52 protein-coding genes and 1 pseudogene (2 of these 53 running past the window's edge) are annotated in these 56,981 nt (G+C 66.1%); 13 read left to right on the top strand and 40 right to left on the bottom strand.

Annotated elements, in window-relative coordinates; genetic code table 11:
- The 4 genes in view from AB0I35_RS17105 to AB0I35_RS17090 are tightly spaced (at most 38 nt apart) and all read right to left on the bottom strand, a layout consistent with a single transcriptional unit that may run on beyond the window.
- Positions 1-576 carry the start of a CaiB/BaiF CoA-transferase family protein gene (locus tag AB0I35_RS17105; RefSeq protein WP_357396959.1) on the bottom strand. Its footprint begins 582 nt before the window's first position, so 576 of the gene's 1,158 nt are visible here — the first part of the coding sequence; its start codon is at positions 574-576; the stop codon falls past the left edge of the window.
- Between the two features lie 11 nt (positions 577-587).
- Positions 588-1,757 (bottom strand): acyl-CoA dehydrogenase family protein, encoded by a 1,170-nt coding sequence (locus AB0I35_RS17100; protein ID WP_357396957.1) that lies wholly within the window; start codon positions 1,755-1,757, stop codon positions 588-590.
- A 2-nt stretch (positions 1,758-1,759) separates the two neighbouring features.
- Entirely contained in the window at positions 1,760-3,715 is a 1,956-nt protein-coding gene (locus AB0I35_RS17095; RefSeq protein WP_357396956.1) for an AMP-binding protein, read from the bottom strand.
- Positions 3,716-3,753: 38 nt separating this feature from the next.
- On the bottom strand, positions 3,754-4,215 hold the full coding sequence (locus tag AB0I35_RS17090) for a MaoC family dehydratase (protein WP_357396954.1): 462 nt from the start codon (positions 4,213-4,215) through the stop codon (positions 3,754-3,756).
- A gap of 46 nt (positions 4,216-4,261) precedes the next feature.
- On the opposite strand from AB0I35_RS17090, the gene AB0I35_RS17085 reads away from it, so the two are divergent.
- Genes AB0I35_RS17085 through AB0I35_RS17065 form a run of 5 tightly spaced genes read left to right on the top strand, consistent with a single transcriptional unit; the run spans position 4,262 to position 8,482 of the window.
- Positions 4,262-5,509: an acyl-CoA dehydrogenase family protein gene (locus AB0I35_RS17085; protein WP_357396953.1), complete on the top strand. Its 1,248-nt coding sequence runs from the start codon at positions 4,262-4,264 to the stop codon at positions 5,507-5,509.
- Positions 5,506-6,405, top strand: coding sequence for a CoA ester lyase (locus tag AB0I35_RS17080; RefSeq protein ID WP_357396951.1), 900 nt, complete (start codon positions 5,506-5,508; stop codon positions 6,403-6,405). The genes AB0I35_RS17085 and AB0I35_RS17080 overlap by 4 nt, the downstream gene beginning before the upstream one ends.
- Positions 6,402-7,148: a 3-oxoacyl-ACP reductase FabG gene (gene fabG, locus AB0I35_RS17075; RefSeq protein WP_357396950.1), complete on the top strand. Its 747-nt coding sequence runs from the start codon at positions 6,402-6,404 to the stop codon at positions 7,146-7,148. The genes AB0I35_RS17080 and fabG overlap by 4 nt, the downstream gene beginning before the upstream one ends.
- On the top strand, positions 7,145-8,017 hold the full coding sequence (locus tag AB0I35_RS17070; protein ID WP_357396949.1) for a MaoC family dehydratase N-terminal domain-containing protein: 873 nt from the start codon (positions 7,145-7,147) through the stop codon (positions 8,015-8,017). Before fabG ends, AB0I35_RS17070 begins: the two co-directional genes overlap by 4 nt.
- A 12-nt stretch (positions 8,018-8,029) precedes the next feature.
- Positions 8,030-8,482, top strand: coding sequence for a MaoC family dehydratase (locus AB0I35_RS17065; protein ID WP_357396947.1), 453 nt, complete (start codon positions 8,030-8,032; stop codon positions 8,480-8,482).
- A gap of 54 nt (positions 8,483-8,536) precedes the next feature.
- Here AB0I35_RS17065 and AB0I35_RS17060 read toward each other — a convergent pair whose 3' ends face one another.
- The 4 genes from AB0I35_RS17060 to AB0I35_RS17045 all read right to left on the bottom strand — a co-directional run bounded on the left by AB0I35_RS17060 (position 8,537) and on the right by AB0I35_RS17045 (position 13,230).
- Positions 8,537-9,430 (bottom strand): CoA ester lyase, encoded by an 894-nt coding sequence (locus AB0I35_RS17060; protein ID WP_357396946.1) that lies wholly within the window; start codon positions 9,428-9,430, stop codon positions 8,537-8,539.
- A gap of 53 nt (positions 9,431-9,483) precedes the next feature.
- Positions 9,484-10,620 (bottom strand): beta-propeller fold lactonase family protein, encoded by a 1,137-nt coding sequence (locus tag AB0I35_RS17055; RefSeq protein ID WP_357396945.1) that lies wholly within the window; start codon positions 10,618-10,620, stop codon positions 9,484-9,486.
- A 268-nt stretch (positions 10,621-10,888) separates the two neighbouring features.
- Positions 10,889-12,388, bottom strand: coding sequence for an aldehyde dehydrogenase (locus tag AB0I35_RS17050; protein ID WP_357396943.1), 1,500 nt, complete (start codon positions 12,386-12,388; stop codon positions 10,889-10,891).
- A 128-nt stretch (positions 12,389-12,516) separates the two neighbouring features.
- Positions 12,517-13,230, bottom strand: a complete 714-nt coding sequence (locus AB0I35_RS17045) for a GntR family transcriptional regulator (protein WP_357396942.1) — start codon at positions 13,228-13,230, stop codon at positions 12,517-12,519.
- A 246-nt stretch (positions 13,231-13,476) separates the two neighbouring features.
- On the opposite strand from AB0I35_RS17045, the gene AB0I35_RS17040 reads away from it, so the two are divergent.
- On the top strand, positions 13,477-14,574 hold the full coding sequence (locus tag AB0I35_RS17040) for a helix-turn-helix domain-containing protein (protein ID WP_357396941.1): 1,098 nt from the start codon (positions 13,477-13,479) through the stop codon (positions 14,572-14,574).
- Between the two features lie 41 nt (positions 14,575-14,615).
- Here the strand turns inward: AB0I35_RS17040 and AB0I35_RS17035 are convergent, their stop codons facing one another.
- From AB0I35_RS17035 to AB0I35_RS17020, 4 genes are all read right to left on the bottom strand, one after another.
- On the bottom strand, positions 14,616-14,981 hold the full coding sequence (locus AB0I35_RS17035) for a nuclear transport factor 2 family protein (protein WP_357396940.1): 366 nt from the start codon (positions 14,979-14,981) through the stop codon (positions 14,616-14,618).
- Positions 14,982-15,247: 266 nt separating this feature from the next.
- Positions 15,248-15,688, bottom strand: a complete 441-nt coding sequence (locus tag AB0I35_RS17030; protein ID WP_357396939.1) for a nuclear transport factor 2 family protein — start codon at positions 15,686-15,688, stop codon at positions 15,248-15,250.
- 48 nt (positions 15,689-15,736) lie between these two features.
- Positions 15,737-17,215, bottom strand: a complete 1,479-nt coding sequence (locus AB0I35_RS17025; protein WP_357396938.1) for an aldehyde dehydrogenase family protein — start codon at positions 17,213-17,215, stop codon at positions 15,737-15,739.
- The gene (locus AB0I35_RS17020; protein WP_357396937.1) at positions 17,212-18,768 is read right to left on the bottom strand and encodes an aldehyde dehydrogenase family protein; all 1,557 of its coding nucleotides are present in this window, start codon (positions 18,766-18,768) and stop codon (positions 17,212-17,214) included. The genes AB0I35_RS17025 and AB0I35_RS17020 overlap by 4 nt, the downstream gene beginning before the upstream one ends.
- 295 nt (positions 18,769-19,063) lie before the next feature.
- On the opposite strand from AB0I35_RS17020, the gene AB0I35_RS17015 reads away from it, so the two are divergent.
- Complete coding sequence (locus AB0I35_RS17015; protein WP_357396936.1) at positions 19,064-19,357, top strand: antibiotic biosynthesis monooxygenase family protein; 294 nt, start codon at positions 19,064-19,066, stop codon at positions 19,355-19,357.
- Positions 19,358-19,449: 92 nt separating this feature from the next.
- Here AB0I35_RS17015 and AB0I35_RS17010 read toward each other — a convergent pair whose 3' ends face one another.
- The 8 genes from AB0I35_RS17010 to AB0I35_RS16975 all read right to left on the bottom strand — a co-directional run bounded on the left by AB0I35_RS17010 (position 19,450) and on the right by AB0I35_RS16975 (position 29,832).
- Positions 19,450-20,787 (bottom strand): SLC13 family permease, encoded by a 1,338-nt coding sequence (locus AB0I35_RS17010; protein WP_357397020.1) that lies wholly within the window; start codon positions 20,785-20,787, stop codon positions 19,450-19,452.
- A 198-nt stretch (positions 20,788-20,985) separates the two neighbouring features.
- On the bottom strand, positions 20,986-21,870 hold the full coding sequence (locus AB0I35_RS17005) for a LysR family transcriptional regulator (RefSeq protein ID WP_357396935.1): 885 nt from the start codon (positions 21,868-21,870) through the stop codon (positions 20,986-20,988).
- Positions 21,870-23,339 carry an MmgE/PrpD family protein gene (locus AB0I35_RS17000; RefSeq protein WP_357396934.1) on the bottom strand — a complete coding sequence of 490 codons (1,470 nt, stop codon included), beginning with the start codon at positions 23,337-23,339 and terminating at the stop codon, positions 21,870-21,872. The genes AB0I35_RS17005 and AB0I35_RS17000 overlap by 1 nt, the downstream gene beginning before the upstream one ends.
- On the bottom strand, positions 23,336-23,911 hold the full coding sequence (locus AB0I35_RS16995; RefSeq protein ID WP_357396933.1) for an N-acyl homoserine lactonase family protein: 576 nt from the start codon (positions 23,909-23,911) through the stop codon (positions 23,336-23,338). The genes AB0I35_RS17000 and AB0I35_RS16995 overlap by 4 nt, the downstream gene beginning before the upstream one ends.
- 28 nt (positions 23,912-23,939) lie before the next feature.
- Positions 23,940-25,403 (bottom strand): aldehyde dehydrogenase, encoded by a 1,464-nt coding sequence (locus tag AB0I35_RS16990; protein WP_357396932.1) that lies wholly within the window; start codon positions 25,401-25,403, stop codon positions 23,940-23,942.
- A gap of 199 nt (positions 25,404-25,602) precedes the next feature.
- Positions 25,603-25,827: a hypothetical protein gene (locus AB0I35_RS16985; RefSeq protein WP_357396931.1), complete on the bottom strand. Its 225-nt coding sequence runs from the start codon at positions 25,825-25,827 to the stop codon at positions 25,603-25,605.
- A 2-nt stretch (positions 25,828-25,829) separates the two neighbouring features.
- On the bottom strand, positions 25,830-27,770 hold the full coding sequence (locus AB0I35_RS16980) for a hydantoinase B/oxoprolinase family protein (protein ID WP_357396930.1): 1,941 nt from the start codon (positions 27,768-27,770) through the stop codon (positions 25,830-25,832).
- A gap of 10 nt (positions 27,771-27,780) precedes the next feature.
- Positions 27,781-29,832 (bottom strand): hydantoinase/oxoprolinase family protein, encoded by a 2,052-nt coding sequence (locus AB0I35_RS16975; RefSeq protein ID WP_357396929.1) that lies wholly within the window; start codon positions 29,830-29,832, stop codon positions 27,781-27,783.
- A 454-nt stretch (positions 29,833-30,286) separates the two neighbouring features.
- Between AB0I35_RS16975 and AB0I35_RS16970 the strand changes: the two genes are divergently transcribed.
- Together AB0I35_RS16970 and AB0I35_RS16965 are read left to right on the top strand one after the other, a co-directional pair.
- Positions 30,287-31,351: a 2,3-butanediol dehydrogenase gene (locus tag AB0I35_RS16970; RefSeq protein WP_357396928.1), complete on the top strand. Its 1,065-nt coding sequence runs from the start codon at positions 30,287-30,289 to the stop codon at positions 31,349-31,351.
- Between the two features lie 145 nt (positions 31,352-31,496).
- Positions 31,497-32,603, top strand: a complete 1,107-nt coding sequence (locus AB0I35_RS16965; protein WP_357396927.1) for a beta-propeller fold lactonase family protein — start codon at positions 31,497-31,499, stop codon at positions 32,601-32,603.
- Positions 32,604-32,687: 84 nt separating this feature from the next.
- Here the strand turns inward: AB0I35_RS16965 and AB0I35_RS16960 are convergent, their stop codons facing one another.
- Both AB0I35_RS16960 and AB0I35_RS16955 read right to left on the bottom strand, forming a co-directional pair.
- The gene (locus tag AB0I35_RS16960) at positions 32,688-33,866 is read right to left on the bottom strand and encodes a beta-propeller fold lactonase family protein (protein ID WP_357396926.1); all 1,179 of its coding nucleotides are present in this window, start codon (positions 33,864-33,866) and stop codon (positions 32,688-32,690) included.
- A 50-nt stretch (positions 33,867-33,916) separates the two neighbouring features.
- Complete coding sequence (locus AB0I35_RS16955; protein ID WP_357396924.1) at positions 33,917-35,068, bottom strand: beta-propeller fold lactonase family protein; 1,152 nt, start codon at positions 35,066-35,068, stop codon at positions 33,917-33,919.
- A 512-nt stretch (positions 35,069-35,580) separates the two neighbouring features.
- On the opposite strand from AB0I35_RS16955, the gene AB0I35_RS16950 reads away from it, so the two are divergent.
- The gene (locus AB0I35_RS16950; protein WP_357396923.1) at positions 35,581-36,564 is read left to right on the top strand and encodes an AraC family transcriptional regulator; all 984 of its coding nucleotides are present in this window, start codon (positions 35,581-35,583) and stop codon (positions 36,562-36,564) included.
- Positions 36,565-36,690: 126 nt separating this feature from the next.
- Positions 36,691-36,957: pseudogene (locus AB0I35_RS16945) on the top strand (aldehyde dehydrogenase family protein); the annotation flags it as partial.
- A gap of 50 nt (positions 36,958-37,007) precedes the next feature.
- Here AB0I35_RS16945 and AB0I35_RS16940 read toward each other — a convergent pair.
- From AB0I35_RS16940 to AB0I35_RS16925, 4 genes are all read right to left on the bottom strand, one after another.
- Complete coding sequence (locus AB0I35_RS16940; RefSeq protein ID WP_357396922.1) at positions 37,008-37,448, bottom strand: nuclear transport factor 2 family protein; 441 nt, start codon at positions 37,446-37,448, stop codon at positions 37,008-37,010.
- 51 nt (positions 37,449-37,499) lie between these two features.
- Positions 37,500-38,618: an NDMA-dependent alcohol dehydrogenase gene (locus tag AB0I35_RS16935; protein WP_357396921.1), complete on the bottom strand. Its 1,119-nt coding sequence runs from the start codon at positions 38,616-38,618 to the stop codon at positions 37,500-37,502.
- Positions 38,619-38,893: 275 nt separating this feature from the next.
- Complete coding sequence (locus AB0I35_RS16930) at positions 38,894-39,790, bottom strand: alpha/beta hydrolase (RefSeq protein ID WP_357396919.1); 897 nt, start codon at positions 39,788-39,790, stop codon at positions 38,894-38,896.
- Positions 39,791-40,009: 219 nt separating this feature from the next.
- A complete protein-coding gene (locus AB0I35_RS16925; protein WP_357396918.1) occupies positions 40,010-40,924 on the bottom strand; it encodes an alpha/beta hydrolase in 915 nt (304 codons plus the stop codon).
- A 315-nt stretch (positions 40,925-41,239) separates the two neighbouring features.
- On the opposite strand from AB0I35_RS16925, the gene AB0I35_RS16920 reads away from it, so the two are divergent.
- The gene (locus AB0I35_RS16920) at positions 41,240-42,460 is read left to right on the top strand and encodes a CoA transferase (RefSeq protein WP_357396916.1); all 1,221 of its coding nucleotides are present in this window, start codon (positions 41,240-41,242) and stop codon (positions 42,458-42,460) included.
- On the opposite strand, the gene AB0I35_RS16915 is transcribed toward AB0I35_RS16920, so the two are convergent.
- The 13 genes from AB0I35_RS16915 to AB0I35_RS16855 all read right to left on the bottom strand — a co-directional run bounded on the left by AB0I35_RS16915 (position 42,423) and on the right by AB0I35_RS16855 (position 55,663).
- Positions 42,423-43,739, bottom strand: a complete 1,317-nt coding sequence (locus tag AB0I35_RS16915) for a bifunctional 3,4-dihydroxy-2-butanone-4-phosphate synthase/GTP cyclohydrolase II (RefSeq protein WP_357396915.1) — start codon at positions 43,737-43,739, stop codon at positions 42,423-42,425. The two genes, AB0I35_RS16920 and AB0I35_RS16915, sit on opposite strands and share 38 nt — an antisense overlap.
- A gap of 39 nt (positions 43,740-43,778) precedes the next feature.
- Positions 43,779-44,963: a thiolase family protein gene (locus AB0I35_RS16910; RefSeq protein ID WP_357397019.1), complete on the bottom strand. Its 1,185-nt coding sequence runs from the start codon at positions 44,961-44,963 to the stop codon at positions 43,779-43,781.
- On the bottom strand, positions 44,960-46,426 hold the full coding sequence (locus AB0I35_RS16905) for an aldehyde dehydrogenase family protein (RefSeq protein ID WP_357396914.1): 1,467 nt from the start codon (positions 46,424-46,426) through the stop codon (positions 44,960-44,962). Before AB0I35_RS16905 ends, AB0I35_RS16910 begins: the two co-directional genes overlap by 4 nt.
- Positions 46,427-46,460: 34 nt before the next feature.
- Positions 46,461-47,969 (bottom strand): GMC family oxidoreductase N-terminal domain-containing protein, encoded by a 1,509-nt coding sequence (locus tag AB0I35_RS16900; protein ID WP_357396912.1) that lies wholly within the window; start codon positions 47,967-47,969, stop codon positions 46,461-46,463.
- A 19-nt stretch (positions 47,970-47,988) separates the two neighbouring features.
- Positions 47,989-49,479: an aldehyde dehydrogenase family protein gene (locus tag AB0I35_RS16895; protein WP_357396911.1), complete on the bottom strand. Its 1,491-nt coding sequence runs from the start codon at positions 49,477-49,479 to the stop codon at positions 47,989-47,991.
- Positions 49,480-49,541: 62 nt separating this feature from the next.
- The gene (locus AB0I35_RS16890) at positions 49,542-50,624 is read right to left on the bottom strand and encodes an LLM class flavin-dependent oxidoreductase (protein ID WP_357396909.1); all 1,083 of its coding nucleotides are present in this window, start codon (positions 50,622-50,624) and stop codon (positions 49,542-49,544) included.
- A gap of 31 nt (positions 50,625-50,655) precedes the next feature.
- Complete coding sequence (locus AB0I35_RS16885) at positions 50,656-51,042, bottom strand: RidA family protein (RefSeq protein ID WP_357396908.1); 387 nt, start codon at positions 51,040-51,042, stop codon at positions 50,656-50,658.
- A gap of 28 nt (positions 51,043-51,070) precedes the next feature.
- A complete protein-coding gene (locus tag AB0I35_RS16880; RefSeq protein WP_357396906.1) occupies positions 51,071-52,243 on the bottom strand; it encodes an LLM class flavin-dependent oxidoreductase in 1,173 nt (390 codons plus the stop codon).
- Between the two features lie 345 nt (positions 52,244-52,588).
- The gene (locus AB0I35_RS16875; protein WP_357396905.1) at positions 52,589-53,104 is read right to left on the bottom strand and encodes an NAD(P)H-dependent oxidoreductase; all 516 of its coding nucleotides are present in this window, start codon (positions 53,102-53,104) and stop codon (positions 52,589-52,591) included.
- Positions 53,101-53,586: a flavin reductase family protein gene (locus AB0I35_RS16870; protein WP_357396904.1), complete on the bottom strand. Its 486-nt coding sequence runs from the start codon at positions 53,584-53,586 to the stop codon at positions 53,101-53,103. Before AB0I35_RS16870 ends, AB0I35_RS16875 begins: the two co-directional genes overlap by 4 nt.
- Complete coding sequence (locus AB0I35_RS16865; RefSeq protein WP_357396902.1) at positions 53,583-54,383, bottom strand: enoyl-CoA hydratase-related protein; 801 nt, start codon at positions 54,381-54,383, stop codon at positions 53,583-53,585. Before AB0I35_RS16865 ends, AB0I35_RS16870 begins: the two co-directional genes overlap by 4 nt.
- A 5-nt stretch (positions 54,384-54,388) precedes the next feature.
- Positions 54,389-54,784, bottom strand: a complete 396-nt coding sequence (locus AB0I35_RS16860; RefSeq protein ID WP_357396901.1) for a RidA family protein — start codon at positions 54,782-54,784, stop codon at positions 54,389-54,391.
- Positions 54,785-54,814: 30 nt separating this feature from the next.
- Entirely contained in the window at positions 54,815-55,663 is an 849-nt protein-coding gene (locus AB0I35_RS16855) for an amidohydrolase family protein (RefSeq protein WP_357396900.1), read from the bottom strand.
- 345 nt (positions 55,664-56,008) lie between these two features.
- Here AB0I35_RS16855 and AB0I35_RS16850 point away from each other — a divergent pair, with 345 nt between their 5' ends.
- Positions 56,009-56,479 (top strand): hypothetical protein, encoded by a 471-nt coding sequence (locus AB0I35_RS16850; RefSeq protein ID WP_357396899.1) that lies wholly within the window; start codon positions 56,009-56,011, stop codon positions 56,477-56,479.
- A gap of 28 nt (positions 56,480-56,507) precedes the next feature.
- On the opposite strand, the gene AB0I35_RS16845 is transcribed toward AB0I35_RS16850, so the two are convergent.
- Positions 56,508-56,981 carry the final stretch of a LuxR C-terminal-related transcriptional regulator gene (locus tag AB0I35_RS16845; RefSeq protein ID WP_357396898.1) on the bottom strand. 1,872 nt of this gene lie beyond the right edge of the window, so only the last 474 of its 2,346 coding nucleotides appear in the window; its start codon lies off the right edge, out of view; the stop codon is at positions 56,508-56,510.

The following is a 56,981-nucleotide window of genomic DNA, read 5'->3' as shown; positions in this document are numbered from 1 at the left end:
CTGACCGCGGCCGGTGCGCGCGGCCTCCACCAGCGCGCAGGCGATGCCGAAGGCGCCGATCGCCCCGCCACCGGCGTAGTCGCCGAGCAGGTTGATCGGCGGCCGCGGTGCCCCGCCTTCGGCGGCGAGGGCGTGCAGGGCGCCGGACTGGGCGACGTAGTTGATGTCGTGTCCGGCGACCTTCGCGCGGGGACCGGTCTGGCCGTATCCGGTGAGCCGGACGTAGACCAGGCGCGGGTTGCGCGCGGTGGCGACCTCGGGGCCCAGACCCAGCCGCTCGGCGACACCCGGGCGATAGCCCTCGATAAAGACATCGGCCGAATCAGCAAGGCGCAGAACAGCTTCACGCCCTTCGGGGTCCTTCAGATCCACCGCCACCGACCCGACACCTCGGTTGACCACATCGGTCTCCTCGGTCAGGCCGACAGTCTGGCTCAATTCACGCGCCGAGCGGTGCGGTGGCCGCACCACCCGGACGACGTCGGCGCCCATGTCGGCCAGCAGCATCGAGACATAGGGCACCGGTCCCATGCCCGCCAGCACGACGACACGCACACCCGCCAACGGTCCCGTCATCGGTTCTCCTCCTAGTAGGAACGGGGTAGGCCGAGCACCTGCTGGGAGATGTAGTTGCGCACCATCTCCTGGGAGAACGGCGCGTTGCGCAGCAGGCGAACCTCCCGCCACAGCCGCTCGATGTGGTACTCCTTCGCGTAGGCGTACCCGCCGAGCGTGGAGAACGCGCGATCACAGGCCTCGAAACCGGCTTCGGCACCGAGGTACTTGGCCGCGGCCGCCTCGGGACCACACGGCAGACCTGCGTCGAACAGTTCCGCCGCACGCATGATCATGCCTTCGGCGGCTTCGAGCCGGATCCAGGAATCGGCCAGCGGATGCGCCACGGCCTGGTTCTGGCCGATCGGGCGGTCGAAAACCACGCGGTTCTTGGCGTATTCGGCACCGATCTCGAGCGCGGCGCGGCCCAGGCCGACGCCTTCCATACCGACCACGATGCGCTCGGGGTTCAGGCCGTCGAGCAGGTAGTAGAAGCCCTTGTCGACCTCACCGACGAGCCGGTCGTCGGCCACCTCGAGGTTGTCGATGAACAGTTCGTTGGTGTCGATCGCGGCACGTCCGAGCTTGTCGATCTCGCGGACGGTGACCTTGGAGCGGTCCATGTCGGCCAGGAACAGCGACATGCCCCACAGCGGCTTGTCCTCACGCCGCGGCGAGGTGCGGGCCAGCAGCAGGATCTTGTGCGCGTTCTGGGCGTTGGTGATGAACACCTTCTGCCCGTTGATCACCCAGCCACCGTCGACCTTGGTCGCCTTGGTCTTGATCCGCGAAGTGTCGACGCCCGCCGTGGGTTCGGTGACGCCGAACGCCATCAGCAGTTCACCCGAGGCGAGCTTGGGCAGGTACTCGCGCTTCATCGCCTCCGAGCCGTACTTCACGATCGGCGCGGGCGGGAAGGCGTAGAAGTGGATCGCCGAGCCACCGCTCATCCCGGCGCCGGACGCCGAGATCTCACCGAGCATGACGGCGGTCTCCTTCAGACCGAGGCCGATGCCGCCGTACTCCTCGGGGATCATCGCGCCGAGCCAGCCGCCCGCGGCGAAGGCTTTGACGAAGTCCCACGGGTATTCGTGCTTGTTGTCCTTGTCGAGCCAGTAGTTGTTGTCGAACTTGCGCGCGAGTTCACGCGTGGCCTGTCGGACGACTTCGACGTTGTCGTCGGTCGCTGTAGCGGCAGTCATTGCTACTCCTGTTCGTCGCCCGCGGACACGGGGATCGCTTCGAGTGGGGTGGCGGGGTCGAGGGAGGACATGTCTCCGGTCGGTGCCCCGAGATACCGGGACCGAATGGCCCGGCGCATGATCTTTCCGTTCTTGGTCTTGGGCAGGCTCTCCACGACGACCACCGAGGGGGCGAACGAGCGTCCCGCATTGCGGATCGCGGTGTCCTGCAGGTCTTCCGGTGTCTGTCCACTGGAACGCATCACCGCGAAAGCGACCGCGCGCTGACCGCGCAGCTCGTCGGGCACGCCGATCACGGCGACCTCCGCGATCCGGTTGTCGCGCAGCAGTGCCGCCTCGATCTCGGCGGGACCGACCCGGCGACCGGACAGCTTGATGGTGTCGTCGGATCGGCCGTGGATGCGCCACATGCCCTGTTCATCGATGCTGGCGAGGTCGCCGTGTACCCACACGCCGTCCCACTGATTCCAGTAGGTGTCGAGATAGCGGTCGCGATCCTGCCAGAACGCATGGGTCATGCCGGGGAAAGTGTTGCGGACCACCAGTTCACCGATCTCACCGACGACCGGATTGCCGTCCTCACCGAACACCGAGGCGTCCACACCGGGTAGCGCGCCGGTGAAGGCGGCCGGGGCGGCAGGCAGGAACGGGTACCCGATCAGGATGCCGCCACCGACCTCGGTGCCACCGCTGTAGTTCACAATCGGCCGGGTGCCGCCGCCGACCTCGGAGAACAACCACCACCAGGTGGGTTCGTCCCAGGCCTCGCCGGTGGACACGAAGGTGCGCAAGCTCGGCATCGCATGGGTCACCTCCTCCCCCGCCGCCTTCAGCGCACGCGCCGCGGTGGGCGCGATACCGGCGACGGTGACACCGTTGCGTTCGATGATCTCCCACATCCGGTGCGCGCTGGGGTGGGTCGGCAGCCCCTCGATCATCACGATCGTCGCGCCGAGCTGTAGCGGGCCGGTCATCAGCATGGGGCCGACGAGCCAGCCGAGGTCGGTGATCCAGGAGACGACGTCGCCTTCGTGCACGTCGAAGCCGTAGCCGAAGTCGACCGCGGTCTTCACCGCGAAGCCACCGTGGGAGTGCACGATGCCCTTGGGACGACCGGTGGTGCCCGAGGTGTAGACGATGGTCAGCGGGTCGTTGGACTCGGTGTCGGCGGTCGGCACCGGGGCCGGGTCGGCGTCGAGCTCGTCGTAGTAGACGTCGCGATCTGCGCGCATCGGCACCTCGGTGCCCAGATGCCGGACGACCACGACCTTGGCCACCGTGGGCGCCGATTCCAGCGCCGCGTCGGCGGTCGCCTTCAGCTCGACCCGCTTGCCGCGCCGCGTCGTGCCGTCGGCGGTCACCAGCAGCACCGCTTCGGAATCCTGCAGGCGGGTGGCGAGCGCATCAGGCGCGTAGCCGCTGAAGGTGGGCACCGAGACGGCACCGATCATCGCGATCGCGAGGAAGGCCACCGCGGCTTCGGGCACCACCGGCATGAACAGCACCACCCGGTCGCCGCGCCGCACACCCAGCTGGGTGAGGTTGGCGGCGAACCGTCGCACCTGTTCGTCGAGTTCGGCGAAGGTCAGCGTGCGCCGTTCGCCCTCGTCGCCCTCGTAGACCACCGCGAGCCGGTCGGCGGCGGGGCCTCGAGCGTGCCGGTGCGCGGCCAGCTGCGCGATGTTGACGCCGCCGCCGGTGAACCACCGGGGGAACGGTTTTCCGGCCGAGTTGTCGACGACACGGTCGAACGGGACCGAGAAGTCCACGCCCAGATCGGTCGTCGCGGCCCGCCAGAACCACTCGGGCTCGGCGATGGCTCGCTCGTTGAGCGCGGCAACCGCCGCGGCGTCGTCACCGAACCCCCAGGCGCGCATCGCCGCGAGCAGACGGCTGCGCTCGCGGATCGTCGCGTCGGGCACCCAGGCCGGCTGCTCGGCAGGCTGAACGTCCACCATGACGTGTCCTCCTCGTTGCTGGTTCGTCGTGTGGTGGATCAGGCCTGCTCGGCCGGACGCTTCATCATCAGGCCCACGCGCACGGCGTCACAGACCACCTCGTCGCGCTGATTGATCCCGAGATGACGAAAGGTCACGATGCCGGAGTCGTTGCGGCTCTTGGACTCTCGCTTGCTCTCGATCTTGGTCTGCACGTGGATGGTGTCGCCGTGGAACACCGGCTTGGGGAACTTGATCTGCTCGAAGCCCAGGTTGCCCAGGGTGGTGCCCTGCGTGGTCTCGGGCACGGTGATGCCCGAGACCAGGCCGAGGATGAACAGGCTGTTCACCAGACGCTGGCCGTAGATGGAGTCCTTGCTGTACTCGGCGTCCAGATGCAGCGGCGCCAGGTTCAGCGTCATCACACTGAACAGCGTGTTGTCGGCTTCGGTGACGGTGCGACGGTTCACGTGGTCGATAACCATCCCCGGCTCGAACTCCTCGAAATACAGGCCAGCCATGTCGCGTCCTCTCGGAATATATTATGTACTAGACAGTGTCGAACGGATGCTACCTCACCGTTCGACTCATCGTATATTATATCATTGTATATTATATCTAGTATCAGCCTCAACCACAGAGGAGCCGAGAGTGTCCGAACTCAGTGCCGAGGACTTCGAGCCGATCCTGGCTCACGTCCGTACGTTCATCCGTACCAAGGTGGTCCCGCGTGAGCAGGAGATCCTGGAGACCAACGCGATCCCCGACGACATTCGCCAGGCCGCCGCCGAGATGGGCCTGTTCGGGTATGCCATCCCCCAGCAGTGGGGCGGCCTCGGCGTCGACCTCACCCAGGATGTCGAGCTGGCCATGGAGTTCGGCTACACCTCGCTGTCGCTGCGCTCGCTGTTCGGCACCAACAACGGCATCGCCGGTCAGGTGCTGGTCAACTACGGCACCGACGAACAGAAGAAGCAGTGGCTCGAGCGGATCGCCTCGGGCGAGGTGCTGGCCTCCTTCGCGCTCACCGAGCCCGGCGCGGGTTCCAATCCCGCCGGGCTGCGGACCCGCGCCCGCCGCGACGGCGACGACTGGGTGATCGACGGCCAGAAGCGGTTCATCACCAACGCCCCCCTGGCCGATCTCTTCGTCACCTTCGCGCGTACCGCCGAACCCGGCCCCGACGGACCCGGCATCGCGGTGTTCCTGGTGCCCGCCGATACGCCGGGCGTCATCGTCGGACCCAAAGACGCGAAGATGGGCCAGGAAGGCGCTTGGACGGCCGACGTCACCTTCACCGACGTCCGAGTCCCGGCCGACGCTTTGGTCGGCGGCTCGGAGGATGTCGGATACAAGGCCGCGATGGCCTCGCTCTCGCGTGGTCGCGTGCACATCGCCGCGCTGTCGGTCGGCACTGCCCAGCGCGCGCTCGACGAGTCGGTGGCCTATGCCGCCACCGTCACCCAGGGCGGTACGCCCATCGGGGACTTCCAACTCGTGCAGGCGATGATCGCCGACATGCAGACCAGCGTGATGGCGGGTCGCGCACTCGTGCGCGACGCCGCGGCCAAGTACGTCTCCGGCGAGGACCGGCGCATCTCCCCCTCGGTGGCCAAGCTGTTCTGCACCGAGATGGTCGGCCGGGTCGCCGACAACGCGGTGCAGATCCACGGCGGCAGCGGGTACATGCGCGAAGTGACCGTCGAGCACATCTACCGCGATGTCCGCCTGCTGCGCCTGTACGAGGGCACCAGCGAAATCCAGCGCCTGATCATCGGTGGTGGGCTCGTGCGCGAAGCGAAGAAGCGCGCGTGAGCACCGGCACCACGACGGAGCTGGCGACCCGGATCCGCGTCGCGTCGACCCTGCTGTTCGTCCCGGCCGACCGGCCCGAACGCTTCGCCAAGGCCGCCGCGGCGAATCCGGGTTTGGTCGTCCTCGACCTCGAAGACGCCGTGGCACCCGATGCCAAGGCGGCTGCCCGCGACAACGCCGTCGCCTGGATCGAGGCGGGCAACCAGTGCGCGGTGCGTATCAACGCGCCCGGAACCGACTGGCACGCAGACGATCTCGCTGCTCTGGCTCCGCTGCGCTGCGCGGTCGTACTACCCAAAGCCGACATCGGGAATCTCGAGGGTGTCATCGATGCGCTCACCGAAGCACGAGCGAGTGCTCCCTACCGCCCGAAGGCCGCCAGCAGCCAACCGTTGCTCATCGCGTTGGTCGAAACGGCGGCGGGGGTGTTGCATGCCGGGGCCGTCGCGGCCACTCCGGGCGTGGACCGGCTCGCGGTCGGCACCTTCGATCTGGCCGCCGAACTCGGGGTGGACCCCACCGACCGTGAGGCACTCGCCGGTACCAGACACGCCTTGGTGCTCGCTTCCGCCGCCGCCGGGTTGCCGGGCCCGATCGATGGTGTCACCGGTGTCGTCGACGACGCCGACCTGGTCGAGGACGACGCCCGCTACAGCAAGCGGCTCGGCTTCACCGGCAAACTCTGCATCCATCCGCGTCAGCTCGACCCGGTAGCCACCGCATTTCGCCCGACCGAGGCCGAACATGCCTGGGCACGAAAGATCTTCGCCGCGATCACCGACACCTCCGGTGTGGTCGTGGTGGACGGTGCCATGGTCGACAAACCGGTGCTCGACCGCGCCCGCCGCATCCTGGCCCAGCTCGACGCCACCACCGACAGTGAGGAACAACCATGACCGGACCACTTCTGGCCGACAAGACCGCCGTCGTCACCGGCGCCGCCCAGGGCATCGGCTATGCCATCGCCGAACGATTCGTCGCCGAGGGCGCGCGCGTCGTCATCGGTGACATCGACGGTGCCGCCGCCCAGGCCGCCGCCGACAAGCTCGGCGGTGCGACCGTCGCCCGCGGGGTGCGTTGCGACGTCACCGTCGCCGACGAGGTCCAAGCGCTGATCGAGGCCGCCGCCGAGTCCTTCTCCCCGGTCGACGTGATGGTCAACAACGCCGGCATCACCCGCGACGCGACCATGCGCAAGATGACCGAGGACCAGTTCGACCAGGTCATCGCCGTCCACCTCAAGGGCACCTGGAACGGCACCCGGCTGGCCGGTGCGGTGATGCGGGAACGCGGCAGCGGCGCCATCGTCAACATGTCGTCGTTGTCGGGCAAGATCGGCCTGCCCGGCCAGACCAACTACTCCGCGGCCAAGGCCGGCATCATCGGCCTGTCGAAGGCCGCCGCGAAAGAGCTCGCGCACCTGGGTGTGCGGGTCAACGCCATCCAGCCCGGCCTGATCCGCACAGCCATGACCGAGGCCATGCCGCAGAAGGTGTGGGATCAGAAGATGGCCGAGATCCCGCTCGGCCGCGCCGGTGAGATCGACGAGATCGCCACGGTGGCACTGTTTCTCGCCTCCGACATGTCCTCGTACATGACGGGCACGGTGCTCGAGGTGACCGGCGGGCGGTTCATGTGAGCACCACCCCTGCCTGGCAACCCCACCTCGAGACCTCCACCGAGCTCCTCGATCCCGCGCCCGTGGCCGCGCTGGCCGCGCTCCTCGACGACGGTCTCCCCACGCCGTGCCCCGGCGACGCCCTGCCACCACTGTGGCACTGGGTGGCGCTGCCGCGCTGGGCCGCATCCGGCGCGCTCGGACCCGACGGCCACCCGCGGCGCGGTTCGTTCCTGCCCCCCGTGGAACTGCCGCGACGCATGTTCGCCGGGGGTGAGATCCGGTTCCACGCGCCGCTTCTCGTCGGGGGCACGGTGCGCCGCGAGGCCGAAGTGGTGTCGGTGACGGAGAAGAACGGCCGCTCCGGCGCCCTGGTCGTCGTCGATGTCCAGATCCGATTGTTCGGCGATACCGGGGAACTCGCGATCGAGGAATCGCAGAACCTGATCTACCGGGAGGCCGCGCCCGCCCCGGCCCGCGCCGCGCAACCGCCGCGAGCCGAGGACACCGTGCCCGGTTCCCCACTGCACCGATCCTCGGACAACGCGTGGGATCTGCGCACCGACCCCGCACTGCTGGCCCGGTTCTCGGCGGCCACCGCGAACGCGCACCGAATCCACTACGACTGGCCCTACGCCACCGGCGTGGAGGGGTACCCCGGGCTGGTCGTCCACGGGCCCTTGCAGGCGATCGCGCTAGCCGAGATCCATCGTCTGATGGACGGGGCGCCTGTGCGGGAGCTGCGTCACCGTGGTCGGGCCCCGCTGTTCTGTGGGCAGCGCGCCCGCCTGCTCGCCACCGAGGTACCCGACGGCGTCGCACTCGAGTTGTTCGGTCCCGGTGGGGAATCCGCCGGTCCGAATGCCACCGTCGACCTCACCACCGATTAGCCAGGAGACACCGTGCCCCGCGTTTTCACCACCCTCGACGAGGTCCGCGCCGCCGTGGGCGAACCGATCGGGCCGAGTGAACCGTTCCTCGTCGACCAGACGCGGATCTCCGCGTTCGCCGTCGTCACCGATGACGAGCAGTGGATCCATGTCGACCCGGCGCGCGCCGCCGCCGGGCCCTACGGCACCACCATCGCCCACGGGTATCTCACGCTGTCGCTGATCTCGCACTTCCGGCCCGAACTCCTGGACTTCGGATTCGGTTCGGCACGAGTGAACTACGGCGTCAACAAGGTTCGCTTCCCCGCGCCGCTGCGCGTCGGGTCGAATCTGCGGGCCACGGTCACGATCACCGATGTCACCGAGACCCCTGCCGGTGCCGCCGTGACGGCGAAGTACGTACTCGACGGCGGTGAGGCCAAGCCCGCCTGTGTCGCGGAGACGGTGCTGCTGATCGTGAGCTGATCGGACAGACGCAAAAGCGGGGGTGGCCACGGCCACCCCCGCTTTTCGTTGTACTTACGCGTTGGCCGCCACGGCATCGGCCAAGGCGATGACACCCTCCGCCGTCTTCACATGGGCCAGATCGATGTGCTGGCCTTCGAAGTCGACCGCCGCGCTACCGGCGGCTTCGGCCTCGTTGAAGGCCGCGATCATGCGCCTGCAGTAGTCGACGGTTTCCGGCGACGGCGAGAACACCTCGTTGGCGATCGCCACGTGCGAGGGGTGGATCGCCACCAGACCGCGGTAGCCGAGCTGACGGTTGTCCAGGCAGAAGCGACGTGCGCCCTCGAGGTCCTTGATGTCCTGCCATACGCCGGTCACCGGGTGGTGCAGTCCGTTCGCGCGCGCGGCCAGGATGATCCGGCTGCGCAAGTACAGCGTCTCCAGGCCACCGGGGGTGAACTCGAAGCCGAGCTCGCGGCCCACGTCGGCGTTGGGGCCGGTGGCGCCGAGCAGGGAGGCCACCCGGGGGCTCGCGCCCGCGATCTCCTCGCAGTGGGCCATCGACACCGCCGTCTCGAAGGACACGATCAGCTGCACGGTGCCGACCTCGATGCCCTCACGCTGTTCGATGTGGCTCAGTACCGCGTCCAGGCGCACGATCTCGTCGGCGGTGAACACCTTGGCCAGGAACAGCCCGGCCAGCCCCGGCCGCACGATGGCTTCCAGGTCACCTCCGAGCAGGCCACTCACCTCCGGGTTGGCCCGCACCCACAGGTCGGGGCGCACGCCTTCGGCCGTGAGCCGGTCGATCGTCGCCGCGACCGTGCCACGCGCCTCGATCTTGTCCGAGGCGGGCACCGAGTCCTCGAGGTCGAGGATCAGCGCGTCGGCCCCGGAGGCGACGCCCTTGTCTGCCCAGGAACCCTTGTGACCGGGGACGAAGAGCATCGAGCGGTACGGTTTCATCGTGTGCCTCCCTTGGCAGCTGTGCGAGTGTCTTCAATATAATATATGTAATATCATCTCTGCTCGGCCAGTACCGCGTTGGCTCCGTCGGCGAAGATCAGCCCCGTGTCGACGGACTGCTCCCCCGTCGGCGTGAGCCGCCCGTCGGGTGCCATCGCATACGGATGCACGCGCGCGGTGATACCGACCGTGAGAGTGTCGATGAGAAAGACTCGTTGTGTGTCCGAGTCGACCACCACGCGGCCCGGCAGTGTGCCCGCCGGCGCCGGGTACGGCGACCCGGGCAGCGGGCTCAGCGACCCGTCTTCCGCGATCTGGAACCCGCCGATCTGGCCCGCCATCGCCTCGGCCATGTACATCCGGCGGCTGTCGGCGGTGAAGACCGCACCGTGCGGCAACGGCATCAGCCCGGTGCGGAAGGGCGACCCCGGCACGGGGGTCAGCTTTCCGTCGGCGCCGATCGCATAGCCCGAGATATCGCCGGCGGCTTCATTGCTGACGTACAGGAACCGCCCGTCCGGCGTCACGCCGGGCAGGGTCGACATCAAACCCGCCCCGACGGAATCGACCAGGGTCAGCCCACCGTCGGCCCCCACGGCGAAACTGAACGCCGTCGCCTGCAGCCAGCCGACGGCGAAAACGAAACGGCCGTCCGGGGCGATCGCGAGCTGATTGAGGGCACTCACGCCGGGTATCCGCACCGCACCGGTGAAAACCAGGCCACCGGTGGTGGTGATCGAATAGGTGCGGATCTCGTTGGTCACCGAACCGCTCGTCACGAACAGGCGTTTCCCGTCGGGTGCGACCACGGCGCCCACACCGGGACCGCCCAGCTCGAGGTTCGCCTCGGGAATCGGGGTGAGAACGCCGTCGCCGCCGAGGCGGAATCCGTTCACAGTGCCCGACACCGTATTGGTCGAATAGACGTGGCGCCCATCGGGTGTCACCGTCACCGCCAGTGAACCGGTCCCGGACGGAAAGGGTGAGCCGGGTACGGTCGACAACCTGCCTGCCTCGTCGAGACCGAGCACACTGATATTCGACGATGCCGCACCGCTGATCACCAGAAACCTGGCACCCGGATCAGCCAGGGCGACCGCGGAATCGAGCCAGCCGCCCGAGGCGAGTGCGAGAGTCACAGCGAACCCGGCGGCCGCGCGCCGGGACCGAAAACGCTGGGTAGAGAACATGTGTGCAACCTCCGACCGGTCGACGAGCACCGCTGCTCGCCGACCGCATAGAACACGCGCGATCTGCGCCAGGAACGAATCGGGCGGAATTTTTCGTGCACCACCCTTTTCGCGACAAACGCTAGCCACGCTTCCCTGCACGTGATGTCCAAGAATGTGGACAGTAGATAATTTTCGGTCAGCACAATTTCCGTATTTCGACGAACTGCACAAAGGGCCCCGCCGACCGAAGTCGACGGGGCCCTTCCCGGTGAAATGTCGATACAGATCAGTTGCCGAGACCGGGTATATCGGTCGGCTCCTTCTCGAGTACCAGCGTCTTGGTTTCCAAGAACGGCAGCAGACCTTCCGAACCGCCTTCGCGACCGACGCCCGACAGTTTGAAACCGCCGAATGCGATCGAGAAATCGGTACGCGGACCGTTCTGGCCGACCGTGCCGGTGCGCAGTTTGCGCGCCACGCGGTAGGCGCGGTCGGTGTCCTCGGTGAACACCGAGGCGTTCAGACCGTACGGATTGTCGTTGGCCAGCGCGACGGCGTCGTCTTCGTCCTTCGCCGCGATGACGGCCAGGACCGGCCCGAAGATCTCCTCGGTCGCGATCACCGAGCGATTGTCGACACCGGCGAAAACCGTCGGCTCCACGAAGAAGCCACGCTCGAGCCCGGCCGGTCGGCCCCCGCCGGTCACCAGGCGCGCGCCGTCGGCTTTTCCCACGGCGATAAAGCTTTCGACGCGTTCGCGCTGCCGCGCCGACGCCAGCGGCCCCATGCTCACGCTCTCGTCGAACGGGTCGCCCACCCGGATCGCGCTCATCGCCGCGCCCAGCGCGTCGGCGAGTTCGTCGTGGCGCTTCTCGGAAACGATGACGCGCGTCAAGCTGTGACAGACCTGCCCGGCCAGGTAGCTGATGCCCCCGGCGAGCACCTTCGCCGCCGTGCCGATGTCGTAGTCGTCGAGCACGAGAGCAGGTGACTTGCCGCCGAGTTCGAGAGTGCAGCGCGCCATTCGGTCAGCACAGATCGCACCGATCGTGCGGCCTGCCACCGTGGAACCGGTGAAGGTCACTTTGTCGACGCCGGGGTGTCGGACCAGCGTTTCCGACACCTGCCGGTCGGCGGTCACCACATTGACCACCCCGGGCGGCAGCCCGACCCGGTCGCAGATCTCGGCGAACAGATACGCCGATGTCGGCGCCTCCTGCGGTGGCTTCAACACGATCGAACAGCCGGCGAGCAGGGCGGGCGCGCACTTATAGGCCAGCAGGCCGGCCGGACCGTTCCAGGGCACGATCGCCGCGACGACACCGACCGGTTCGCGCACCAGCAGACCGGCACCACCCGCGGCGGGTGTGTGCGCCTCCCGGAACGGGAACTCCTCGGCCAGATCGGCATAGGCGTTGAACGCGCCGGACAGGAACAGCGGAAGGCGGGTCTTGGCCAGCGAATACACGATGCCCGATTCGATCGACCAGAGCCGGGCGAAATCATCGCCCCGCTTGGTCAGTTCGGCGGCGATCGCGCGCAGGTAACCGGCGCGCTCGGTCGGCGACATCAACGGCCACGGGCCGGTGTCGAAGGCTTTGCGCGCGGCCATCACCGCGATATCCACGTCCTCGACGGTCGCCGCGCCGACAGCGGTGACGACCTCCTCGGTGCTGCAGTTGACGACCTCGAAAGTCTCCGACGACGACACCCGCACCCAGTTGCCATCGATATAGGACGCTTCGGGGTGTGCAGGCAGCACGCCTGCCCAAACCGACTTGGTCATTGAAAGGCCCTCTCACCGCTGTGACGCACGTAACGCAGTCAAATATATACTATATTCTGCATCGGCAGATTGACCGACGGTCACTACGTGGGTGAGCGAGGCTCGCCGGGTCGGTCGAGACCGGCCGGTCAGGCCGTGGACTTACGGGCCGGCTCGGCCCAGAGACCCTGCTTCTCCAGCATGGCGATCAACTCGTCGGCGCTGGACATGATGTGGTCGCGCATCAGGGTATTGGCGGCCTTGGGACGGCGCTTCTGCAGCGCTTCGAGGATCAACGGGTGATCCCGCAACGTGTCCTCGCCGTGTCCCTCGATGTTGATGTAGAAGCGATTCGGCAACTGCTTGACGACCGTCGCCAGCAGCATGGCCAACCGGCGTGAGTCCGCCGCCAGGTTGATCGAGCGGTGGAACTCGTGACCATAGGTGACGAGCGCGTCGTCGGAACCCTGCTCGGCGGCCCGCGCGTGTGCTTCGACCACGCCCGCGAGATGGTCGAGTTCGCGGGCGGAGATCGACTTCGCGGCTCGGCTCGCCAGCTCACCGGCCATCGTCGCCTGCGCCCAGAACAGGTCGCGCACATCTTGTTTGCTGAAATCCGACACCATGAATCCGCGTCGCGGCACCAACTCGACGAAACCTTCGCCGCTGAGCAGCAGGAGACCTTCGCGCACCGGCGTGTTGCTGACACCGACGGCCTCGGCGATCGGCTCGATCCGCAGGAACTCGCCCGGGCGCACCCGGCCCGAGATGATCAGTTCCCGGACGTAGGTCGCGACGTCCTCCGACAGCTGATGACGCTGCTTGTTCGCGCTGCGAGGCAAACGCTGCAGGGTGGTTTCCATCGGGGTCCTTTCGGTCGCCTGTTCACGCATTATGCCTCATATGCGACATCAACCCCAGGCGTGACACCAAAGATCTGAGCAATCGTCCAGTCGAGGTGTCCAAATTGCTGGACACCGCGTGATGGGATGCCCGCTTAGGCTCGCCGAACGTCGCCCCTCACCCGGGCGAACACCCGGCAAGCTCCAGCGTGCCGGGCCGAAGAACGCAGGATGGGAGTTCACGAGGTGAACCAGACAATCACCCGGATGGTCGACTCCGCAGTGACTACACACAGCGCCTCGGGCGAGGTGCGTGAACAGCTACTCGTCCTGGCCACCCGATCATTCGCCTGGGCAGGCAAGCTCAGCGACGACGCCGAGGCGGTGGCAGGTCTGGAACGCGCCACCACCACGTGTGTCCGATTGGGTGTCGATCTCGACACCACGTTGTCGATCGTCATCGGCGCCATCGAACTGGTCGTCGACGCCGCGCCCGCGACCTCTCCCCTCGCCGCCGGTTCCGGACAGGTATTACGGACGGTGCGCGTGGCCACCGGGATCGTCGCACGCGTGTACGGCCGAGCGGGCCATCCGACGCACGACAGCGTCGAAGCCGCGCAAGAAGTCGCCGCCGCACTGCTGCGCGGCGATTCGTCCAAAGTGCTCGGACAGTGCAACCAGATAACCGTCGCCGACGCCTACGCGATCATCGCCGTCCATCTGCCCGCACGGCGCGGCAGACCTCACGACGCACCACGTAGCCTGGCCGAACCTATTGTGGTACGGCTGTATTCGGAGCTGCGTCGGCGCTTCGGCCCGAGTGCGCTCGCACTGCTCGGGCAATCCGGCGCGACGGTCCTCGTCCCCGAGACCGCGTTCGGCGAGTTCACGGCGCTCGCCGGCTTCATCGAGGCTCTGCGCACCGCCGAGGGCAACATTCCCACCGCTGTGACGATGTGCGCGCCGACCGACGAAGTGCCCGCGGTCGCCGAGCAGGTGCACGCCGCCCTGGACGTGGTCACCCGGCTCGGCATGACCGAGCGGCTGCACCGCTTCAGCGATATCGCGGTCGAATACCAGCTCACCCGCCCCGGCCCCGGCCGGGACGCCCTGTCCACCCTGCTCGACCCACTCGAAGACCACCCCGATCTGATCGAGACGCTGCGCACCTATGTGGGAACCGGTCTCGACCGCCGTCGCACCGCCCGCCTATTGCATCTGCACCCCAACAGCGTCGACTACCGGCTCAAGCGCATCTTCCGGCTCACCGGATTCGATACCACCGACCCCACGGGTCTCTGGAACCTGCGCTCGGCCCTGGTGATTCGCGACCATCACGCCGAATACACGGCCCTCCGAGCGTGATCGAGCATCGACGCCGGGCGGCGCCGATGCACCGACCACACTCAGAAGGTCGCGGTCTCGAACACGACTCGATCGTTCTTGACGTGGTAGGTCTCGGTCCCGGTCTTACCGTTGCCCAGATCGAAGGCGAGATACACGTACTCGCCGACCGCCTCCTTGCGCGTGAACGTCGGGGCCGCTGCCGTGTCGAGCTCTTCGGCTCCGGCAGCCATCAGGGTCGCCAGAAAGTCCTTCATCGCAGCCTTTCCGATCAGGGGCCCCGGTGCCAGTGTGGTGATGATGACGGTGTCCTCGGAGTAGTCAGCGGCGATCGTGTCGATGTCGCGCGTACCCATCGCGGCGATGTGCCGATCGACGACCGCCATCGACGCTTCGGCGATCTTGTCCGCCTCGGAAGTCGTGCTCATGTGTGGTAACCCATCTCTCAGCGGCTGAACGAATATCCGTTCTTGCCGATCCATATCAGCCCAAATCTCTCGACGCCAGGCCGATTCCGAGAGATTACGGTCGTTCGCCGTCGAAATCTGTCCAAGAAGTTGGACAGTCCGAATATGCCCGAAAACTCCGCATGACCGCCGATCGGCATTCATCGACGGGCGGATCCGGGCTCGTACACGAAGGAGGCCCTGCGATAGTTATCGCAGAGCCTCCTAGGGCTGTAGAGCAGTTCGCGTTATCCGAAGACCGGACTGTCCGCGACGAAACTCGCGAATTTCAAGCTTCGGGTCTGCCATCGCCCGTCACGTTTGACGAACTCGAAAGCGTAAGTGCCGGAGAGCAGTACGCGGGTGCCGTCGGCGGTGAGCCGGAAGTAGAAGACGTCGGTAGCCGCTGTCGCCTTTTCACCCTGGATATCGATCACCGGATTGGTGATGTGGTGATGGCACTGCGGAACTTCCCGCCACACCTTGCGCACCAGTTCCCGAACCCCGTCGATTCCGTGCCCCACACCGCGCGGAAGCAGATAGTCGGCATCCTCGGACCAGATGCTCATGAAGGTCTGTTCGTCCTTCTGATCGATGCCGTGGCAGTACTTCGCCATCAGTATCTTGATCTGTTCGAGGTCGACGACCCACTGGATCTTCTGCTCCAGACCGTCGTTGGGACTTGTCATAGTTGATCGAACTTTCGGGAGTCGGGATCGAGGTAGTTCGTTGTGCGATCAGCGGTCGAGCAGCGTGACGACCGATTTGGTCTCGAGATATTCCGCGAGCGCGTCGGGGCCGTTCTCTCTGCCCCACCCGGACTGTTTGAAGCCGCCGACCGGCATCTGGACGCCACCGGCGCGGTGAATGTTCACGCCGATGCGACCACCGCGCAGCCGCCGGGCGATGCGATGAGCCAAGGCGACATCGCGCGTCCAGACACTGCCCGCCAGACCGTATTCGGTGTCGTTGGCCGAGGCGATCGCGGCGTCGAGATCGGTGAACGACATGGCCGCGAGCACCGGACCGAAGATCTCCTCACGGACGATCCGCATGTCCGGTGTCGCGTCGGCGACGACGGTCGGCGCGTAGTAGAAGCCGCGTCCGGCCAATCGCTCGCCGCCGCTGACGATCCGCGCGCCCGCCGCCCTGCCGTCTTCGACGTATCCCGCTACCCGGTCGAGTTGACGCTGGGAGATCAGCGGGCCGAGCAGCGCGTCCGGGTCGGTGCCGTAGCCGACCTTCATGGACCGTCCCTGCTGGGCAATGCCTTCGACCAGCTCCTCGTAGATGTCGGCGTGGGCGAACAATCGCGTGCCGGAGGTGCAGATCTGGCCCGAGTTCCAGAACACGCCGATCGCGATACCCGCCGCAGCGGCCGCGATGTCGGCATCGGGCAGCACGATCACCGGCGACTTGCCGCCCAGTTCCAGCGACACGCGCTTCAGGTTGCCGGTGGCCGCGGCGACGATCTTGCGACCAACCGCGGTGGAGCCGGTGAAGCTGATCTTGTCGACGCCGGGATGCTCGGCCATCGCCGCGCCCGTCGTCCCGAAACCGGTGACGATGTTGACCACACCGGCCGGAACGCCCGCCTCGAGCAGTATCCGGCTGAGGGCCAGCGCGGAAAGCGGGGCTTCCTCCGAGGGCTTGAGTACACACGTGCACCCGGCCGCCAGCGCGGGCGCCAGCTTCATCGACATGGCGATCAGCGGTGCGTTCCAGGGCACGATCATCGCCACGACGCCGACAGGTTCGCGGTAGGTGGCACCCTGCAGCCGACGTTCCGCGGTCCCGATGTCGATGGTGGTGCCTTGGATCTTGTCCGCCCAGCCCGCGTAGTAGCGGAACTGGTTGATCGCCTCGGCCACCATCAGTGTCGCCTGGGAGACAGGCATTCCCACGTCGAGACTCTCCAGTCGCGCCATCTCCACGGACTTCGCCTCGAGCAGATCGGCCACCCGCCACAGCACCACACCGCGCTGCGCCGACGACAAACGCAGCCACCGTTCCTCGTCGAAAGCGCGCCGCGCCGCGGCGACCGCGGCATCGACATCTGCGGCCCCCGCCTCGGCGACCCGGCCGACGACTTCCTCGGTACCTGGATCGACGACATCGAACGTCGAACCCGCCGCGGCGGGCACCCACTCACCGTCGATGAGCAGGTGCCCGGCGTCGGTCCCGAGCGCCGACCGAACCACCGTTTCCGCTGTCACGACCGAGCCGAGGGCGGGGTGCCGAGCACCAGACCGTAGGCACGACGGCTGACGTCACCGGACAGATCGAGGGTGATGCTCTTGTCCTGGGTGAACTCGTTCAGAGCGTCGGGACCGAGCTCACGGCCGGTGCCCGACTGCTTGAATCCGCCGAAGGGCAGGTACTGAGAGATGTTGTGGTAGTCGTTGATCCACACCGAGCCGGCCTCGATCCGGCGGGCCACCTCGAGCGCGCGCTGGTTGTCGCTGCTCCACACGGCGGCGGCCAAGCCGTACTCGGTGTCGTTGGCGATCTTGATCGCCTCGTCCTCCGACTCGTACTTCAGCACCGAGAGCACAGGGCCGAAGATCTCCTCGCGGGCGATGGTCATGTCGTTGGTGACGCCGGTGAACACCGTCGGCTCCACCCAGTAGCCCTTCTCGAAACCCGGTCCGGTCGGCACGCCACCGCCGGCGACGACGGTCGCGCCCTCGGCTTTGCCCTTCTCGATGTAGCCGAGGATCCGCTCGTGCTGGGTCTTGTTCATCACCGCGCCGATGTCGGTGGCCGGATCCAGCGGGCTGCCGATCTTCAGGGTCTTCAACCGCTCGACCAGCCGGGCGACGAACTCGTCGTGGATCGAGGCGGGCAGCAGCAGCCGGGTGCCGGACTCACACGCCTGACCCGCGTGCAGCAGGAAGGCATAGATCGAACCGTCTACCGCCGCGGTCAGATCGGCGTCGTCGAGCACGATGTTCGGGCCCTTGCCGCCGAGTTCGAGCAGCACACGCTTGACGGTGCCCGAGGCGTCGGCCATCACCTGACGACCGGTGGCGGTGGAGCCGGTGAACGACACCAGTCGCACGTCGGGATGCTTCACCAGGTGGGCACCGACGGTCGGGCCGTCACCGACGACCACATTGAGCGCGCCGTCGGGCAGTCCGGCTTCCTTCAGCAGTTGGGCCAGCTCGAGGGCGAAGATCGGGGTCTTCTCGTCGGTCTTGAGGACCACGGTGTTGCCCGCGGCCAGCGCCGGGATCGATTTCCACACAGCGATGACCGCCGGGAAGTTCCACGGGACGATGCCCGCGCACACGCCGACCGGCTCCTTGCGGATGAAGCTCGCCGAAAGTACCTGCCCGGCAACAGGTCCCGAGCGCTCCCACTCGTAGGTCCGGGTCAGCTCCGCATAGTGGCCCAGGTGCATCAGCGGGAAGCCGACGCCGATGGCACCGGCGAGTCGCAGCGGCATGCCGGTCTCCTTGGCGCTCAACACCGCCAGGTCATCCATCTTGCCGCTCAGTGCGGCGATCACTCGGTCGATCACGGCGGCACGCTCGGCAGGCGGGGTGTTGCGCCATACACCGGAATCGTGGGTCCGCTTGGCGGCGGCGACCGCCGCGTCCACGTGGCTGGTGTCGGCCTGCGCGACGGTGACCACGACCTCCTCGGTGGCCGGATCGATCACCGGGATCACAGTATCGGTATCGACCCACGAGCCGTCGATGAAAAGCCGGTAGTGCGGCACACCGTCACGGTCGACGGCCGCGGTTTCGGGGAGGGTGGCAGTCATTTCTCACCTTTGTTTCGAGTCGCCGGAGAATCCGGCGAGGCGGGAATGTTCGAATGGTTCGGTCGTCCGCCAGGCAGATGTTCCCGTTGCGTAGCGGCACCGCTTCGACGGTAGCGAAATCTGGATCGCACGAGTGTCCAGATTCTTGGACACTCCGCTCGTCTCTTCACCCCGCTCGAATTGTCGATTTCCGAAACGTCAATTGGCATCGCCTGTGATGCAGGTTACGGTCGTTTTCGTTCGCTGCCGGAATTCCGCCGAACGTTCCCATTCCTCGACAGGAGGCTGCATTCTCATGGCTATTCAAGTGACGATCGACATGACGGCAAAAGAGGGCCGATTCGATGATCTGCGCGAATGGTTCGTCAAGAACCTGCCGGGCACCCGCAGCTACCCCGGCAACATCAACGTCGAGGTCGCGCGCAACCAGGACGAGCCCGCCCGCATCCTCTTCGTCGAGAAGTGGGACAGCCGTTCGGATTTCGAGGCCTACCTCGTGTGGCGCGACGAGTCCGGTGTGATCGCCGAACTCCTCGAGATGCTCGACGGCGACATCACCTTCCGCTACCACGATTTCCTGGGTATCTGACCGAACAAGCACGTTCACCCCGCACGAGGATCACCTCTGCGGGGCAGACGTCTGGGTGAACGCTTCCGGGCATCAGCCTCGTTCTCGCCACGCTAGATCGAGGTCGGAACGACCACCAGCGCCCACACGATCAGCGGAGCGAGAAGGACTACGATTCCACAGTACGCCAACATCTTTCGCTGGAAGCCCACTTTGTCCTCGACTTCCGCATTGGCCAGAATCATGACTCCGTGCAACGAGAACGGACTCACGTCGACCACCGTCGCCGAAAAGACGATCGCGGCGACGAAGCCCAGCACTCCGATCTCACCGGCGAGAAGCAACGGCATCGCGAGCGGCACGGCGATCCCGATCGTCGCGGTCGACGAGGCGAAAGCGGAAAGAATCGCGACCGCGTAGCAGAGGATCAATGCCGTGAACAACGGCGCGATGGCGGCGGTGACCGAGGTGCCGATGAAGTTCAGGGTTCCGTTCTCGGTCAGCACCGCCATATAGGTGAGCATGCCGCAGACCAGGACTACCGCAGGCCAAGCCACCTCGTCGATGATCTTCGGATGCGAGGTGGGAGCCATCAGGAGCAACACCGCGCTCACGCAGATCGCACTGACGCCGATGTCGATGCCGAAACCGATCGAACCGACTGCCAGAAGGACGATTCCGACCAGCGTCGCGCATTGATGTCGATCGAGCCGAGGAGCCGCTGCGACAGAATCTGGTGGGGTCTTCACCATCACCGCGGTGGTCTGGGCGGACCCATCCGATGGGAACGACCGCAACGTCCCCGTCCGAGGGGTCGAATCTTCCTGCGCCGGGGCGTCATCGCACTGCGTGCCGTTGCCGACCAGGTCACGACCGAGAACAAGGAACAGGACCACACCGATCGCGACGTTCAACGCGAACGGCACCAGGAAGATCGCGCCAGGATTGGTCGGCAACCCCGCGGACTGCATGATGCCGGTGACGAGTGCCCCGTACAGGTTGATCGGAGAGAAGACACACGCCAGCCCGCCGTGCGTGATCATCATGCCCATGAGGAAGGGGTTGATGCGGTTGCGCGCGGCCAACGGCATAGCGATGGGTGCGAGCATTCCCACCGCCAGCACGGCACCCAATGACATGAGTAGACCCGACAGCGCGAACAACATCCACACGATCGCCCATCGTCGCCCGCGCACGAGCTGGAGACATCGTTTCATGATGTAATCAAGAGTTCCGTTCGCCTTCGCTATCGCGAACAGCAATGTGATTCCACCGACGATGAGAAAAGTGCCCGATGGAAACGCGTCGACGACATCCGTGATAGGGATACCCGACACCCAGGCGCCCACGATGAATGCTGCCGCGAACGCCAGTATTCCCATGTTGACCGGGGTGACGGAGGCGACCGTGAAAACCGCAGCCAGGACGACAACAGAAATAGCGTAGGTCATGTGCAATTGCATACTTTCGCGAGTCGGGCACGACCGCCTCCCATATAAGAGTGCGCGCGTGAACCTGCGTATGACGTGGCGGTCCAACTCACATCTCGGTGCGTTGTGATCTGCGCCTCCACCAACTATGTAGTGACACGTCACAACAGTCAATTGCCGATATGGCAGGCAAGCTTCGATATTTTCGAAACTCGCGCCTCACGATGCCCGGCTGCTCAGGCATCTGGCGAAGGCCGCCACCATCGGGGCCCTGAGCATCCGCTTCGCAGTAGCGACGACGATGTGTCGCACTGCCCAGCTTTCGTCCAGGACCCGAACCGACATTTCGGAATCGGCAGCTTGGCTCACCATTCCCTGTGGGAGGATCGTGGCACCCAGCCCAGCCCTTACCATGCCGAGTGCTACCTCGCCCGTGCGAACTACGTGCCGAATGTCAGTGGTACGCGCACCGTGTGCGCGAAATATCTCGGCCGTCGTATGGGTCGCGATGAGCCCTTCGGCGGCGACTTCGCCGAATCGCACCGAGTTCAGAGTGGAAAGATGATGTTCTCGTGGCAGCACGGCGACGAGCGGTTCGCTGCCAAGGAGATCCATCTCGGCGGCGGAACACTTCGGTACTCCGACACAGGCGAAGACACCGATATCGCATTCTTCAGCTTCGATTTGGCGGACGACCTCATGGTTGTCCACTTCATGCAGCATCAGTTCGACAAATGGGTGCTCGTTGATGAACATCCGTACCGCCGGCGCGAGCAGGTCGATGATCACCGAATGCGCTGCGGCGACCGCCAGCCGATCCGCCGGCTGGCCGTGCAGCGCAGCGATTTCCGAGCGCAGATCGTCGAATTCGGCGAGCATGCTCCGTGCGTATCGGGCCACCACTTCGCCCGCCTCGGTCGGCACCACGCCCGTTCGTGTCCGCTCCAGCAGCGGGAGTCCGACCATCGTTTCGAGCGCTTGGATTCGCTTGGTGGCGGTTGAAGGCGCGATATGTTGGCGTGCTGCCGCGAGTCCGATCTGGCGTTCCTCGACGGCCGCGAGGAAAAGTCGCAGACTGAATACGTCGACCTGCCATTGCATCATCACGGAATGCTGTCGTGCGCAGCCGCACCACGGAGATTCCGTGCCGCGGCCAGGTTCCGGGCCTCGGACCAAAGGGCCGCCGCGAACGCCGACGGATCGGCGTCGGCGCGCCAGATCGCGGTGGCCAACCGTGCACCGCAACCATCGGCCCCGGCGGGGGCGAGACCGGCGGCTTTGGCGATGATCTGATCGACCGACATCGGGTGTTCGGCTGTTCCGACGCTGTCTACGACCCGTGCCGTGCGCACAGATCCGTCGCTCAGTTCCAGTCGTACCGCGGTCGCGAAGTGTTCAGGATAGAACTCGGCCTCCATGGCGTGGTCCACCTCGAACCGGACCTTGGCGACGACGCTCGAAACCGCGAGATTCCCGAGGTTTTCCTCGCTGTAGGCGTCGTACCGCTCAGGGCCGTGCACGATTGTCGCTGCCACCACGAAGGGGCAGCTGTACTGCGCGGTCATCGACGAGTCGGCACGAGTGAGGTGTTGCTCGGCGATCAGTCGGGGGCCGGTCACCAACACGCCTCGGATGTTGTCGGCGGGCATCGTGAATCCGTCGGTCACCTCACGAAGCGCGTCGATCGTGGAGTGGAACAGCCGACAGCACGCGTACGGCTTCAGACTGATCTGGTGGATCGCGGGCCCTCTGTCGAGTCGGACAGGGGTGAGTTCCCCACCGAAGCACGCCGCCAGGCCGTAGGTCCCCTCGAGCGCGAGCCGTGGTGCGCTAACCGCGGGCAGGGCCGCGAAGTCGGCCGCCCGAATCGCGTTGTGCGCGCCGATCCCCGCGTGCACCCGCTTGACCTCGCCGCCTTCCGGTTCGGCCGAGAACTGCATGGAACCGGAGGGCTGCGACAGCGCATGACCCCAGGTGGTCTCGAGCATCACCGGATCGATTCGATCACCCGCGCGCAGGGCTCGAAGGACGAGCGCGGTGGTCGCGCCCCCGTAGGTACCGAGTAGGGAGGTTGGGTGGAAGCCCCGGTGCACGATACTCATGCCGCCCGCCGCCTCTCCGAGCAAGGCCATCGTCTCGTACCCGGCCGTGATCGCCTGGAGGAAATGCTCCCGAGCCACCGGTGGATCGTCCTCGGCGGCGATCGCGAGCGCGACCGCCATGATGACCGAGCCGGGGTGGCTGGCGGTCGCGTTGTGGGTGTCGTCGAGTTCGAAAGCATGCGCCGCGGTGCCGTGCACCAGGGCGGCGATCGACGGGTCGGTGGTCCAATCACGCCCGAGCACAACACTTTTGCCGGTACCGGCGAACCGAGCTGTCCAGTCCGCGAGTTCGGTCGTCACGGGCCGGGTGATCCCCCACAACGAGACGATGAAGTTGTCCAGGAGCAAGCGACGTAGCGCCTCGACGTCCTCTGCTTGCGGCGGCGTCTCGGCGACCGTGGCGACGTGGCGCGCGATCTCGACCGTGGTAGTGGCGAGATCGCGGATGACGATGTCCATCGAATCGCTCACGAAATCGCACCGGCGGCAGCGAACTTGGCCCAGTCCTCCGGGTCGTGGAGGCCCCGGATCTGCGCGTTCTGGGCGGTGGCGAGCTGTTTTATGCGCTGGATCGAGGTGATCGCTTGGTGCCCGTTGTAGTCGACCGGGCACGGGCATTCGTATTGGAGACCGGAGCGCAGGTGCACGGTGTCGCCGGTGATGAGGAACTTGCCGGCCTCCGCGAGCTCGACCATCAGGCTGATCTCACCGGGTGTATGTCCAGGCGTCTGATACAGGACGATGGCCCCGTCACCGAACAGGTCGAGATCCTCACGTAGCGGATTCCAGGCGTAGTCACGGACGGCTTCGAAATCCGCCGCGCGAAAGAAGCCCCGGAAGTAGGGGTCGGGCCACATCGCGTAGCGAATGTCCACCTCCGACATGAAGAACTGAGCGTCCGGGAACAGGTACATGCCGCCGGTCTGGTCGAAATGCGAATGCGAGACGACGACATGGGTGACGTCGGAAAGTTCGTATCCGGCCGGCTCGATCTGGTTGTCGAGGGTGTTCTCGTGCCCACCCGTGAGACGTCGTGCGGGCATGGCGATGTCCTTTCGTGTCGAGGTGTGGTCAGACGAGGGCGTCGGCCAGCGTCGCGGGGACACCGAACGAGGTGATCTCGGTGAAGGCGTCGAAACCCTCTAGGCCCGCCTCCCGACCGATGCCGCTGTGCTTGAAACCGCCCAGGGCCGCGTGGAAACCGGTGCTCGCCCCGTTCACCTCGACGCTTCCGGTCGCCAGACGCTGCGCGACCCGCATCGCCTGCTCGTCGTCGGCGCTGAACACCGCCCCGGACAGGCCGTAGAGCGAGTCGTTCGCGACGGCGACGGCCTCGTCCACGTCGTCGACGGCGATGACCGCGAGGACCGGACCGAAGATCTCCTCTCGGGCGATCGTCATATCGTTGGTGACGCCGGTGAACATCGTCGCTTCGACGAACTGGCCGGCGTCGAGTCCGGCGGGTCGACCGCCACCGACGGTGAGAATGGCTCCCTCGTCGAGTCCAGCCCGGATGTAGCCCTCGACGCGTGTGCGCTGCCGATCGCTGACGAGCGGACCGAGTTCGGTGGCAGGATCGCTCGGGTCGCCCACCTGAATAGCGCTGATCTCGCTCGCCAGCGCCTCGACCAGGTCGTCGTGAATCGAACGCGGTACGACGATGCGGGTCTTGTTGGTGCAGGCCTGGCCGTTGTAGCGGAAGGAGAGGGTGCGCAGGGCTTTGGCAGTGGACGCGATGTCGGCGTCGTCCAGCACGATGGCCGCGGACTTTCCGCCGAGTTCCAACGTGTACCGCCGCACGTCGTCGCCGCACAGCGACGCGATCCGGCGCCCGGCGGCCGTCGAGCCGGTGAACGACACCTTGTCGACCCCGGGATGAGTGACAAGGTATTCGCTCTCGGCCCGGTCGGCGGTGACGATGTTCAGCACGCCGTCCGGCACACCCGCCGCCGCGGCCGCCGCGGCGAGGTGGTTGGAACTCAGCGGAGCTTCCGGCGAGGGCTTGAGGATCACCGTGCAGCCCGCCAGCAGTGCGGGAGCGAGCTTGAGCATCGCCACCGAGATCGGCGCGTTCCACGGGATCACCGCGGCGACCACGCCGATCGCCCGCCGCACGACGAGCGCGTTGCCAAGCGCCGAGCGGCGCAGAGAGCGCCATGGATACTGTTGGGCCAGTTCGAGATTCGTATCGAGCAGCGCGAGTGCCGCCCCTGCCTGTGACGCCGTGGTCTGCGCGATCGGCACCCCCATCTCGGCTGTCACTGTCTCCGCGATCCGCGGCGCGTCGGCGGCCAGGTGCTCCCGGAAGCGACGAACCACTTCGGCACGTTCGCCCAGGGTCATGCGGGGCCAGGGCCCCTTGTCGAAGGCCTCCCGGGCCGCGGTCACCGCTGCGTCGACGTCGGCCTTCGACCCGGCGGCGACCGTACCGACAAGCTCACCGGAGAAGGGCGAGACAACATCGAACGTCGCATCCGAGGCCGCGGTCACCCAGTTACCGCCGATGAAGAAATGTGCCGCGTTGTCGAGTCGCACGGTTACCGCCTGTTCTATTTCGAAGGGAGGGCGACATTGTCGTGAGCACAGTCACTCCGCCCTGAAAATGTGCTGTAAACCTCTCACCAAAGATCTGCTGCCGCGCGGCCACAGTCAATTGGCGATTGGGAAATCCGGATTTCGCCGTACCGAAACGGGATCGATCATCGAACTCGGTCGGAGCGGGCTTTGCGCCCGGTTACAGCCGGTCGGAGAGCAACTCGACGACCCCGAGCTTCGGCCCGGGCTCTCGGGAGACCGAATAGAGGCAATTCGCGCACTTCACCACGTCGAACCAGCCGTCCTCGGCGAGGACGGGGTAGCGCCGCAACGAAGCGCTCGCGCATTCGGGGCAGGTGCCGGTGACGGGCTCGCGGTCGACCACCAAAGTCGGTTCTGTGGGTCGCGGAAAATGAATGGGCATGGCTACTCCTCGTCGGCGTTGCGCAGCCGCAACGTGGTGGTCTTCTCGATATCCACGTGCAGGCTCTCGGGGTCGCGGTCCGGGTCGCCGACGATGACGACGCCGTAGCGCTCAGCCGCCGCCTCGATCGAGACATAGCCGTCGCGCACATCGGTTTTCACCGCTTCGGGGTCTCGCACGAGCGGATCGCCCCATCCGCCACCACCGTTGGTCAGATAGCGAAAAGTGGCGCCAGGCTTGGTCGCCCAGGTGCGTTCACTGGCGTAGTACGCGTAGATCCCGGCGGGGTCGAGCCGGTTGGTCTCCGGATCCATCACTCCCGCAACAGGAGTCGCGTCGCGGTAGGCGTCGTCGCTGTCGGGGACGAAGCCGAGGTCCGCGCCATCCTGACCGAAGATCCACACACCGCCCTGGACGCCGTCTTCGCCGCCGTGCACACCGATCCCGCTCGGTTTCCGGAAGCGGAATGGCGCGACCTGATGCCTGGCCGGACCGGTCCACAGGATGTCCTTCATGATCGCGGCGCCGCCACGGTGCAGACCGGTGCCCGACGTATCGGCGGCGTACTCTTTGCGCATCACCATCACCGGAAATTGCGCTTCGATGCCTTCGGTCGCCGGGCTGATGATGTTGATCAGGTACGGGCAGACGTGCCCCTCCCCGTCGGCATGGCGGTCGGCACCGACAGGTCCCGTCTCCGCGCCTGCCACCGCCGAAGCGGCCCATGGCGTGCCGTCGGCGGTGACCCCGAACGCGTTGTGCACGTTGTTGGAACCACAATCGCCACCGATCGCCCGCTCCCCCAACGCATCACGCAGCGCATCGATGAGTGCGGTCATCACCGTGTTGGCGACTTCCCAGTAGAAGAAGATGGCGCCGTCGGGCGGCAGCGCACTGGCGATGGTGCCCGGCGGGATGACGATGTCGATGTTGCGGAACGAACCCGAGGTGAAGTGCCCGAGCGGATCGAGCAGCACCTTCAAGCCGACGCCGACAGCGGTCTTCGCGTCCAGCGCGCCCGCGTTGATCGCGGTCCTGGCCTGGCGGGAGGACCCGCTGAAGTCGGCTTCGATACGGTCGCCCCGCTTCACCACCTTCACCCGTACGAGGTATTCCTCGTCGGCGTCCTCGGCATCGGCATCGATGCTCGCCTTGCCCTCATAGTCCCCGTCGGGCAGCGAGGCGATGGCAAGCCGCATCCGTTCGGCCGTGGTGTCACACAGGTATTCGAGCGTGCCGAGGTACGCGTCGAGGCCATAGCGATCGATACTCTCCACGATCAGCGATTCGCCGAATCGACAGCAGCTGTGGATCGTCTTGTAGTCCGGCAGCTGGATTTCGCCGAAGCGGGAGTTGTCGAAGATGAGCGTGAACGTCTCGCGCACCGGCTCTTCGGCATGGAACAACAGTCGCGGACCGATGAGCAGTCCGGTCTCGTAGATGTTGCGCTTGTTGGTGTCGAAGCCGCCCGGGGTGATCCCACCGATGTCGATCACGTGTGCGCGCAGCACCATGAAGCTGACGACTCGGCCGCTGTGGAAGACCGGGCGGATGAAGCAGACGTCGTTGGCGTGATTGCCGACCCTGCTCGGGTCGTTGCAGATCAGCAGGTCGCCGGGAGCGAGGCGATCCACGCCGAATTCTTCGACCGCGGCGCGCACGCCGTCCTGAAGGGTGCCGAGGAATACGGTCAGGCCGTTGGTGGCCGCGACCATCCGGTAGTTCTGCTCCGGCGGCCCGATGATCGCGCAGACGTAGTCCATCGCGAGTGCGATGATCGGAGAGAAGGCCCGGTGGAGCAGTCCGGTGGCAACGTGCTGCGCCGCGGCGCGCAGGCGGTTGGACAGCACCGACGCGGTGAACGGGTCGGTGTCGTAGCGCGCGAGGAACTCGGCGTCGGACAGATCTCGCAGCAGCGTCGGTGTGATGGTTGGCGTGGTCATCGATGAACTCCTAGATCTCGGTGCCTGCGCGGGTGATGACGAGCTCGCCGGCCAGGCCGACTGTCGCCACCTGGCCGCGATGGACATAGGTGGTGCACAGCGGTTCACGGATCACCGCCGGCCCCGACACGGTGTCGTCGAGATAGAGATCGGCCCGCTCGTATTCCCCCGCCTCCAGTCCGTCGGCCTCGAGGTAGCGCAGCGTGATCGTCCGGCGCGGCTGGGGTGTGCCGCCGCCGGTGCGGGTCGGCGGCGCCGGGTAGTCCACCTTGTCGGTCGGGACCACCGCGTTGAGCCGGTAGGTCACCCCGAGCACCGAGTTGGCCGGGAACCGGTTGCCCGATTTCTGTTCGTAGTGATCGTGGAAGTTCGTGATCATCTGTTCGACGGCGGCAGCAGTGATCGGCCCGGCGGGTACCGGGACGAACGGGGTGTCCCACACCTGCCCCATCAACTGCCCGTCGAAGGTGCGCACGAATTCGGCGCGCTCGGCGTCGGCGCCCAGTGTCTCGCGCATCGCCGATTCCATCCGGCCGTAGATTCCATCGATCTCCTCGGCCGCGTCGGGAGTGAGCAGCCGGTACGCACTCCGTTTGTCGGCGTGCACCTGATCGGTACTCACCAGTCCCAGAGCGGAGAACAAGCCCGGATACGGCGGCACGATCACGCTGCGCAGCGGCATCTGCTCCAGCAACGCGGGCAACATCATCGGTCCCGCCGCGCCGAATGCGACCAGGGAGTACTCGCGCGGGTCGACACCGTTCTTCACGACGACATCGGTGATGCCTTCGGCGACGTTGTTCACCGCCATCTGGTAGGAGAAGCGAACCCGGTCGTCGAAAGAGAACCGGGAATCCAGTCGCTCGAAGGCTTGTCGCGACAGCTCCGGGTCCAGTCGGGAACGCCCGCCCGCGAAGCGTTCGCCGTCGAGAATGCCGATGAGCAGGAAAGCATCGGTCGTCGTCGGCTCCACGCCGCCGCGTCCGTAACAGGCGGGTCCGGGGTCGGCGCCCGCGCTCTCCGGGCCGACCCGAAGCTCGCCCGTCGGCGAGACGCGGACGAGGCTGCCGCCGCCGGCGCCCACGCTGACCACTTCGTTCGACAGCGTGCTGATCACCAGGTCGTGTTCGAGCTCGAAGGAGGTCTTGACCACGGGCTGATGCCCAGTAACCACGCTGATGTCGCACGAGGTGCCGCCGACGTCGGCGCACAACAGGTTGGCTTCATCGATCGTGCGCCCCAGATGCGCGCAGGCCATCGTCCCCGCCGCGGGACCGGAGAACAGGATGCGGGACGGCTGAGCCATGGCGACATCGACCGGCGCCAGGGTCGCCGCACAATCGGCGAAGTTGAGGTCTCCCCGAAAACCCAACTCCGCCAAGCCTTTCTGCAAGCGTTCGGAGTAGGTCCCGTAGATGATCTTGCACAACACATCGACGGTGGTCGTCGAGGCGCGCGCGTACTCGAGTGCCAGCGGCGAAACCTCGCTCGAGATCGAACACGGAATGTCGCCGAGCACCTCACGAACCAGCTCGCGCAATCGCCGTTCGTGCGCACCGTCGACGTAGGCGTTGAGCAGACAGATCGCCACGCCCTCGATGCCGCAGCGGCGCAGCACTTCCAGTTCGGTGCACGCCTGGTCCTCGTTCAGTTCGACGACCACCGCACCGGCTGCCGACAGCCGTTCCTCGATGCCCCGACGTAGGTAACGCGGAACGATCGGTCGGCGACTGACATCGCTGAAACTGCGCCGCCAGCCGGGGTCGGTATTGGCCTCGGCAGGCCGCAGGGCCCTGGCCATGTCGAGCATGTCCCGGTGCCCGAATGTCGTCAGAAAGCCGATCTTCGGAAGCCGTCGGGTGATGATCGCGTTCAGCCCGTGCGTGCTCGCGTGATTGAACGCGTCGACCTCGCCGACCCTGGCCTCCGCGGCACCTTCGAGCACACCTCGGTAAGTGTCGGTGACGTTGGTCGGGACCTTGATCGTTTCGATGGTGCCGTCCGTCACGCGCACGATGTCGGTGAATGTGCCACCGACATCGACACCGATCATGCTTTTCATCACGAACCTCCTGAGAAATGACGTTGTTCGAATCGGCGCGCACGGCACGGGACCCGCGATCGCGCACTCGGATGCCTGCGATCGGGCAGATGATCGGCGGCCGAGTGGCCCGCCCAGCCATGGTGACGAGGGTAGGAGTAGTGAGACCTAGGCCACAATCCAGCAACCGTCCGCCCACCATCCCGGAAGCGCACGTGGCCAACGATCCCTCAGCTTGACGTTTTCCGAATCGACTCTTCGAAAAATGTCAATTGAGCGCAGTATGGCCCCGGATATGATGACGATCACCACTTCGGGGAATTTCCCCGTACTCATGCTGCTTCCCATTGCCTTGCCGTCGAATTTCCTACTGGCTCACCGCAAGGCTTTTCAGCAGTTCATCGGAGCGCGAAACGATCCTGCAACTCGATTTCGCGACGCCTCTTCGCTACAACGATTCACCGGAGCATGAATTATGAAAGCAGTTCGCTACTACGGCAAGGGCGATGTGCGGTTCGAAACCGACGTTCCCGAGCCCGAACTCCTGCCGGGCACGATCATGATCGCACCGGCGTGGACCGGTTTGTGCGGGTCCGACCTGCACTTGTACTTCGAGGGGCCGTTGGTGCCCGTCTCACCGACCGCGGACGACGCACACCGGCTGACCGGCGAGAAGCTCCCGGTCGTGCTGGGTCACGAGTTCTCCGGTGTCGTCGAACAGATCGGTGCGGGTGTCACCGGGTTCAGCATCGGTGATCCAGTAGTGGTCGAACCCGTCAAGGGTTGCGGCAGTTGCGCGGCGTGTGACAGCGGTCGTTACAACGCCTGTGGAGCGATGGCCTGTCTCGGAATCTCCGGCGGCGGTGGCGGATTGGCCGAACATGTGGTCGTCTCCCCCGAGCGGGTTCATCACATCGGAGACATGCCGCTGGACGAAGCGGCGCTCATCGAGCCGCTCTGCGTCGGCTACCACGCGGTGAAGCAGTCCGGGGCGAAGGAAGGTGACATCGTCGTCGTCGCCGGTGCCGGACCGGTCGGCCTCCTCGCCGCCGCCTCGCTCAAAGGCATCGGCGCCACCACGATCGTCAGCGAAGTCTCGCCGATCCGGCGCCAGACCGCCATCGACACCGGTGTCGCGGACTACGTGGTGAACCCGGCGGCGGAATCACTGGCCGACAAGGTCACCGACCTCACCGGCGGTCGCGGCGCCGACGTCGCCGTCGACTGTGCTGGGGTGCAGGCGGCGCTGGACGAGCTTCTGCAGGTCGTCAAGGTCGGTGGCGTCGTCGAGATCGTCGCGATGTACAACGGCAAGCCCGAGATCGACATGGCAGCACTGGTTTTCAAGGAGATCACCGTGCAAGGGTCGGTCGGCTACGCCGACGATCACGCCGCGGTCATCGAACTGGTGCGCGCCGGGAAGATCCCGCTGGCCCCATTCATCACCTCCCGCATCCGGGCGGAGAACTTCGTCGAAGACGGCCTCAAGTACTTGCAAGCGGAGAAGGACACGCAGGTCAAGATGATCGTCCAGCTGTAGTCCCGGTCGCGGGTCGGCCCGGCCCCCACGCGTCGCCGCTGCCGATCTCCCCATTCATCACGCGGTCTCCCGCCACCCGACCGGACCAGCCGGTCCGCGTGGTGGGAGCCGTGTCCCACCCACAAGCACGTTTCAGGAGACAGCAGTGACAGCCGACGTCCACCGATCCCTCATCGATCGGCTCTACGTGGTAGCGCAAAGCGGGGGTATCGCCGCTTTCGACCTTTTCGACGACGGATCGATGAGACCGCTGGCGGGGTCCCCGTACCCGACGGGGGCGGGAACCTTCTGCATCATCGCGAGCCCGGACCGCCGGTTCGTCTATGTCGCGGCGGGGATGGGCCTCGGCATGCCGATCAGCTTCCGCCAGATGTACTCTCCGCAACTGATCACCCTGCGTGTCCAGGAGGACGGCAGCCTGCGGCCCGTGGGTGAGCCGCTCGCCCTGCCGCGGCGGTTCACGCCGGTGTCGATGGCGCTCTCCGCTGACGGCCGCAATCTCTATCTTGGTGTCGGTCGTGGACCCGCCGGGTTCTTCGGCGGCAAGCTGGCTCATTTCCGAGTCGATGAGCAGGGGATTCCTTCTCCGGTCGGAGATCCGGTCCGACTGGGACGACTCACCGACGGTGCGGCGCAGCCGATCATCTCACCTGACGGCACGCACGTGTACGTTGCGAGCGCCATCGCGAAGTCGGTGGTTCGTCTGCGGATCCGCGAAGACGGCAGTCTGTCCGACCCCGTCGATCGGGTCCTGTCTTCGGGCGTCTTCCCGATTACGCCCGGCATTTCGCCCGACGGCCGCTTCTTGTATGTGGCCAACGAGCATTCGCAGTCGATCACCGGATTTCGGCTCCACGAGGACGGCTCACTCGACGAACTCCCCGGGTCGCCGTACCCGACGGGCAAAATTCCACACAACCCCGCGTTCAGCAAGGACGGGCGCTTCGTCTACTTCGCCAACACGTTCACCAACACCATCACCGGTTACGAGATTCAAGCCGACGGTGCACTCCAGCCGACTCCGGGTTCGCCCTACGAGACGCCCGTAGGACCCGCGACGGTGACCCGCTCCACCGACGGCAACTGGCTCTATCTGGTGTCCTCACCGGTCTTCAAGGACGGGTCACACGTCTTCGTGACCAGCTATCACATCGAGGGTGACGGTCGACTGGTGCCGTCCGGCCATCGCCCGGAACCGACCGGCCTGCGATTCGCCGACGGCCCCAGCGCCATCGCGCTGCCGATCGGCTGAGCCCGACCCTCGGAGTCCAGCGAGGAGGCCGGTAGTTGTGTCGACAACTACCGGCCTCTTCGCTGTTCGCTCACCAGAACCGAGCTATTCGCTCACCAGAACCGATGCGGCCGAAAACAGCAGCCCGGTGTTCACCGGTTCTCGGCTGTCCGCTTCCAATCGGCCGTCGTCGGCGACGCTGTAGCTGCGCAATGCCACGAAAGGGGTGGGCGCGGAGCCGATGATGTCGACGGCGTGGAGCGCACGCCCGTCGGAAGAAATGAGCACCTGCCCCGGGACCGTCCCGAGGGGCCCGCCCGGGTACGGTGAGCCTGGAAGTTCGCTCAGCGAACCGTCCGACTGCACCTCGTAGCCGGTGACGTTGTTGGACAGGGCATTCGGTGTGTACAGGAACCTGCCTTCCGGAGAGATGGTGAGCCCGTGCGGAGTTGACCCGGCCCGGAACGGCGACCCGGTCACTTCGCGCAGGCTTCCGTTCGACTCGATCCGAAACGCCGAGATGTTCCCCGTGAACTCGTTGGAGGTGTACAGATACCTGCCATCCGGGGAGATGGTCGGACTCACCGGACCACCGCCGCAGGCGAACTCTTCCCTCGCCTCCGACAACGAGCCGTCCGAATGCAACTCGAACCGCCTGATCGTCCCGCCGAGATAGTTGGCCACGTAGACGTTGCGGCTGTCGGGTGAGACCACCAGCATCGACGCCGGGATTCCACCGAGATCACCCAGCGGACCGGCCGGAACCGAATAGCCCAGTTCGACCGGCACTCCATCCTGCTGCAGAGCATAGGACCGCAGGGTCATGCCCCCGCTGAGGCTCGGTCCCGTGGCGAGCACGAGATGACGACCGTCGGGGGACAGATTCATGCTCAGCGGGGCTTCCGGCACAGCCACGGGTGTGCCGGGTACGGGCGTCAACGAGCCACCGGGGCCGATCGAGAACACGACGATCTCGGTGGCGGGCCCGGCGGAGACGGTGTAGAGAAACCGACGGTCGGGCGAGACCTTGATCGTCAGCGCACCGAAGCCGGTACGGATCGGTGTTCCCGCGATCTGCTGTGGCGCGGCTCCCGCTGAGACTTCGTAGCCGATGACATTGCCGGTGGCGGCTGCCGACAGGTACAGGTGGTCGACGGCGGCGCCTGGCTCGGCCGTTGCCGACCCCGACCCCATCGGAAGGGGTGCCATGAGCGCTGCCACCGCGGCGATCGTGCCGACACCGGTGCGACATCGAGACCGACGGTCGGCCGAGTTTCTTTTCATGATTCTCATGATCGGTTTCCGTTCACTTGATCGGAGCGGAGCGAGCGCTGTCACGGGGTCTTCACCATCGTCGGCCCGTCACCGAAGACGACCCCGGTATCGACCGCCGGCATGCTCGACGGTGCGAGGCTGCCGTCCGCGCGGACGTCGAAGGTGTGTATCCGCGAGGTCACGTTGATGGTCAGCGTGTCGGCGGCGTAGAGGCGCTTTTCGTCGTCACTGAGCACGGCCATGCCCGGGCCCGAACCGATCGGCGCGGAATACGGCGAGTTCGGCAGCGGAGTGAGAGCGCCGTCCGCGCCGATCGAGAACCCGGCGACCGAACCACCCGCGACCTGCGGGACATAGACCCGAGTCCCGTCGGCGGTGACCACGGCCGCGTGCGGCATGGTGCCCGCGGGATAGGGCGAGCCGGGCGTCGGGGTCAGTTCACCGTTCGGCCCGATGGCGAACCCGGAGATCTTGCCGCCCTGCTCCTGACTGACGTAGACGAATCGTCCGTCCGGCGTGTACCCGGGGTTCACCGGAACGGTACCGGCCGCCACCGGCTCGCCCACGGCGGTCAGTTCCCCGTTCGCGCCGATCCTGAAGACGGTGACGGTACCGTCGACGACACTCGTCCAGTGCAGGAATCTGCCGGTTGGGTCCACTGTGACCATCGGAGCCAACCCCAGACCTGCGACCTCCAGGGTGGAGCGCGGTGAGAGCGCCCCGGTGGTCGAAATCGCGTAGGTGCTGATCTTGCCGGGTGCGCCACCTTGACCGACGAACAACAGTCGCCCGTCGGGGCTTACCGCAGACGTGGCGACCGGGCCACCATTCATCGGGACCTCGGCACCCGGAATCGGAACCATCGAACCATCCGCGGAAATGCGATACCCGGTGACCCGCTGCGTGCCCACTTGTGTCACGTACACGTTGTTGCTGCCCGGTGCGTTCACCACCGAAAAGATGCCGGGCCCTACGGAGAACGGCGATCCGGCCACCGGGGCGAGCGCCCCGTCCGGCGCGATATGTAAGACGGCTACGTCGCCGGCGAGCGTACCCGCCAGCGTCAGGAACCGAGAGTTGTCGTCGGGGGCGGCAGAGGCACCCGACGTCGCGCCCGCGCTGGTCAGCAAGAGCACCGTGAGCACTGCGGCGGCTTTCTTGATCCCTGCCACGCCCTGGGGAATATGTCTACTACGCACGAAAGTCGTCACTGACTCTCCTCATGAAGCCGTTCATCGCGAACGGAATTTACACTTGACCATTGGTACGACGAGATCTATTTCCATTTCCAGGAATCGTCACACACCGATCGCCGCATGAATCGCTAACGTGCGGAACAGCAATCACTCCGCTGCGGCATACGAAACCGTAACGCGCGTCACACTCGAAGACAATTGGCGATCAGGAAAGGCTGAATTCACCGTTATCGAATCGAATAGCCGACGACCCGGCCCGCAGCCACACCTCGCAATTAATCCGAAACGCCATATATTGTGATCGAACAAAATTTCAAACGTACTATTTCGATCAAACACACAAAGAAATCGTGGCACTGGAGATCGGCGCGCCACAACTATCGAGGGCACTACACGGACGCACACGGCCCACGCCGGCCCCCGAGAGCGATACCGTGCATAGGGCGAAGGCGAAGCATATATAATGCTCAACACTCGCCCATGCTCGAGTCGGACAGAGTGGTCCAGCCTGGGCAAGGAGGTCGACAGTGCCCGAACCGAATGATGAACAGGTGCCCGACCTCACGGTCAGCTACAGATCCACCGACCGCGAGGCCGCGCACAGGCGACTGACGCAGACCTTCGCCGAGCATGTCCTACGAATCGAGCGAGATCGCGACCTGGACTTCCGCTTGGACGTCGTGCCGTCGCAGCAGTTCCTCATGAGCCGCATCCGGTTCGGCGCCGCCGTCGGCTTCGAGGCGCCACCGATGCAGTCCTGCTACCAGATCAATATTCCGCTCGACGGCTCGGCCACGCTGACCCAGCGCAACGCCCAACGGACGGTACGGGCCGGGGCGGGTGGGCTGGCAATGCATCCTGGCGCGCCCCTGCTCTTGCGATGGGAGGAGCAGACATCGCAATACGCGATCAAATTCCCGCGTGCACCATTGGAGGCACACGCCGCGAAACTCGCCGGTCTGCGCGGGGCCGAAAGCATCGAGTTCGACCTGTCGTTCGATCTGACGAGCAGCGCGGGGAGAGCGCTGGTCGCCAGCGCGGATTTCGCCTACACCGAACTCGCCCGACCCGGCGGCCTGGCATCGTTCCCTTCGGCCAAACGGGAATTGGAATCGATGTTCATGACCCAGCTCCTGTGCGTCGTACCCAATCAACTCAGTGCCCTACTCAACCGCGGCGAGACAAGCACCCGGCACGCCAAGATCCGCGAAGTGATCGACTACATCGATAGCCACCCCGACCTGCAGCTGAGTATCACCGACCTCGCCGAGTTGGCCGGGCTCGGACCTCGGGCGCTACAAGCCGGCTTCCGGCAGGTCGTCGGCGTCTCACCCAGCGCGTATGTGCGTGGCATCCGTTTGGACCGCGTCAACCAGGACCTCGTCAACGGCCGTGGCTCGGTCACCGATATCGCCGCGCGCTGGGGTTTTTACCACCCGGGCCACTTCGCCCGGCACTACCGCACCCGGTTCGGTATCAGCCCATCGGAAACGCGGCGACGAAGTAGGTGACAGACCCGACTTCATGCCTCACTGGCCGAGCGAAACGCAACCGTCGGCATGCCTCTGCTGCCGGACAGCAATCGCGATACTAGGACTCCTACATGACTACCTTCGTCAGGGGAAGCCGCGAGCTTTATCGATGGTCGCTGGGCCACCGGTGACGGTGACCCCATCACCACCGTCAATCCCGCCACCGGCCTGCCTGTGGCGACCACTGCGTCCAGCGGCCCCACCCAGGTGAGCGCGGCGACCTCCGCCGCGCGCCACGCCTTCGACGGTGGCGAGTGGAGCCGCCTGACTCCGGCCGAACGCGGCGCCCTGCTGCACCGCCTGGCCGACCTGCTCCAACAGAACCGGGAAGCACTGGCCCAGGCCGCGGCCACCGAGATCGGCACCCCGATCAGCAGCGGACCCACCCTCCACGTCGACCTACCCGGTCATTGCCGGGAGCGTCAGGCGAAAGTAGGGCTGTCCGATACGAAGCTGGCGAATGCCAGACTCCGTGTCTTCCACTGCCCTTCACGCTTGACGAATTCGAACGCGTACGTGCCGGACAGCAGAACACGAGTACCGTCCGAGGTGAGACGGAAGTAGAAGACATCGGTGGTCGCGGACGCGGTATCACCTTCGACATCGATCACCGGATTGGTGATGTGGTGATGACACTGCGGAACTTCGCGCCATACCTTCCGCACCAGTTCTCGCACGCCGTCGGTGCCGTGGCCCTGCCCGCGCGGCAGCAGATAGTCCGCGTCTTCGGACCAGATGCTCATGAAAGTGGCTTCGTCCTGTTTGTCGATGCCGTGGCAGTACTTCGCCATCAGCATCTTGATCTCCTCGAGGTCGACGACCCATTGGATCTTCTGCTCCAGTCCGGTATCGAGATTCGTCATGGTGTTCGGTACGACTTTCGACTCGTATGAATTCGGGTGATGCAGTGGTGGCTATTGGTAGGTGATGACCCCGCGGATGTTCGTTCCGTCGTGGAGGTCCTTGTAGCCCTGCGCGACGTTGTCGAGGGTGTAGGTGCGGGACACCATCTCGTCGAGCTTCAACGAGCCGGACCGATACAGGTTCAACAGTCGTTTGATATCCCAATTTCCGTTCGTCGCCCCGAACAGAGAGCCCTGCAGACGCTTCTGGGAAAGGGTCAGATCGTGCAAAGAAATGGGGACGCCCACAGCGTCGTGCTGACCGATCGCCGTGACAACGACGGTTCCGGCTTTTCGGATCGCCGAGAAGGCCTGGGCCACGTGTTCGGCCTTCAGAATTCCCACTGTCACGATGGCTGAATCCGCGCCTTGGCCGTTCGTGAACCCGCGCGCGATCTCCGCGGCCTCTTCCATGGTCGCCACCGAGTGGGTGGCACCGAAGGTCGCCGCCTTCTCCCGCTTGAACGCCACCGGGTCCACCGCGATGATGTTCTCGGCACCACCGAATCGAGCGCCCTGCAGTGCACTCACACCGATTCCACCGACTCCCATCACGATGACGGTGTCGCCGGGCCGCACGGCGGCCGAATTCACAGCCGCACCCCATCCCGTGCTGACCGCACAGCCGACCAGACATGCCTTGTCGAGCGGAATGTCCTTGTCCACCTTGGTGACCGAGTCCAACGACGCTGTCGTGGTGTCCACGAACGTCGAGATCCCGCACAGTTGTCCCACCGGCCGTCCGTCCGGAAGGTGCAACCGGTAGGTGCCGTCGGTCCACCGTGGCCCCGCCAAGATTCCGGCTGCGAGGTCACACAGGTTCGACATTCCCGTGGCACACCAACGACAGTGCCCACAGGACGGTATGGCCGAGAAGACGACATGATCGCCTTCTTCGATGCCTTTGCTGTTGGGCCCCACTTTGGTGACGATTCCGGCACCCTCGTGTCCGAGTGCGAAGGGGCAACCGGTCAGCGGCGAATCACCTGTCACGTGATGGTCGTCCGAATGACACATGCCGGAGGCGACCATTTTCACCTGCACCTCGTCGGGTCGAGGATCATCCAATTCCATGTCGACGACATCGAGACTTCCGGGAGATTCCCAGATGATCGCACCTCGTACCCGCATGACTCATCTCCTCACCAGTTCTACTGTGCGACAGGGTGATTCACCTGCCGACGTCGAGCAGCAACCTTTGAGACGATGCTAGGAGCGTTGCGACGCACGTCACAATCCAGAATGCGCATACCGCCATCCCGAATGCGCTCAGCGATAGACCACAGTGACGAATGAACTGGTGCCGAGGTACCGCTCCATTTCGGATCGGCCGACACGCGACGCGCTGCTCGCCCGGCGGTTCCGGTTCGACATCGCCGAACCAGAACCGATTCGCTCGTCGGCGGTTATCGGGCGAGATTCTTGCGGAAGAACGGGACCAACTGGTCCAGTGCCTGCGAGACGTACTTGTCGACGTCGTAGAGATCGACGTGCGTCGCGCCCTCGACCTCGTAGAGCTCGGCATTGTCACCGGCCGCGGCGACCGCGTTGTCACTGAAGGGTTTGGTGACGGCAGCGGTGCCCGCGATCATCAGCAGCGGCCGAGGCGCGATCTTGGCGACATCGGCGAAGGCGTCGAACTGGTCCAATTGATCGGCGCTGCGCAGCACATACTTTCCGATGGACCGTGGGTGCTGCCCGCGCGGCGTCCGGTAGTAGTCGAAGAATTCCGCGACAGAAGGCGGCGTCGAGTCGTCGACCGAGTCCGGCAGCACCGGAACCATCGGAATCTCCTCGCCTGTGGCCTCCGCGATGCGCGCGGCACCAGCCTGCGCCACCAGTTTCGCGAAACCCTCCGGGTCTGGTTGCTTGAAGAAGGCCGCACCATCGGCAGCACTCACCGTGGCTACCGCCCTTATCCGGTGATCGGTCTGCGCCGCGTACGGTACGTATCCGCCGGAAGCACAGATGCCGAGGGCGCCGATCCGTTCCGGGTCGACCTCGTCCCGGGTACTCAGGTAGGTGACCGCGTTGCGGACGTCCTCGGCGCGCTGGAACGGATTCTCCAGCCCACGCGGCTCTCCCTCGCTTTCACCCTGGTAGGCGGCATCGAACGCGAGAGTGACGAACCCCTGTTCAGCCAGGGCGCGGGCGTAGATGCTCGACGTCTGCTCTTTGACGCCGGTCAGCGGATGACTGACAACGATGGCCGGTGCTCGGCCGTCGACCGAGTCCGGGGTGTAGAGGTGACCGGCGAGTTGCAAACCGCTGCTGTTGAAACGAACATCAGACTTGGTGGGCATGATCTCTCCTCGTCCTCGTTGTTCCGATCCGGAGTTCGGATCGATATCTCCATCGTGCGTACTTCGATACCCTCGCGGCAGGGAGAGAATTTCCTAGGAAGATCCTTCCCTGTGGCAATCCACCTGTGTCCGCTATGCTCGGTCGGCCCAGGAAAAGGCGTCTGCCCCGCACGAGGATCACCCGTGCGGGGCAGACGTCTGTGTGAACGGTGGCCAGGATCAGCCGGCCAGACCCTTACCGAAGAACTCGTCGAGCTTGTCCACGGCGGGGGTGACGTACTCGTCCAAGTCGTAGAGGTCGACGTGGGTCGCGCCGTCGACTACGAACAGTTCCTTCGGCTCGGCGGCCTTGGCGATGGCCTCCTCGCTGAAATAGGCGGTATCGGCCTTCGATCCGACGATCATGAGCAGCGGACGCGGGGAAATCATGGCGATCTTGGCGTACGCGTCGAACTGGGCGATGCGGTCGATGCTCTGCAACGGCCACTTGTTCTCCGAGCGCTCGTGCTGCCCGCGAGGCGTGCGGTAGTAGTCGTGGGCGTCGCGGAACAGATCCGGAGCACCTTCGAGACCTTCGGCGCTCGGCGGCGCCCAGATCTGGTAGTTCGGCTCCGCGCCCTGCGCTTCGGCGGTGCGCAGCGCACCGGCGGCGTCGAGCATCTCCTGCAGCACCGACGGGTCCTGGGTGCGACCGAGACCGTTGCTCAGGTAGTCGCCGATGTCGAGGCCGCTGACGGTGGCCACGGCCTTGATGCGGTGGTCGGTCTGCGCCGCGAAGGGCACGTAACCACCGGAGGCGCAGATGCCGAGGGCACCGATGCGGGCGGGGTCGATGTCGTCACGGGTGGTCAGGAAGGTGACCGCGGACTTGACGTCCTCGCTGCGCTGGAAGGGGTCTTCCAGGAAGCGCGGCTCACCTTCGCTCTCGCCCTGGTAGGCGGCGTCGAACACGAGCGCGGCGTAGCCCTTCTCGGCCAGGCGCTTGGCGTAGATGCTGGCGGTCTGCTCCTTCACACCACCGCCGGGGTGCGACACCACCACGGCGGGCAGGCGCTCGCCGCCGCGGTTGTCGGGGGTGAACAGGATGCCCGCCAGGCGCAGGCCGTTGCTCGGGAAGGTGACGCTTGTGCGCATCAGGCACGATCCTTTCGATGAGATCTGTTCCGGCTGGGAGCCGATGCAACAACCTTCTCTCCGGCGGAATCTGCCGACAATGGGAAAGATTCTTCCTATGAAGGGTCGAGCCCAGTAATAACTACTGGCCGTCTGTGATCGCCCGCGATTCGACCACCGCGAATTCCCGCTTCGCGACTTGTCACTGGGTTCGAGCAGGCCACCGGCCTACGATGAGGGCAGCCGGTGACCGAACCTGGGGTTCTCCCGGCACGATTCACGACCGCTGCCGGTGAGTTGCCTCGGCCGCGTTCCCGATGACGAAAAGAGACGACCATGACCGGACCGCTCGACGGCGTGCGCATCCTCGACCTCACCTCGAACTTCATGGGCCCGTTCGCGACCCTGCTGCTGGCCGACATGGGCGCCGATGTGGTGAAGATCGAGTCGACGGCCGGGGACACCACCCGCGGTGTCGGTCCACGTCGCAATCCCGGCATGGGCGCGATCTTCTTGCACCTCAACCGCAACAAGCGCAGCGTGGTGCTCGATCTCAAGTCCGCCGACGGCAATGCCGCGCTCCAGCGCATGCTGGCCTCGGCGGATGTGTTGCTCTACAGCCTGCGCCCGAAGTCGATGGCACGCCTCGGCCTGGCCTATGAGCAGGTGCGTGAGCGTAATCCGCGCCTGATCTACTGCGGTGCTTTCGGTTTCGGGCAGAACGGCCCCTACGCCGACCGGCCCGCCTACGACGACCTGATCCAGGCGGCCGTCGGCATGCCGGTCCTGCAGAGCCGAAAAACCGGTGAGCCCACCTACATCGCCACCGCGATCGCCGACCGCGTCGTCGGCATGGCGGCGGCCAACGCCATCACCACCGCTCTCTATCGCCGCGAACGCTCGGGCCACGGCCAGGAGGTGCAGGTCCCGATGTTCGAGACATTCGCTCAGTTCGCCATGGGCGATCACCTCTACGGTCACACCTTCATTCCGTCGATCGGCACCTCCGGCTACGCCCGGATGATGAACTCCGACCGCCGTCCGTACCGGACCCGTGACGGCTATCTCGGCGTGAACGTCTACACCGACAAACACTGGCACCGATTCTTCGCCCTGGCAGGCAAGCCGGAGATGGCGCGGGACCCCCGCTTCGCGGATATCGGCGGCCGCACCGAGAACATCGGGCTGCTCTACCGATTCCTCGCCGAAGTGCTCGAAACCAGGACGACGGCGGAGTGGGTGCAGATCCTGTCCGAAGCCGACATCCCGGCCATCGAGATGAACACCCCTGAAACGCTTATCGACGATCCACACATGAAGAACGTCGGCTTCTTCATCGAAGAGGAACACCCGACCGAAGGCCTGCTGCGGTCGCTGGGCATCCCACAGCTGTGGAGCGAGGACACACCCGAATTGCGTTATCCCGCACCGCGTCTGGGTGAGCATTCGGTGCAGGTGCTCACCGAGTACGGCTTCGCCACCGACGAGATCGATCGCCTGGTGACTGCCGGTGCGGCCTTCACACCTGACACCCTGCCTCCGCGGAAAAATGGGTGATGACATCCGGAACGGCTGTCGCTACGTCGGCAGCACGACGCCCGGTGTTGCCGACAGGAGAGTGGACGTCCGGCAGAGTGTGGCCCATCCGCTCTCGCTTGGTACGCAGATATTCCACATTGTGCGGGTCGGCGGCCACTGTAAGTGGCACGCACGAATGCACTCGAGTCCCCCTTTCCGCCAGAGCGATCGCCTTGTCGGGATTGTTCGTCAACAGCTGCACCGCGGTGATGTTCAGTTCGCCGAGGATCTGGGCGGCGGCGCCGTAGTCGCGGGCGTCGACCGGAAGACCGAGTGCGAGATTCGCATCGACGGTGTCGGCGCCGTCGTCCTGGAGGCGATAGGCCCGGAGCTTGTCGGCCAGACCGATGCCCCGGCCTTCGTGTCCGCGCAGGTAGATCACGACGCCGCGGCCGTGTGCGGCGATGCGGGCCATCGCCGCGCTCAATTGCGCACCGCAGTCGCAGCGGCGGGAACCGAACACATCACCGGTGAGGCATTCCGAGTGCACGCGGGTGAGGACGGGCTCCGGGCCGGACACATCGCCGAGGACGAGGGCGATGTGCTCGACCCCGTCCTCGACGGACCGATAGCCCACAGCGGTGAAATCTCCGGACCGGGTCGGTAGCCGGGTTTCGGCGACCCGCTCGATGAGGCGTTCGTGTGCGCGCCGGTATCGCACCAGGCTCTCGATGGAGATCATCGCCAGCCCGTGCTCGTCGGCGAAGGATCGCAAGCTCGGGCCGCGCTTCATGGTGCCGTCGTCCTCGACCAGCTCGACGAGCACACCCACCGGCGGGAGGCCCGCGAGCCGGGCCAGGTCGACGGCGGCCTCGGTGTGCCCGCGCCGGACCAGTACCCCGCCCGCGCGGTAGCGCAGCGGGAAGATGTGACCGGGCCGGTTCAGGTCCGCCGCGACCGACGACGGATCGGCGAGGACCTGGGCCGTGTGCGCCCGATCGGCGGCCGAAATACCGGTGGTGACACCAGAACTCGCGTCAACTGACACCGTATAGGCGGTGCGCAACGGATCCTGGTTGTGCGGAGTCATCAACCCGATGTCGAGGCGGTCGAGCCACTCCCCCGCCATCGGCACACAGATCACACCGCTGGAGTGCCGGACGGTGAACGCCATCAGCTCCGGAGTGGCTTTCGCCGCGGCGAAGATGATGTCGCCCTCGTTCTCCCGGTCCTCGTCGTCGACGACGACCACGGGTTTGCCCGCGGCGATATCGGCGATCGCCCGCTCCACCTCGTCGAACCGAACCCTGTTGTTCATCGCCATCCTCCTGACTGCCCGGTCATGGGCGAGCACACGTCAATCTCGTTGCAGTACCAGCGCATTGGCCATGCCGCCGGCCTCACACACGGTTTGCAGGCCGTACCTTCCGCCGTTGTCCTCCATGGCGTGCAGCATGGTGGTGAGCAGCCGGCAGCCGGTGGCGCCGAGTGGATGACCGAGCGCGATCGCACCGCCGCGCGGGTTCAGCCGGTCGAGGTCGGCGTCGAGTTCGTCGGCCCAGGCCAGCGGCACCGACGCGAACGCCTCGTTCACCTCGACATGGTCCATCTCGTCGAGTCCGAGCCCGGTGCGCGCGAGCAGTGTCTTGGTGGCCGCGATGGGTGCGGTCAACATCAGCAGCGGGTCGTCACCGCAGGCGTGGAATCCGTGGAACCGGGCGCGGGGCTGCCACCCCATCCGCCGGGCGGCGCGTTCGCTCGCGATCAGCACCGCGCTCGCGCCGTCGGTCAGCTGAGACGAGTTCGCCGCCGTGACCCGCCAGTCGAGCTCGGGGAACCGCGCGGCGAGTTCGTCGGTGCGGAACGCCGGGGCCAGCGCGCCGATCTTGTCGGCGGTGGTCCCAGGCCGAATCGTTTCGTCACAGTCGACCACGGTTCCGGTGCCGGGCACGGTGATCGGCACGATTTCCCGCTTGAACGCACCAGCCGAATCCGCGGCGTGCGCCAGTTCGTGTGAGCGGGCGGCGAATTCGTCGAGCCGGTCCCGTCCGATTCCCCAGCGCTGCGCGACGAGTTCGGCCGCGATGCCCTGGGATACGAGGCCGGGCGCGTACCGCTCGGTCACCGACGAGCCGTAGATGTCGGCGCCCTGCCGGTTGGAGCCGATCGGCACCCGGCTCATCGATTCGACACCGGCCGCGATGACGATGTCGTAGGAACCCGCCATCACCCCCTGGGCGGCGAATTGCAGCGCCTGCTGACCAGAACCACATTTGCGTTCGATCGTCACCGCGGGCACGTGTTCGGGCAGGCCCGCGGCCAGCCACGCCATCCGGCCGATATTGCCGGACTGCTCCGCGGACTGCGTCACACAGCCCACCAGTACGTCCTCGACCTCACCCGGATCGACGGCGGTCCGGTCGATCAGTGCCGAGACCACCTGGGCGAGCAGCTCGACGGGATGAACATCGGCCAGCGCACCGCCGACGCGGGCGCGCCCCATGGGTGAGCGCACCGCATCGATCACGAAGGCCGGGTTCACCACCGCGACACCACCAGCTTCTGATCGGTGAAGAAGTCCAGCGGTGCGGCGCCGCACACATGCGAGTCGCCGTAGAAGGATTCGCCGTATCCGCCCATCGTCACGTTGGCCGGCGGAGCGGGGAAGGCGTTGACACCGACATTGCCCGCACGCACGCGGCGTTCGAACTCGGCGGCGACCGCGCCGGAGGTGGTGAAAATCGAGGCGGCGTTGCCGAATTCGGTGTCGTTGGACAGTGCGATCGCGGTTTCGAGGGAGTCGACGCGGTGCACGTTGATCACCGGGCCGAACAGTTCGCGCCGTTCCACCGCTTCCCTCGGGTCGAGTCCGGCGACGATCGTCGGGCCGACGAAGTAGCCTGCCTCGGTCTGCGCCCCACCGGTCGGCTTGACCTTGCGGCCATCGAGAATGATTGTCGCCCCAAGGTTTTCGGCTTCGGTGAGCGCACCAAGGATGCGTTCCTTGCTCGCCGCGCTCACCACCGGACCCATGGTGACGCCCTCATCGGCCCCGGCGCCGACGACGATCTGCTCGGCGCCGGCCACCAGTTTCGCCATCAGCGCGTCGTAGATCTCGCCGATCACGATGACGCGGCTACCGGCCAGGCAGCGCTGACCGGCCATGCCGTACGAGGACGACAGGATGCCCGCGGCGGCCCGGTCGAGGTCGGCATCGGGCGCGACGACGATCGGGTTCTTCGCACCGCCGTTGGCCTGCACCCGCTTGCCCGCCGCGGCCGCCTGCGCGTAGATGGCCTTGGCGGTCGGCGAGGACGTGATGCACGAGACCGCGCGCACCGCTGGGTGCGCGATCAGATGCTGGACGACATCGGCGCGGCCGTGCACGAGATTGAGCACACCCGCCGGCAGTCCGGCCTGCTGCAGCAACCGGATCGCCGCACTGGAAGCGATCGGGTCCTGCTCGGATGCCTTGACGATCAACGTGTTTCCGGTGACCAGCGCCCACGCCGAGAACTGCACCGTGTTCATCACCGGGAAGTTCGACGGCGTCACCGCGAGGCACACCCCGAGCGCCTCACGCACCCGGCGGGCGTCGAGGCCGGTGGTGACGTTGACGTTCTCACCGTGGTACAGCATCGGCGCGGCGATGGCGGTTTCGAGGAAGTCCATAGCGCGGGCGACCTCGCCGCGGGCTTCGTCCAGTGTTTTGCCCTGATCGCTGGTGATCACCCGGGCCAGTGCCTCGGTGTTGTCTTCCAGCAGCCCCCGCATCCGGTAGAGGAGGCGGACCCGGTCCGACAGCGGGCGCGCGCTCCACTCGGGGAAGGCGCGCTGGGCGGCCGCCACAGCGGCGTCGGCGTCGGCGATGGAGGCCGGTGCCACCTCGGCGATGCGGTGGCCGGTGGCCGGGTCGAAGACCTCGATGGTCGCCGTGCCCGATCCCGGCCCCCATTCCCCGTCGATCAGGTTGGCGGCGATCGAATCCAGTTCTGTGAACGTCACTTCGGTTGTCTCCTTCTCGAGAAATCTGTGGTCTTCAGGCACGCAGCAGGTCGGCGGCCTTTTCGGCGATCATCACGACCGTGGCGTTGGTGTTGCACGAGACGATCGACGGCATCACCGACGCGTCGGCGACACGGAGGTTTTCCACGCCGTTGACCCGCAGACACGGGTCGACGACCGCGCTCGGGTCCGCCCCCATCCGGCAGGTGCCGGACAGATGGAAGAAGCTGCTCACCGCGTCGTGAATCGCACGCTCGAGGCCCCAGGGGCTCAGCTGCAGCAGCACCGCTGCCTCCGATACACCGCCCCACTCGTCGAACGCACCGGTGCGCACCAGGCGGTCGACGGTCTCGACACCCGCGACTAGCTGGTCGTAGTCACCCGGTTCGCTGAGGTAGCGGGGGTCGATCACCGCAGGCACGTCGGGGTCTGCGGCGACCAGCCGGACGGTGCCCCGGCTGCGTGGCCGCATGTGCCCGATGCCGAAGGTGAAACTGTTCGCGACGGGCTGCTGCCAGGGCAGGTGGTAGTCGACCTGGATCTGCACGATCTGCAATTCCGGCCGGGTCTGTGCCGGGTCGGTCGTCAGGAACAGCGTCGACTCGGCGTAGTTGCCGCTGGGCGGGGGCAACGGGCGTTGGGCCCGCATTCGCACCCCGGCGAGCATGATGTGGTCCTGCAGGTTCTCGCCCACCTCGGGCGCGTCGACGACGGGTTCGATGCCAACGCGCGAAAGCGCCTGGGCCGGACCGATTCCCGACAGCATCAGCAAGCGCGGTGAGTCCACCGCCCCGGCGCAGAGCACCACTTCGACGGCGGCGCTCGCTTCGACCGACTGCCCTTCCCATACGTACTCCACGCCTGTGCACCGCGTGCCACGCATCGTCAGCCCACGCACCAGGGCGCCGGTGCGGACGGTCAGGTTGGGCCGACCGATCGCCGGACGCAGGTACGCGGTGGCGGTGCTCTGCCGGCGCCCGTCCTCGAGCAACAGGTCGTGGCACGCGGCACCGAGCAGTTCGCCGGTGTTGAGATCGTCGACGACCCGGTACCCGGCGTACTGGGCGGCCGCGAGGTACGCGGTGGTCAGGGGATGTGGTGAGCGGATCGGCTGCGGTCGCAACGGGCCGCCCCGGCCGCGGTGGCGCGGGTCGCCGTCCGGAACATGCTCGCTGCGCAGGAAATACGGCAGGACATCGTCGTAGCCCCAGCCTTCGGCGCCTGCCCGCACCCACTCCTCGAAGTCGAGCCGGTGCCCGCGCAGGTGTGCCATCACATTGATCGATCCGGACCCACCGAGGACCTTGCCGCGGGTGGCGGGAATGCTGCGTCCCGTGACCGCTTGTGTGGTGGTCGCGTAACCCCAGTCGGCGTCGCCGCCGATCAGACTCGGCCAGGCGGCGGCGGTCTCGACGTCGGCCCGCTGTTCGGTACCGCCCGCCTCGAGCAGCAGCACCGACACCGCCGGGTCCTCGGTGAGCCGGGCGGCGACGACACATCCCGCGCTGCCGCCGCCGACCACGATGTAGTCGTAGGTACTCATCGCCGGTTCTCGCGTCCCGTCACAGGTTCACCACGACGGTCTTCAGCTCGAGGTACTCGTCCAGGTTCTCCCGGCAGGTCTCGCGGCCCCACCCGGACTGCTTGTACCCGCCGAACGGGAGCGCGGCGTCGACGGCCTGATAGCAGTTGACCCAGACCTGGCCGCTCTCGAGCTCACCGGCGAACCGGTGAGCTCGGCTCACATCGCATGTCCAGACGCCCGCGCCGAGCCCGAAGTCGGTGTCGTTGGCCGAGGCGAGCACCTCGTCCTCGGTATCGAAGGGGATCACCGACAGGACGGGGCCGAATATCTCCTCACGCAGCAGGCGCGACTGCCGATCGACACCGGTGAGCACGGTCGGTTCTACGAAGAATCCCTTGTCGCCGTGTCGATTTCCACCTGCCACGACCTCCACGCCCTCGGACCGGCCGAGTTCGAGATAGCCGAGTACCTTCTCCCGGTGCTCGGCGGAGATCAACGGTCCCATCTCACTGGCCGGATCGAGGCCGGGCCCGAGCGTGATGGCGCGGGCGCGCTCGGCCAGCCCCGCGACGACCTCGTCGTACACGCCGCGCTGCGCGTACAACCGGGAACCTGCCACGCAACTTTCCCCCTGGCAGGCGAAGATCGCCAGCGCAGAAGACGGGATCGCCTTGTCGAGGTCGGCGTCGTCGAACACGATGTTCGGTGACTTGCCGCCCAATTCCAGCGAAACACGCTTGAGCGTGTCCGTCGCGGCCCGGGCGATCACCTTGCCGGTCGCCACCGAGCCGGTGAAGGTCACCTTGTTCACGCCGGGGTGACGCACCAGGGCGGCGCCGACAGTCTCGCCGTAACCGGTGACGTAGTTGACAACGCCCTCGGGGATACCGGCTTCCAGCGCCAATCTCGCCAGTAACGCGATCGAAAGTGGTGTCTGTTCAGCGGGTTTCACCACGATGGTGTTACCGGTGGCCAAGGCGGGCGCGAGCTTCTTCACCGTCATCAGCAACGGCAGGTTCCACGGCACGATCGCAGCAACCACGCCGAGCGGCTCGCGCACCGTGTACGCGTGGTACGGGCCGCCGAAGTTCATCGGGAACGACACCGGGATGGTATCGCCGGTGATCTTGGTCGGCCAGCCCGCGTAGTACCGCAGGATGTCGATCGACAGCGCCACATCCACATACCGTGCCTCCGCGATCGGCATGCCCGCGTCCAGCGCTTCCAATTCGGCGAGTTCCCCGGCATGGGCCTCGAGGAGATCGGCGAGTCGCCAGATCAGCTTGCCTCGTTCCTGCGGGGTGAGCAGGCGCCACGGCCCGCGCAGCGCCGCCCGGGCGGCCGCTACCGCGCGGTCGACGTCTTCGCTGTCCCCGGCGGGTACCTGAGCGACGACGGCGCCCGTCGCCGGATCCTCGACCGCGAGCGTGCGGCCCGAACAGGCCTGCACCCACTCACCGCCGATCGACATCTGTTGTGCCTCGGCGACCCGCGTGCGCAGGGCGTCGGAGTGCAGGGTCATGGTCATAGCTGCAAATCCTTTGTCGATGGTCCCCGGCCACCGCGGGCGCGACGGCCGGGGAACTCGGGTCAGACGGAGACGGGTGTGGTGGTCGCGGTGAAGTTCTTCATCAGCGGGAAGACCTCGCTGCCCATGCGTTTGATGTCCTCGACGTAGTCGGGGAAGATCAGCATGTAACCGGCGACGCCGTCGATCTCGGCCCATTCGTCGAGCTGGCGGGCGATGCCGGCCGGTGAGCCGGTGATGAAGTCGGTCGACATCTGGACCGCGCCCTTGCGGTCCATGCTGGCCAGGATCTCGGAGGTGCCGCCCTGCGCGGTATCGGTCACCGCGCCGCTCACCATGTACTCGATGGCGGCCAGGTCGGCGTGGTCGACATAGTTCTGCAGTTTGGCCTCGGCCTCCTCGTCGGTGTCACCGATGACGACGCCGAGCGCCACGTACGGCTTGATCGTCCGGCCAGCTTCCTCCATCTGCGCGCCGAATCGGTCGACGACCCCGCGCAGCGCTTCCTGCCCGCCCCAAGCCAGGCGGAAGGAGTAGTCCGCGTACTTGGTGGTGAACTTGATCGCGTCGTCGGAGGCACCGGCACACACGATGTTCATGTGGCGCGGCGGCTTCGGGCCCATCCGCAGGTCCTCGTACTGGAAGTATTCGCCTTGGAAGTTGGTGACGCCGTTCTCCCACAGCTCGCGCACCACCTGGCAGTATTCGCCGGCGTACTGCCACCTGTAGTTGTTGTAGTCGTAGCCCGGCCACACCTTCAGCACCTCGAGCTCGCGCGGATGCCAGCCGCCGGGCACGATATTGAGCGAGAAACGACCGTCGCTGATGGAGTCGATGGTCATCGCCATCCTGGCCGCGATCGCGGGATGGATGGCCAGGATATTGACCGAACCGATGAGCTTCATCGCGGTTGTGTCCCTGGCCAGCGCCGCCATTTGGGTCATCGACTCGAGCGCGTCGTCCCAGAAACCGGTGGTGCCCCCGTGTCCGCGCAGACACGACAGCGACAGCGCGAACGAGAAGCCGTTCTGCTCACCGGTCTGCACGATCTCGCGCATGTGCTCGTAGGTGGGCGAGTACTGCGGCGCGGTCTCGGACATGATGTAGCCGTTGCGCGCACTCGGGATGAAGATGCCGAATTCCATGGATATTCCTGTCTTTCGTGGTGGACGGTGATTACCGGGGCCGGACGGCGATGGCGTCGATCTCCACCCGGCAGTCGCCCGCGATGCCGACGACGAAGGTTGTGCGCGCGGGGAACGGGCCCGGCGCGAAGACCTCGGTGTAGGCCTCCCAGAACTCCTTGCGGTAGGAGTCGTCGCTGAGGTAGCAGGTCGTTTTGACCACGTCGCGCAGCCCGCATCCCGCCGCCTTCAGCAGGCCTTCGATCTCGGCCAGCGCGATCTTGGTCTCGTTGGCGATGGTGTCGGCCTCGGGCTTGCGGTTCAGGGTCTCCAGGTCGAGGGCCATCCCGCCGGCGTAGACGTAGTCTTTCGTCGCGACGCCGGGGGTCATGCCATAGCGGGGGTAGAGCAGGTTTCCGGGGTTCAGGTACTCGGTCACGGGGTCTCTCTTCTCTTTTCGGGTGTCGTCAGCCGGCAACGCGCAGGGACGCGTCGAGCTTGCGCAATTCGGGCATCACCTCTGCGGCGAACAGCTCCAAGGAGCGGTCCACGTCGGCCGCGGCGATACCTGGCGCGCCCATCTGCAGCAGCCAGTGCTGGATGCCGTGGCTCTCCGTCAGGCGCGTCATACGCTCGATGACGCTCTGCGGTGAGCCGATCATCAGGTGGTCGCGTTCCATCAGCAGGTCCCAGGGGTCCATCTCGCGGAAGCGGGGGTCGGCCGGATCTTCGTCGGCGTCGAGCCACACACCGATTCCCCGGACGCGGCAGAGGAATTCGAAGAACTCGACGATCGCCGGTTCAGCGACCCGGCGGGCCTCTTCGTCGGTCTCCGCGATGCAGCACAGCCGCAGCACGCCGCATCCCGCCCCCAGAGCCGGAGTCACACCAGTGGTCGCGGCCACCTCGTCGCGGTAGTTCTCGAACAGGTTCGTCAGCACATTGCCGGTCGGGTACCAGGTGATCGGCCGCAGGCCCTTGCGGGCGGCGCCGACGAATCCGCTCATCGACTCGGTGACCGCGAACAGCGGCGGCGTCGGCTGCTGGAACGGCCTCGGGGTCATACCGAAGGCGAGGAGGTTGTCGTCGTCGTCCACCCAGCCCTCCGGCATCGGCGCACCGGGCGAGTGGATGAACTTGGTGCCCGGCTCGGGGAAGGTGTAGCGCTTCCCTTCCCAACGGAAGGCGTCCTCGGTCCAGATCTTGCGCACGATGGCCAGGTGTTCGTCGAAGATCTCTTGGCTGGTGTCGGCACCGTTCCAGCGGTTCGCGTCGGGGTTGAGGTTCATGACCTCGATAGGCAGGATGCCCCGCCCGAACGCCACGTCGAGCCGGCCGTCGCTGAAATGGTCGAGCAGGGCCAAGTCCTCGGCGACGCGCAGCGGGTGCCACAGCGTGAGCGAGACGGCGGCCATGCCGAACCGCAGTCGTTCAGTGCGTGCGGCAAGGTCGGTGGCCAGCATGATCGGATTGGGACTGGCGTCGGTGCCGTCGACGTCGAAGTGGTGCTCCCCCAACCAGATCCGGTCGAATCCGAGCCGGTCGGCCATCTCGGTGTGGCGACGGGTTTCGAGCATCACATCGTGCCAGGACTGCTCGCCCGAGCGGTTGGTGAGTGCGTAGAGAAGATCCAATTCCATGGTTACTCCGAGGTTCCGGGCTGTCGCCCACCGGCCGCGGTCGTGGACCGGGTAGCGAGTGGGGCTTGCGCGAGGACAGAGGGGGAGGTCGCCGATGCGTCTCATCGCCGAGTGGCAACCGTCACATCAGACTCCACGGGGCGACCCGGCTACACGACCGCGCAATTACGTATTCGCTACGTATTCCCGGACGTACGTAGCGAATACGGCACGTGGACACGAAAACGGCCGGACCCGCACGTGGCGGGTCCGGCCGTTCGTCGGACCTGAGTCATATTGTCCGGGCAGCATCGAGCTACGGCAGGGATCTTCTCGTGAAGTGCTGCCGTTCAGCTGTTTTCGTCGTCAGTCGCGGATGCGAACCGCTCGTAGCGCGGTGACCGCACCCGTGAGCCAGTCGGCGACGACCGCTGTCAACCGATCGATATCGGACTCCAGGACGTAGAGCCCGCGAGTCGGGACGACAGCCCCTAGTTCGACCAGCAGCGGGCGCAGATGAACCTCCACCGCCATCGCGTGGGCGGGCGCGCCGCCGACCATCACCGGGACCGCGACGACACCGTCCAGCGCGGGCGGACCGTAGCGGTCGAGGAACGCTTTCAGCAGGCCGGTGTAGGTGGCCTTGTAGGTCGGTGAGGCGACGACGAGCACGTCCACCGCGCTCAGCGACGCCATGTCGACGCGCACGTCCGCACTGTCGGGGTCGAGTACCGCCGGGCCGTGGTCGGCCAGTTCGACGAGCGGACCGACCTTTCCGCCTATCGACACCGCGAGCTGTTCCGCGACAGCCATCGCGACCTTCGTGGTGCGCGATGCCTGCCGTGGGTTGCCGACGACCACGCCGACCACCGGCGCCGTCACGCGCTCACCGCTGTGAAGAAGGCCCGGCGCGCGTAGGCGAGGGCGTGATCGTCCCCGGCCTGCCCCTCGACGACCGCGCCGACGACGATCACGTGGTCGCCTGCCTCGATGAACTGCTCGACCCGGCACACCGCGTAGGCCGCGCAATGCTGATCGAGGATCGGGCCACCACACGCGGCAGTAGGCGCCGACCAGACGTGACTGTCGAACTTCGAATCGGATTTCACCGCGAAATCCAACGCGACGCGTTCGCGGCCTGCGGCGATGTAGTTGACGGTGAACGCCTTACTCGCCCGCACCGCACCGAGGGTGTTGGAGCCGAGATCCAGGCACGCCAGCAGTAGCGGCGGGTCCAGCGACACCGAGCACACCGCCGACACGGTGAGCCCCTGCGGCCGACCGTCCGCGCCGGTCGCGGTGACGATCGCCGCCGGACCGGGCGCACACGCCATGATCTTCTTGAACTGCTCCTGATCGATCATTTCGTCTCCTTCGTCGCGGCGCCGGTACTGCGACCCGCCGCCCGGATTCCCTCCCGCACCCCCGGGTGATACGAACTCGCCGCCTGCGCCCACGATTCGAAGCCGAGCGTCGCCTCGAACGATCCGTTCGCCGCGATCGCGACCGCGCGTTTGATGTCACGCGCCAGCGCCGGTTCCAACGCGGCTACCGACGCCGCGAACGTCAGCGCTTCGGCCCGCGCGTCCGGCGCGAGCACGTCGGCAAGGCCGCGGGCGAACGCCTCTTCGCCGCCGAGGACAGCTCCCAGTAGCAGCGTGTGCAGCGCCCGCCCGGCGCCGAGTCGTTCGGTCAGGAACCAGGTGCAACCGCCACCGGGATGCAGACCGAGCCTGGCGAAGGTCGCGCCGAATTTCGCCGCCGGACCGGCGATGACGATGTCACAGGCGAGGGCGAAGTTCAGTCCTGCGCCGATGGCATGGCCATGGACGGCGGCGACCGTCGGATACGGCAGTTCGCGCAACCAGAGGAAGCTGTCGTAGTACGACAGTTGTCGCTCGCGGATCTGGGCAGGCGTCGCTCCGTCGACATCGAAGAGCGCGATCAAGTCGGCGCCGGCACAGAACGAGGTTCCCGTCCCGGTCACCACGAGTGCCCTCGCCTCGCTGTCGTTCCCCAGTTCTTCTGCCGCGCTGAGCAATTCCTCGCGCATCACCGGACCGATGGCATTGCGTTTGTCCGGATCGTCGAGTTCGAGTACCCGCACACCGTCGGCACGCCGTTCGAGCCGGATCTTCTGGAATTCGGGTGTCGAGCTCACGGCACTCACCGCGCGTCCGCGCGCACGGCGACCGCTTCGATCTGCACCCGCAGATCCGAGGCGATACCGAGAACGAACGTCGAGCGCGCCGGGTACGGGCCCGCGCCGAACACTCCCTTGTACGCCTCGATGAACTCACCTCGGTACGCGTCCTCGCGCAGATAGCAGGTGGTCTTGACGATGTCGCCGAGACCGAGGCCCGCGTCCGCGAGGATGGTGGCGATGTTGTCCAGGCAGATGCGTGTCTCGTCGGCGATCGTCGCCGCGTCGGCGCGCCGCTTCATCGTCGCCGGGTCCATCGCCAGACCCGCGGCGTAGACGAACTTCTCGGTTGCGGTGCCGGAGGACAGGCCCGCGGCGGTGTAGTCGCCGATCGCGGGCGGGTTCAGGTACTCGATCATGACGGTCTCCTTCGTGAGGGTCAGGGCGCGCTACTTGCGCAGGATCAGGTCGAACGGCCGGTTGTAGAGGATGTCCTCGACGACGTCGCGACCGATGGGCAGCGGCATCTCGAGGTCGGCGATGGCGAGGAACTGGTCGGCGGCCTCGCGCGGATCGAACGACGGGAAGTCCGAGCCGAAGACGAGCCGGTCGGTGACGTGGCCTTCGACGGCGAGGCGCAGCCCGTTGTAGAGCTGCCAGGTCTTCACCGGCAGGGTCGAGACATCGGCGAAGACGTTGCGGTTCTTCATCATCAGCTCGACGGTCTCGTTCATCCACGGCTTGCCGAAGTGTGCGACGAGGATGTTGGTGTCGCGGAACTCACGAGCGACCTTGTCGAGCAGCATCGGGTATGCGTACTCGTTGCAGCCGTCGGGTGCGAACACGCTCGCCTGGTGGAACATCAGGAAGATGCCGAGATCCGCGGCCGCGCGGTAGACCTCGTAAGCCTCCTCGCAGTGCGGGTGGAACCCCTGATAGGGCGGCGACAACTTCACCCCGTGCAGCCCGTATTCGGTGACGGCACGGCGCAATTCGGCAGCGGCGCCGGGCTGGGTCGGGTCGACGCTGCCCACGCCGATGGCGTGATCGCGGTTGGCGTCGAGGTATTCGCCGACGTAATCGTTGGGGACCTTCATGCCGATTCTGGCCACCTGCAAACCGAGGACCAGGAACCGCTCCACACCGGAGGCGGCCATCACCCTGGTGTGCTCGTCGAGATCGGCGGCACCGAATCCGGGTCTGCCGACGAGTTCGGTGCCGCGATCGGTCCAGACCGGCCCCAGGTGCTCGGGCAAATAGATGTGGGTGTGCCAATCACTGAACGCGCGTTCGGGCATCAGCGCCGCTCCTGTTCGCAGATGGGGTCAGTTCTCACGATCTCCTCCAAGTCTCGAAATCGGCACGCACCGGCATGTTCGTTTGCTAGTTCCGACTAGTTGGTACCTTGCGGTGACTCAGGGCGCCTTGTCAAGGGTGTACGGCGGTAAGGGCGTGGTTGAAATACATTCCGACCAGGCGGTACATGAACCTCGCCTTGCCCTTTCGCGAAGCGTATCCCCACACCTTGGCAGCGACCGCCGGATTCGTACCGAGATACGTACGATTACGGATGGCATCGTCGTCGGGAGCGCCGAAGATCTGGTGATACCAGCGCAGACCCGCCCATATCAGGAGTGATCGCCATGACGCCAGTGCCCGCCGTGACCCTGTGGCCCGTGGACGAAGGCAGCGAACCCGTGTTCCGCCGCATCGATCACCTGCCCGCCGCGGTCCACCCGTACCCGCTCGACGCCGACAACCTGCGCGACGCTGCGGTGCTGGCAGGCAGGCTGGACGAGGAGGACGACCGCACCCCGATGCCGATCCTGCGTATCGATACCACCCGGCACGCCGTGCTCGACCCGGGCACATATTCGCCGCGACCGATCGAGATCGCGTTTCCCGCCTCGGCGCGCCTGCTCGCCGGGTTGATCGCGGACGCGGTCCGGGTGGGTGTGGCCGCGGGAGCGCTCATCAGAACGGTGGACGACCCGGCCTGCCGACGGCAACTGCTCGACGATGTGACCGACCACCTGCGCCGAGACGGATTCGTCGTCGGGTTCTCGATCGACGGATGGCAGCTGTACGACGAGGCTCTGCTGCGAGTGTCGTGACTCGATCGGCGGCCGGAATTGCGCGCCGTCAGCCTTTGTCGCGGGCGTCGGCGACCCATGCGGCGATCTGAGTGCGGTTTCCGAGACCTAGTTTGGCCATGATGTGGTCGACGTGCTTTTCCACCGTGCGTACCGAGATCACCAGCGAAGAGGCGATCTCGCGATTGGTCAGCCCCCGGGCGACCAACATGCTGATCTCTTGCTCACGTCTGGTCAACGTGTCCTGTGCCGGAACCGGATTCTCACGGTATCGCGGTTGCGCCACACCGACATTCGCTCCGTCGTCGAGCGCGAGTGCGACGGCCGCGTCGGTCGACAGGCTCGCGCCCGCCGCGTACGCGCTGCGGAAACCGCGCTCGCTGGCCCGGCGCCGCATGGTGTCCTCACCGCGGAGATGGAAGGCCCACAGCCGGGGAATGCCGTCCAGCGCCATTCCCACCTTGCGCAACATCGCGTCCGCCGCGCCGAGCAGCCGGGCCGCCCGCTCGGCGTCGTCCTCGGA

Source organism: Nocardia sp. NPDC050378 (assembly GCF_040655675.1).
Lineage (GTDB): Bacteria > Actinomycetota > Actinomycetes > Mycobacteriales > Mycobacteriaceae > Nocardia > Nocardia coubleae.
Note: the sequence above shows the minus strand (reverse complement) of the source record. Positions and strands in the feature narration are given on the sequence as shown.

What these genes read in the sequence shown, in the direction of transcription:
- AB0I35_RS17100 (WP_357396957.1), bottom strand. Translation starts at nt 1,757, where the DNA reads ATGACTGCCGCTACAGCGACCGACGACAACGTCGAAGTCGTCCGACAG.
- AB0I35_RS17095 (WP_357396956.1), bottom strand. Translation starts at nt 3,715, where the DNA reads ATGGTGGACGTTCAGCCTGCCGAGCAGCCGGCCTGGGTGCCCGACGCG.
- AB0I35_RS17090 (WP_357396954.1), bottom strand. Translation starts at nt 4,215, where the DNA reads ATGGCTGGCCTGTATTTCGAGGAGTTCGAGCCGGGGATGGTTATCGAC.
- AB0I35_RS17085 (WP_357396953.1), top strand. Translation starts at nt 4,262, where the DNA reads ATGCTACCTCACCGTTCGACTCATCGTATATTATATCATTGTATATTA.
- fabG (WP_357396950.1), top strand. Translation starts at nt 6,402, where the DNA reads ATGACCGGACCACTTCTGGCCGACAAGACCGCCGTCGTCACCGGCGCC.
- AB0I35_RS17060 (WP_357396946.1), bottom strand. Translation starts at nt 9,430, where the DNA reads ATGAAACCGTACCGCTCGATGCTCTTCGTCCCCGGTCACAAGGGTTCC.
- AB0I35_RS17055 (WP_357396945.1), bottom strand. Translation starts at nt 10,620, where the DNA reads ATGTTCTCTACCCAGCGTTTTCGGTCCCGGCGCGCGGCCGCCGGGTTC.
- AB0I35_RS17050 (WP_357396943.1), bottom strand. Translation starts at nt 12,388, where the DNA reads ATGACCAAGTCGGTTTGGGCAGGCGTGCTGCCTGCACACCCCGAAGCG.
- AB0I35_RS17045 (WP_357396942.1), bottom strand. Translation starts at nt 13,230, where the DNA reads ATGGAAACCACCCTGCAGCGTTTGCCTCGCAGCGCGAACAAGCAGCGT.
- AB0I35_RS17040 (WP_357396941.1), top strand. Translation starts at nt 13,477, where the DNA reads ATGGTCGACTCCGCAGTGACTACACACAGCGCCTCGGGCGAGGTGCGT.
- AB0I35_RS17035 (WP_357396940.1), bottom strand. Translation starts at nt 14,981, where the DNA reads ATGAGCACGACTTCCGAGGCGGACAAGATCGCCGAAGCGTCGATGGCG.
- AB0I35_RS17030 (WP_357396939.1), bottom strand. Translation starts at nt 15,688, where the DNA reads ATGACAAGTCCCAACGACGGTCTGGAGCAGAAGATCCAGTGGGTCGTC.
- AB0I35_RS17020 (WP_357396937.1), bottom strand. Translation starts at nt 18,768, where the DNA reads ATGACTGCCACCCTCCCCGAAACCGCGGCCGTCGACCGTGACGGTGTG.
- AB0I35_RS17015 (WP_357396936.1), top strand. Translation starts at nt 19,064, where the DNA reads ATGGCTATTCAAGTGACGATCGACATGACGGCAAAAGAGGGCCGATTC.
- AB0I35_RS17010 (WP_357397020.1), bottom strand. Translation starts at nt 20,787, where the DNA reads ATGACCTACGCTATTTCTGTTGTCGTCCTGGCTGCGGTTTTCACGGTC.
- AB0I35_RS17005 (WP_357396935.1), bottom strand. Translation starts at nt 21,870, where the DNA reads ATGATGCAATGGCAGGTCGACGTATTCAGTCTGCGACTTTTCCTCGCG.
- AB0I35_RS16995 (WP_357396933.1), bottom strand. Translation starts at nt 23,911, where the DNA reads ATGCCCGCACGACGTCTCACGGGTGGGCACGAGAACACCCTCGACAAC.
- AB0I35_RS16985 (WP_357396931.1), bottom strand. Translation starts at nt 25,827, where the DNA reads ATGCCCATTCATTTTCCGCGACCCACAGAACCGACTTTGGTGGTCGAC.
- AB0I35_RS16980 (WP_357396930.1), bottom strand. Translation starts at nt 27,770, where the DNA reads ATGACCACGCCAACCATCACACCGACGCTGCTGCGAGATCTGTCCGAC.
- AB0I35_RS16975 (WP_357396929.1), bottom strand. Translation starts at nt 29,832, where the DNA reads ATGAAAAGCATGATCGGTGTCGATGTCGGTGGCACATTCACCGACATC.
- AB0I35_RS16970 (WP_357396928.1), top strand. Translation starts at nt 30,287, where the DNA reads ATGAAAGCAGTTCGCTACTACGGCAAGGGCGATGTGCGGTTCGAAACC.
- AB0I35_RS16960 (WP_357396926.1), bottom strand. Translation starts at nt 33,866, where the DNA reads ATGAAAAGAAACTCGGCCGACCGTCGGTCTCGATGTCGCACCGGTGTC.
- AB0I35_RS16940 (WP_357396922.1), bottom strand. Translation starts at nt 37,448, where the DNA reads ATGACGAATCTCGATACCGGACTGGAGCAGAAGATCCAATGGGTCGTC.
- AB0I35_RS16935 (WP_357396921.1), bottom strand. Translation starts at nt 38,618, where the DNA reads ATGCGGGTACGAGGTGCGATCATCTGGGAATCTCCCGGAAGTCTCGAT.
- AB0I35_RS16930 (WP_357396919.1), bottom strand. Translation starts at nt 39,790, where the DNA reads ATGCCCACCAAGTCTGATGTTCGTTTCAACAGCAGCGGTTTGCAACTC.
- AB0I35_RS16925 (WP_357396918.1), bottom strand. Translation starts at nt 40,924, where the DNA reads ATGCGCACAAGCGTCACCTTCCCGAGCAACGGCCTGCGCCTGGCGGGC.
- AB0I35_RS16920 (WP_357396916.1), top strand. Translation starts at nt 41,240, where the DNA reads ATGACCGGACCGCTCGACGGCGTGCGCATCCTCGACCTCACCTCGAAC.
- AB0I35_RS16915 (WP_357396915.1), bottom strand. Translation starts at nt 43,739, where the DNA reads ATGAACAACAGGGTTCGGTTCGACGAGGTGGAGCGGGCGATCGCCGAT.
- AB0I35_RS16900 (WP_357396912.1), bottom strand. Translation starts at nt 47,969, where the DNA reads ATGAGTACCTACGACTACATCGTGGTCGGCGGCGGCAGCGCGGGATGT.
- AB0I35_RS16895 (WP_357396911.1), bottom strand. Translation starts at nt 49,479, where the DNA reads ATGACCATGACCCTGCACTCCGACGCCCTGCGCACGCGGGTCGCCGAG.
- AB0I35_RS16890 (WP_357396909.1), bottom strand. Translation starts at nt 50,624, where the DNA reads ATGGAATTCGGCATCTTCATCCCGAGTGCGCGCAACGGCTACATCATG.
- AB0I35_RS16880 (WP_357396906.1), bottom strand. Translation starts at nt 52,243, where the DNA reads ATGGAATTGGATCTTCTCTACGCACTCACCAACCGCTCGGGCGAGCAG.
- AB0I35_RS16870 (WP_357396904.1), bottom strand. Translation starts at nt 53,586, where the DNA reads ATGATCGATCAGGAGCAGTTCAAGAAGATCATGGCGTGTGCGCCCGGT.
- AB0I35_RS16860 (WP_357396901.1), bottom strand. Translation starts at nt 54,784, where the DNA reads ATGATCGAGTACCTGAACCCGCCCGCGATCGGCGACTACACCGCCGCG.
- AB0I35_RS16855 (WP_357396900.1), bottom strand. Translation starts at nt 55,663, where the DNA reads ATGCCCGAACGCGCGTTCAGTGATTGGCACACCCACATCTATTTGCCC.
- AB0I35_RS16850 (WP_357396899.1), top strand. Translation starts at nt 56,009, where the DNA reads ATGACGCCAGTGCCCGCCGTGACCCTGTGGCCCGTGGACGAAGGCAGC.